The 57,671-nt window shown below is 34.5% G+C and carries 16 protein-coding genes and 1 pseudogene (1 of these 17 running past the window's edge); 14 read left to right on the forward strand and 3 right to left on the reverse strand.

The annotated features are described in order from the left end of the window. Positions 1-43 precede the first annotated feature (43 nt). Together ACHRVX_RS00005 and ACHRVX_RS00010 are read right to left on the reverse strand one after the other, a co-directional pair. Positions 44-1,012: pseudogene (locus ACHRVX_RS00005) on the reverse strand (transposase). 505 nt (positions 1,013-1,517) lie between these two features. Beyond that, complete coding sequence (locus ACHRVX_RS00010; protein ID WP_395327485.1) at positions 1,518-2,276, reverse strand: response regulator transcription factor; 759 nt, start codon at positions 2,274-2,276, stop codon at positions 1,518-1,520. A gap of 304 nt (positions 2,277-2,580) precedes the next feature. Here ACHRVX_RS00010 and ACHRVX_RS00015 point away from each other — a divergent pair, with 304 nt between their 5' ends. From ACHRVX_RS00015 to ACHRVX_RS00035, 5 genes are all read left to right on the forward strand, one after another. Then, positions 2,581-3,213 (forward strand): hypothetical protein, encoded by a 633-nt coding sequence (locus ACHRVX_RS00015; protein WP_395327488.1) that lies wholly within the window; start codon positions 2,581-2,583, stop codon positions 3,211-3,213. A gap of 294 nt (positions 3,214-3,507) precedes the next feature. Then, positions 3,508-4,041 carry a UpxY family transcription antiterminator gene (locus tag ACHRVX_RS00020; protein ID WP_395327491.1) on the forward strand — a complete coding sequence of 178 codons (534 nt, stop codon included), beginning with the start codon at positions 3,508-3,510 and terminating at the stop codon, positions 4,039-4,041. 220 nt (positions 4,042-4,261) lie between these two features. Next, on the forward strand, positions 4,262-13,594 hold the full coding sequence (locus ACHRVX_RS00025) for an amino acid adenylation domain-containing protein (protein ID WP_395327493.1): 9,333 nt from the start codon (positions 4,262-4,264) through the stop codon (positions 13,592-13,594). A 175-nt stretch (positions 13,595-13,769) separates the two neighbouring features. Continuing rightward, a complete protein-coding gene (locus ACHRVX_RS00030) occupies positions 13,770-20,171 on the forward strand; it encodes an amino acid adenylation domain-containing protein (protein WP_395327496.1) in 6,402 nt (2,133 codons plus the stop codon). A gap of 344 nt (positions 20,172-20,515) precedes the next feature. Further along, positions 20,516-21,277: a ThiF family adenylyltransferase gene (locus tag ACHRVX_RS00035; RefSeq protein ID WP_395327500.1), complete on the forward strand. Its 762-nt coding sequence runs from the start codon at positions 20,516-20,518 to the stop codon at positions 21,275-21,277. A gap of 3 nt (positions 21,278-21,280) precedes the next feature. Here ACHRVX_RS00035 and ACHRVX_RS00040 read toward each other — a convergent pair whose 3' ends face one another. Beyond that, positions 21,281-22,039 (reverse strand): response regulator transcription factor, encoded by a 759-nt coding sequence (locus tag ACHRVX_RS00040; protein WP_395327485.1) that lies wholly within the window; start codon positions 22,037-22,039, stop codon positions 21,281-21,283. A gap of 304 nt (positions 22,040-22,343) precedes the next feature. On the opposite strand from ACHRVX_RS00040, the gene ACHRVX_RS00045 reads away from it, so the two are divergent. The 9 genes from ACHRVX_RS00045 to ACHRVX_RS00085 all read left to right on the forward strand — a co-directional run. After that, the gene (locus tag ACHRVX_RS00045) at positions 22,344-22,976 is read left to right on the forward strand and encodes a hypothetical protein (RefSeq protein ID WP_395327502.1); all 633 of its coding nucleotides are present in this window, start codon (positions 22,344-22,346) and stop codon (positions 22,974-22,976) included. Positions 22,977-23,270: 294 nt separating this feature from the next. Beyond that, entirely contained in the window at positions 23,271-23,804 is a 534-nt protein-coding gene (locus ACHRVX_RS00050) for a UpxY family transcription antiterminator (RefSeq protein ID WP_395327505.1), read from the forward strand. An 82-nt stretch (positions 23,805-23,886) separates the two neighbouring features. Further along, a complete protein-coding gene (locus tag ACHRVX_RS00055; protein ID WP_395327508.1) occupies positions 23,887-35,004 on the forward strand; it encodes an amino acid adenylation domain-containing protein in 11,118 nt (3,705 codons plus the stop codon). 52 nt (positions 35,005-35,056) lie between these two features. Beyond that, positions 35,057-36,322 (forward strand): condensation domain-containing protein, encoded by a 1,266-nt coding sequence (locus tag ACHRVX_RS00060; RefSeq protein WP_395327510.1) that lies wholly within the window; start codon positions 35,057-35,059, stop codon positions 36,320-36,322. 79 nt (positions 36,323-36,401) lie between these two features. Next, a complete protein-coding gene (locus tag ACHRVX_RS00065; RefSeq protein ID WP_395327512.1) occupies positions 36,402-41,183 on the forward strand; it encodes an amino acid adenylation domain-containing protein in 4,782 nt (1,593 codons plus the stop codon). A gap of 95 nt (positions 41,184-41,278) precedes the next feature. Next, on the forward strand, positions 41,279-42,271 hold the full coding sequence (locus ACHRVX_RS00070; protein ID WP_395327515.1) for a TauD/TfdA family dioxygenase: 993 nt from the start codon (positions 41,279-41,281) through the stop codon (positions 42,269-42,271). An 84-nt stretch (positions 42,272-42,355) separates the two neighbouring features. Beyond that, entirely contained in the window at positions 42,356-48,628 is a 6,273-nt protein-coding gene (locus ACHRVX_RS00075; RefSeq protein WP_395327518.1) for an amino acid adenylation domain-containing protein, read from the forward strand. Between the two features lie 19 nt (positions 48,629-48,647). Next, positions 48,648-51,713, forward strand: a complete 3,066-nt coding sequence (locus ACHRVX_RS00080; protein WP_395327520.1) for a beta-ketoacyl synthase N-terminal-like domain-containing protein — start codon at positions 48,648-48,650, stop codon at positions 51,711-51,713. A 103-nt stretch (positions 51,714-51,816) separates the two neighbouring features. Beyond that, a protein-coding gene (locus ACHRVX_RS00085) for an amino acid adenylation domain-containing protein (RefSeq protein WP_395327523.1) crosses the window boundary here: on the forward strand, positions 51,817-57,671 show its 5' portion. Its footprint extends 115 nt past the window's final position; the window shows 5,855 of its 5,970 coding nt (coding positions 1-5,855); its start codon is at positions 51,817-51,819; its stop codon lies off the right edge, out of view.

Here is a 57,671-nt window from a genome sequence, read left to right on the forward strand (position 1 = left end):
AAGTGGTCGACTAAAAAATCAGGAAGCATAAATTTTAAAAGCTCTATAGGATCCATCTTAAATTCTTAGAGTACAAATCTCTTATTTTATTTTGACATTTCCTCCCCAAGATTTGTTCTTGATCCAAGTATTCTACATTCCTAACACCTCTGAATTGCGATCTAAAAGCTTTTATTTTTGCATTAAAAGATTCTGCCGATGCATTTGTACTTCTGTTATCAAAATAATTTAAGATCGTTTGATAATGATTCATAATTGTTCGAGAGATTGTATTGAAAGACTTAAAGCCAGATTGATTTATTTTTTCCTGCCATTTGGCTAGTTTAGCAAAACCAATAATTTTATCTCTTGTATTCTCAAAGATACCTCGAAGCTCTTGAGTTAGATTGTATGCTTTTTGAATATCAGGATATAATTCAAATAATAGACTAGCCCGTTCTATTTGTTTGGAGTCCATTTAGAGTTGTTTTTATATAAGAAATAGCGACTTCTGGCAAGTAACTGTTTAAGTGTATCACCATTGAGAAGTATTTTGGATTCAAAATTCACATTTGACTTCTTAGACTTTTCCGTAGCTTCATTTTCCTGATCTATGGCTTCCCAGCGATATTTGATTCTAATTTCCTGTAATGCTTCTACAGCTAGCTTTTGAACATGAAAACGATCAGTGACACGAATTGCATTGGGGAAACATTTTCGGGCAATCAATCCCATATTTCCAGCCATATCCAAAGTGATTTCCCTGACCAGATTTCTTTCTCTGACTGGTATTTTTTCAATAACTGAAATTACTGTTTCTGCTTTAGTTCAGCAACCATAGCCACAATTGTTCCTTTTCTTCCTTTAGCTGATTTATTGGTTAAAATAGTATAGAGTTCATCATTGGAAAGCGAAGTTTTATCTATTGATAATCGTTTTCCAATATTCTTAGGAAAATAAGCCATTTTTCAGCATGCACTTTTTGATACCAGGCTTTAAAATCACTCAGGAAATCTTTATATTGAGACTGCAAATTTCTACCACAAACGCAATATAAGGAAGTGATAGCATTACAATCATTTGGTTTGGAATCTATTGATCTCTTTTAAAAAAGACGCAAATTCCTGTGTGACACGAGTTCCGTCTGCGACTTAATTCCAATCCCTGAAAACTACTTTTCCGGTATCCTCATTTAGCCATCTTCTGCGAGTAATGTGTAGATATACCTTGATGTCCACTAATGGGGAAATACTGAACAGTTATCTGCTCGAAAAAACCTTTTAAACTTTATTTAGATCCACGATGTTCATTAGGAATCGAATTAATCTCTTTTAAATACAAATTAAGGATATCAGCTCCCTTTTATAAGAAGTAAGTTCAAAATAGCATTATTTCGGGTAGCAATAATTTAAGGATATCGAATCTTGCATTTGTATATAAAATTCAAATTTGGGAATTTTAATATTTCCCTCCAATAATATGTTGTAATCCCTTCTTCTGACCAATAGTTGTTTATGGAATTTAAGTTAATACAAATCCTAAATCAGTTTATTACTTGTTGCATAGGCTATTGCTTCGGCAATATTCCCCACACCGAGTTTGGTAAATAGTTTTCTTTTATGAAATTTAATCGTATCGGCAGAAACAAACATGCTTTCTGCCATATTTGCAATTGTAAATCCCCTTATGGAATACTGCAGTACTTCTTTCTCGCGGCTGGTGAGTTCTATTTTTTTGAGTATTTTCCAGAAATCACCTTCCAGGTCATAGCTGAAGATTTTGTTTTCCCCTTTTTTATAAATTTTAATGTTCCCGGACTGCAGTTCCGAGGAAAGGGAAATAATACAGATTGACTTCCATATTTTACCGTCATTGGTTAGGAAAACCGGGGTAAGTTTCTGGTTGACCAAAAAAGTCTTTCCACTGGGATTCTTTAAGCGAAAGTCATATGAAATCGTATGGTGTATGCGCTCCTCTACGGGTATATTCTGATAAAAATCAAACCCTATTGTGTTGATCTTCAACAACAGGTCCAGATCCTCTTTTATTACGTATTTAAAATAAAAGGCGTAACCGAGTTCCTGAACTTCCTCAGGTGTATGGTCACATAAAAACAATGGATTCTCGGACACATACTCAAATCCTTTTTTTTCGTAATCTATAATGTAGATACTGCTGTAAGTTGTTCTTGCAAAAGCCTTGACCAGTTCCAAATAATTCCCAAGCCGCAGGGCTTCATCTGCTGAAATTTTCTGAACTGTATTGCTGGAAGAAAAAAAGTCGTTTTCAATTACCATATGACTATATTTTTTATAGGGTGTGAATATAGGAAAAATTGGAGATATGGTGTTAAATTATTTTTATTTCTATACGAATTTAACTTCAATACGATAAGAATGTGTATTTGCATTGTATTTGAGTCTTTTTTTAACATTACGCCTCTTTTTTTACTACACTTAAAGGTAGTATTTGTCTAGTTTTCTGATAACTAGTATTTTGTGTAATATTCTGATGGTATTCCGGTAATAGTTTTGGAGAAAATAAACTACCATGATAAGCAAAACAAACCACCCGTCAATCAGTCAGAATGAAATCTTCCACATGTCAAAATTCGTAGTGACAGAAAATTTCAACCATCACTCCAATGAAATATTTCCAGGAAACTACCAAAACGATATTGATTCGGTTTACAAGGAAGAGATGGGCTTTTTGGAGCATTCCAAAATCTTCATTTCCAGAGACGATCAGGGTGATTTATTGGGCACAATCAGGGTTTTAAAATGGGATTTTGTGAGCGTATTGCCTATCCAGAAAATGTTTGGTATCGATCCTTTTCTTTGTACGGAAGGGAATGATATTAATGAAATCTGGCATATTGGGCGTTTTGCCATCAAAAAAGGGGTTCGCGATGTGAACCTTCTAAAAAAGCTGTTGGTTTCTGCCATTGCGCCAATCTGTACCCATAAGGACAATATTGCTTTTGCAGAGATAGATGCCAAATTGCTTCGTGTTTTGAAGTTAATGGGTATCAAGGCAAAAATTGTTGGGGAATCCATTGAATATTTGGGATCAGAAACCATTCCGGTTTGCATGTCATACAGTGGACTGATTGATTTTTATAACGAGAATAAAAATTTGGCTTTGCCGGAACAAAGCATTACTGGTTCCAATAGCTACAAACTACCCAATAAGGTAGTATTTAACGCAGAGAACCGCAACTACACTTTGGTGTAGTCATATGTGGAATTATCTATTGTAAGTTTACTCCAGTAAAAAAGAAGTCAGCCCATAAGTTCAGTTTTGAGTTTGTCAATGTGTTGAATTTTACCAGGATCTAAAAAAGTGAAATACCTGCCTGAAGTTTTTAAATGTGCAGCGTATTTTTTCAACCCGATCAGAATTATTGCCAGGTTGCCCAATTACCCAAAAAAAACAAAGCTAAAGAGCTAAAGAAAAGTATTTCTTAAATAAATAACCATGTGACTGGCCACAGCGCAGCTATATCCGGTCATTAAAAAACTTGCAATTATGGAAAGAAAAGAAGGTTGGCATGTTCTTTACGTAAAGTACAGACATGAAAGTAAGGTTTATAAGGAGTTGACCGAAAAAAATATCGAGGCATTTCTTCCTATGGCAGTCAGCATTAGAAAATGGAGCGACAGGACAAAAAAGATCCAGATTCCATTGTTTCCCAGTTATGTTTTTGTCCATATTAAATCCAACAGGGATTTCCATGATGTTTTAACGGTAGACAGCGGTTGTTCGTATTTGTCGTTTGGCGGTGAATACGGGACAGTTTCACCAAAAGAGATACAACAGATAAAATTTCTTGTTGAAGGAGAAGATTTTATTGATGTGCAGATTGGCAGGGTGCTTCCCCAAATAGGCGATAAGCTTAAAATCGAATACGGCGAATTATCGGGACTAGAATGTGAAGTATTCCGGATAGATAATCAGCATAGAATAAGTGTAAGGTTAAGTTCGCTGCGCCAGGATATATCGGCAATTGTTCCCTTGTCTTACTTGTCCAGTAAAACAGAAAATACTTTTGCAAAGGCATAGCTTTTATACTTTCAATTTTAAAATGATCATCCCTGACGTGTAAACGACTAAGGGATTTTTTTAGTAGTCATAGTTCTTACTATTGATTATCGAAGATTATATATATTTTAATTATATAATACGTCACATAGCCCCGGAACGTAGTTTGTGTAAAACTACAAATCAAAAAATCCCATAACGTTACCTTTTCAATATTTATTTAATTATAAAAAGCAAACTGATGAAAAATAATGTCACAAGCGTGCAGAAATATATCTGGCTTGATCAGATACTTGAAAGTGAATCACCAAAATATAACATTGGTGGCTATGCATTTATTAATGGAAGTGTTGATGTTGAGCTTTTTAAAGTAGCATTCGATATTCTGATTAAAGAAAATAATATCTTTTCATTTGTCTTTGAAGAAAAGAGCGGTTTTCCTGTATATACTCTTCAAGAAGCAGACAGAGATTTGGCATTAACGTATGTTGAAGTCTCAGATGAATCAACGGCTATTGAAATTATAGAGAAAGATTTTATAATTCCGTTTAATGTAGAGAAGGATAAGCAGCTTTATAAAATGTGGCTTATTAAAGTAGCTCCAGAATCTTACATATGGTATTCTAAATTACATCATATCATATCTGACGGTTTTTCGTTTCAGTTATTGTTTAATAAGGTAAAAAGAATTTATGAGCAATTAGCAACTAACGTTGAGTATGATGATTTGTGTATAGAAAAAAACACAACATCCTATGAAGACTTTATTGCATTAGAGAAAGAATACAGAGCTTCTGATGATTTTTCTAATGATAAAAACTTTTGGCTTGAGCGTTATCATGATTTGCCATCATTAATATATGCAGGCACTAATAAATCAACAAGCCATTGCAATATAGAAATGGTACTTACTGAATTAGAAAATAAGGCATTATGGGATTTTGCAAAAACAGAAAAACTGGGTATTTTTCATTTACTGATAGGATGCTTTTCTATTGTATTATCAAAGTATTATAATCGAAAAGAAGTCAATCTGGGAATGCCTATCCTAAACAGAAAAAATGCTGTCGAAAAACGCACTTTTGGTCCTTTTATGAGTATGTTACCATTAAAACTTACTTTAGAAACAAATGTAACTTTAAGTGATTTTATAAATGAGATTAAAAGCACACTTTTTACATGCTTTAGACATCAGCGTTTTCAGCAGGCTGATATATTAAGAAGCCTTCCTCAATCAATTTCAAAACTTTATGATGTGAGATTGTCATATGAGCGTATGCAATATGAATCTGAATTTGCAGGTAAAAAAGCTACCATACATCCATTGTCAAATGATAGTGAGGAAGACCCTATTTCAATACATGTATTTGAGGATATGAGTGGACAACTTAGTTTTAGATTTGATATTAATGAAAAATATGTTTCAAAATTTGAAGCAAATCAACTTATAGCATCTTTTAGAAAAGTATTAACTCAATTAAAAGAGACTAAAGATATTGCTATAGCAGAAATTGAAATTTTAAGTAAAGAGCAATTAAAGGAAATACAAACAATTTCAAAAGGACCAATACTAAAGAGATCCTCAGAGACATTTTTAAATCTTTGGAATACTTCGTTACTTAATTATACTTCGAAAACAGCGGTTTCCTGTCAGGCTAATTTTTTGACTTATGATAGTCTCGAAGTATATGCAAACACAGTTGCTGCATACTTACAGAAAAAAGGTGTAAATAAAGGTGACAAAGTTGGCGTGATGCTGTCCAGGTCTGAAAGAAGTATTATTGGTATTCTAGCCGCATTAAAAACAGGAGCTATTTATGTACCCATTGATGATACATATCCGGACGAAAGAAAACAATATATAATAAAAGACGCTCAATTAGATTATATTCTAACTGATTCGTTTTCTCATTCTATAACTAAAGCTAAGGAATGTAATATAGATCAAATCATTAAAGAATATTCATCATCAAAATATATTCCCGTTGTTTTGAAACCAAACGACGAAGCGTATATTATTTATACTTCAGGATCAACAGGAAATCCTAAAGGAGTAGTTATTAATCATCGATCATTATATGATTATATCATGACTTTTAGTGATTATTTTAACCTTACTGAAGAAGATATTGTTTTACAGCAAGCTTCAACAGCTTTTGATACCTCTATCGAAGAAATTTTCCCTATTCTTTCAGTAGGAGGAAATTTAGTTATTGCTTCTGATACTAAGGATTTTAATGAATTATTCAGAGATTGTGAACAATTTAAAGTTACTTTATTAAGTACCAATCCTTTTGCTTTGCAATATCTTAATGAAAACCACACAAACTATAATTTAAATTTTAAAACACTTATTAGTGGTGGAGACGTTTTAAAACCACATCAGGTGAATCAACTCATAGATACGTATGAGGTTTACAATACATATGGACCTACAGAAAGTACTGTTTGCGCCACTTATTATAAAGTCAATAAGACTGATAAAATACTATCAATAGGAAAACCTATTACAAACAGAGGCGTATATCTTTTAGACGGAATCAATATATTACCAAAAGGTGCCATAGGTGAAATTGGGCTTTCAGGCGAAGGCCTGGCAGTTTCTTATTTGAATAAAAAAGAATTAACGGATAATGCTTTTATTAATATTAATGGAGAACGCATTTATAAAACCGGAGATCTTGGAAAATGGAATGTAGATAATAACTTAATTTTTTACGGCAGAAAAGACAGTCAGTTAAGTTATAAAGGCTATCGTATTGAAGTAGGAGAAATAGAACAGGCATTACAAAAAGTAAATGCGTATATAGTAGATAGTTATGTATGTATTAATGAAGTAGGAGGTATGCCTATCCTGATTGCTTATTTAGTTGCAAATGAATCTTTTATTAATATAGCTTCATTAGTAATTGATTTAAAAAATCATTTACCGGAATTTATGATTCCTACACACTTTGTTGTTATAGATGCTATCCCTTTAATTTCTAACGGAAAAATAGATATTAAAAATCTACCGCAGCCCAAAACCGTAAATATCACAGAAGTTGTTCAGTTACCAACAACAGAACAGGAAAAAGAGATTGCCGCAATATGGCAGGAATTACTAAGACTGGATGAAGTTGATGTTACCGTAAGCTTTTTTGAGCTAGGGGGACATTCATTACTCGCTAATCAATTTATAAGTAGTTTAAGAGATAAAAAAGGAATTGAATTACCATTAAAAGATTTTTACAAATCCCCCACGATTAAAGAGATAAGTGAATTAGTTCCTTCATTAGGTAAGAAAAAAAATCAGAATATTATAGCTCCGGATCAGGAATTATATCCTTTGTCTTTTTCACAGGACAGGTTATGGTTTTTAAATCAGTTAGATCAAAAAGATACTTCCTATCACGTATCTCGGGTGATGAAACTACATGGACTTGTAGATGTCAATATACTCGAAGCCACTTTTTCAAAGCTTATAGAAAAACACGAAATTTTGAGAACGGTTTTTGTAAATCGAAATGGCGAACCGTATCAAAAAATACTTTCACCCTATTCCTATAAAATACCCGTTGTTAATTGTACGTATATAAAAGAGAGAAATAAGGAAAAAGTAATTGCCGATTGCCTGGAAAGAATAGAAAGTCAACCTTTTGAAATTGAAAAAGGACCACTTTTTAGAGTAGAATTATTAAATTTTTCAGATCAGGAAAGTGTTCTTATCTTTTGTGAACACCATTTAATTCTAGATGGCTGGACTCAGGGAATTTTATTTAGAGATTTTGTTGACATCTATAACGAACTCAAAATAAACCCGGACTTTAAGGCAGTTAAACCTGAAGTTACATTTAAAGACTATGCCTATTGGGAAAAAAATAGTTTTACCCAAAGCGTTCTCAACGAGAAATTAGATTTTTGGGAAAATAAATTTAAAGGTTTTTCTAACGAATTATTAGTGCCTTTAGATTATGAAAAAACAGAAACAGCAATAAATAAAGGAGGCACAATAGAACACGTCTTTTCCTTAGATTTTTCTGAAAGATTACGACATTTTTCTGAAAAACAGGATGTATCATTGTTTATGACTATGCTTACCGCTTTTAAAATAGCCCTATATGCATTTAGTGATAAAACAGATGTTTGCGTAGGAACTGCCGTTGCCAATAGACATTATAAAGAATTTCAGGAAGTTTTAGGCATGATTGTAAATACAATTGCATTAAGAACAACCTTTAACAGCAATGATACGTTAAAAGATATTTTAAACGAAGTAAAAGAAACTTGTCTTGACGCCTATACTTATGAAGATACGCCTTTTGGAAAAGTAGTAGAAAGAATAAATCCCGAAAGAGGTTTACATCTCAATCCCTTATTTCAATACATGTTCAGTTTTGTGAATGTTCCTATGCAAACTATGTCTTTGCTTGATGCCGAAATAGAAATTTTGAAAGGACATAATAAATCATCGCGATTTGATATTAGTGTTGTTGTAAATACGGTATATGAACAAGCAGATTTTCTCTCAGATAATAAACCGGACAGAAGAATCTCCGTTGAATGGGACTACAATGCAGCTATTTTTAAGCACTCTACTATGGAGCGTATTTTAAAAATATACATTAAAATACTTGATGCCCTTATTGAAAATCCTGCTCAGTCTTTAGCAGCATTGGATTATATCCCTAAATTAGAAAAAGAAATACTTTTAAATGATTTTAATCCTAAAAAAGCAGATAATTTTTTAGGTAAAACTGCGGTTGATATGTTTCAGGATCAGGTTGCAAAAACGCCGGATGCCGTTGCCTTGTTGTTCGAAAACAGAAGCGTTACGTATAAAGAATTGGATAAAGTGTCAAATCAATTAGCCCATTATTTATTAAACAACTTTGATATTAAAGTTGAGGATTTAATCACAGTAAAATTAGAACGCAGTGAGTGGATATATATCGCCTTACTCTCCGTTTTAAAAACCGGAGGAGCCTATGTTCCTATTGATCCGGGATATCCACAACAAAGAATCACTTATATAGAACAGGATAGTAATTGTAAAGTTGTAATTGATGAGCAGCTTTTAAACAACTTTATTTCTTATCAGGATGATTATAATAAAACATTACCGGAAATTACTTTGAACTCCAATAATCTTATGTACATAATATATACATCAGGTTCAACCGGACAGCCAAAGGGAGTAATGATTGAACACAATAGTTTAGTGAATTATATTATAAACCAGACAAAAATATTTGGTTTTGATAATTCAGATCGTGTACTACAATTTTCGAATCCTGCATTTGATGCGTCTATGGAACAAATCTTTTTAGCTTTGTTTAATGGAGGAATGCTTGTAGGAGTGTCAAAAGAACGTATTATTGATCCTACTGATTTTATAAACGTATTACAAGAATATGCAATTACACATTTGCATACAACACCAGGTTATTTAGCATTTTTAGATGATCTTTCTAGTTGTAAAACAATAAAAAGAGTCATTGCGGGAGGAGAAATCTGCTCTAGAAAATTAGCCGAAAAAATGATTAAGACAGCAGATTTTTATAATAAATACGGACCTACAGAAGCCACAATTAGCGCTACAATGTGCAAGGTAACTAAGAGCCATTTAGCAAGAAATAGTATTTCTATTGGTAAACCACTAAAGAATGCCGAGATTTTTATTTTATCAGATGACCTGACACTAAAACCTATTGGAGTTTTTGGAGAAATATGCATTTCAGGAGTTGGTTTGTCGAGAGGATATTTAAATAACGAAGATTTAACGGCAGAAAAATTTATTCCACATCCTTTAAAGGAAGGAGCTAAATTATACAAAACAGGTGATTTAGGAAGATGGTTGTCTGATGGAACTATAGAATTTTCAGGACGTAAAGATCATCAGGTAAAAGTAAGAGGATATCGTATAGAATTAGGAGAAATAGAGCATGCAATAGTATCTCAGGATAATATTAGTCAATGTGTGGTCGATGTACAGAATATAGATGGCGATCAGGTAATTGTTTCGTATTTCGTTGCAGAAAAACAAATAGACAAACAAGAACTTCGTTTGCAATTGAGTAATCATTTGCCGGATTATATGTTGCCGGGTTATTATGTACAATTAGAAACTATTCCATTAACAGCACACGGAAAAGTCGATAAAAAATTATTGCCAACTGTAGGTGTCGGAGACATTGTTCAACAAAAATACATAGCACCTGTCACAGTTTTAGAGAAGGAATTAGTTTTAATCTGGGAGGACTTACTGGGATTGGGAAAAATAGGAATCACTGATAATTTTTTCGAATCAGGCGGACATAGCCTAAAAGTGACCTTGCTGGTCAATAAAATCAATCGCCAGCTGGGGTATGAGATAAGCGTGAAAGAAGTCTTTTTGAACCCAACCATTTCAGGAATTATATCCCAATTACAAAGATCAGCATTTAGCTCGATACCAAAAGCAGCAGCTCAGGAAAATTATGTTTTAACATCCTCACAGCATAGGTTATGGATCTTAAGCCAGTTTGAATCGGGGAGTCTGGCCTATAATATTCCGGGTTCTTTTGAACTTGAAGGGATGCTGGATATTGATAACTTGACACAAGCCTTTGATACCGTCATTGCCAGACACGAAAGCCTCAGGACCTTTTTCCAGCGAAATGATCAGGGCGAAGTACGCCAGTTTATTGTTGATGCTTCGGCTGTTGATTTTAAAATTGAATATTTTGATTACACTCAGGTGGACGATCAGGATATGGCAGTATCAAAAAGAGCCGTTGAGAGCTATAACTATCAATTTGATCTTTCACAGGCGCCTTTGGTGCGATTACATCTCATAAAATTATCAAACGACAAACATGTGCTGCTTTTCAATATGCACCATATTATTAGCGATGGCTGGTCGATGGGAATTTTAAGCAGGGAACTGATCACAATTTATGATAATTTGGTTCACGCCAAAAACAGCAATCTGCCAGAACTTACGATCCAATATAAAGATTATGCTTCGTGGATGAAAAGTGAGCAACAAACCTCTAAACTAAAAAAAGCACAGCAGTACTGGCTGGATGTATTTAGCGGACACCTTCCTATACTGGAACTTCCCACCCATAAAATCAGGCCAAAAGTCAAAACCTATGCAGGAGATTCAGTTACCTATGATTTTTCCAAAGAAGCAAGTTTAAATTTTAAATTATTTTCAGAAAAGAAAAACGCAAGTCTTTTTATGGTTCTAATGGCAGGAATCAACGGACTTCTTTCCAGATATACCAATACAGGGGATGTTATTTTAGGAACCCCAATAGCCGGAAGAGAACACAGCGATCTGGAAAACCAAATAGGGCTTTATTTAAATACACTTGCCATTCGCACCACATTTGACCCGACAGCAAGTTTTGAAGAATTACTCGACATACAAAAAGAAACCCTTTTGAATGCCTATTCCCATCAGGAATATCCACTTGATAACCTGGCCGAAGAATTAGGATTGGGAAGGGACACCAGCCGGTCTGCACTTTTTGATGTTCTTGTCGTATTGCAAAACCAGCAGGATTTATTTGGATCAGATAATTTACAGATAGAAAACCTGAAGTTAAAACCCTACAAAGGATATCAGAGAAAAGTAAGTCAATTTGATTTAAGCTTTATTTTTTCAGAAAAACAAGGACAGTTATCCCTGCATGTCGAGTACAATACAGATATTTACGAGCCGTATTTTGTTGAGAGACTGGTATCCCATTTTGATGCCTTTTTAACAGAAGCGACCCAGAGACCCGATCAAAAAGTAGCAAAAATCAATTATTTGGGCTTTTATGAAGAATCCCAATTATTGTATGAATTTAATACTACAACAGCTGGTTATCCGGATACTACAATGGTCGATTTATTTGTGAATCAGGCCATAAAAACTCCTGAACAGATTGCCCTGATAACAGATCATAAAAGTTATACCTATAAAGAACTCGATGAGGTTTCCAACCAATTGTCACATTATTTGCTGAGCCATTATAATTTAGGAATTGAAGATCTGGTAGGGGTAAAGCTGGACCGAAGCGAGTGGCTTTTAATATCGTTACTGGCTGTTTTAAAATCAGGCTGTGCCTATGTGCCCATTGATCCCAATTATCCTGCGCAGCGTATTGCCTATATTGAGCAGGACAGCAAATGTAAGGTAACCATAGACGAGGTAGTTATAAGAGCTTTTACCAACTCAGAAGTTATTTCAACGACGCTTCCAGAGGTGAGTTTTAATTCCAATAATCTGGCCTATATCATCTATACCTCAGGATCTACGGGAAAACCCAAAGGCGTTATGATTACCCATAAAAATGCCTCTTCAATGCTGCACTGGTCACAAAGGGAATTTGGCGATACTGCTTTTGATACCCTTTACGCGGTAACATCCCATTGTTTTGATTTATCGGTATATGAATTTTTCTATCCGTTAAGTATAGGCAAACAAATACGCTTATTGCAAAACGGATTATCAATAGCAGATTATATTGACAGAGATAAAAATGTACTGATAAATACAGTTCCTTCGGTTGTTCATGCCCTTATTGATAAAGGTGTCTCATTTGAAAACGCGGTTGGGATTAACCTTGCCGGAGAAGCGTTTCCGGTAAGCATTGCCAATCATTTCAGGGATTCCGGAATTGCACTGCGAAATTTATACGGACCCTCAGAAGATACCACCTACAGCAGTTATTACAGGGTTGAAGGATTTTATGAAAGTTCGGTGCCTATTGGCAAAGCGATAGACAATACCCAGTTTTATATCCTGTCAGATGCTTTGGCGGTACAGCCTGTAGGGGTTATTGGCGAGATCTGTATTTCAGGTGAGGGATTGTCACGAGGTTATTTATACCAGCCTGAACTAACGGCAGAAAAGTTTATTGCGCATCCTTTTGGTGAGAAGGGAAAACTCTATAAAACCGGAGATTTGGGCAAATGGCTGCCAGACGGGACAATTGTTTGTATTGGCAGAAAAGACAGTCAGGTAAAAATCAGGGGATATCGTGTAGAACTCGGCGAGATCGAACAGGTGCTGGAATCCCAGGAAAACATCGATCAATGTGTTGTTGTGGTGGGCAGCGTTCAGGACGAACAGGTTATTATCAGTTACATAGTTAGTGCTGCCATTATAGACAAACAACAGCTTCGATTATCACTCGGGCGTGAATTGCCTGAGTATATGCTGCCGAGTTACTATGTCTTTCTGGATCAATTACCGCTTACGCCAAATGGCAAGATCGATAAAAATGGATTGCCAGCAGTAAGTACACAGGATATTATCCAGCTTGAATATGTAGCGCCTTCTAATGAAATAGAAGAAAAACTCGTTGTTATCTGGAAAGAAATATTAGGATTAGAAAAAATAGGAATCACTGATAATTTTTTCGAATTAGGCGGAAATAGCTTAAAAGCTTCTGTTTTAATAAACAAAATAAACAGAGCTTTTGATACCAGATTATCAATTCAGGATTTATATGAAACCCAAGAGATAATTGGAGTTTCAAATAAACTTCAATTCATTGTTTTTCAAAATGAATTAGCCATAGAAACTGCTGATGATTTTGATGAAATAATGATATAAAGTTCTTCTTTTTTACAACAAAATTCATTCTTTTTAAGCATGGCTATTCCATATAGTCATGCTTTTTTGCATTGATAATACACTTATTTTAGATATTTCCATTCTTATCTACAGGATAAAAATAGCGTTAAGATTCTAAAAATGAGTTTCATATTTACTTTTAAAAAATCATATTGTGATAGAAAATCTAATACATACGTTACAGTCATTAAAAATCAGGCTTACGATAGATAATGGAAACCTGAAAATTAATGCTCCTAAGGGTACTTTAACACCTGAAATTATTGATGATATTAAAGCTCATAAAAATGAACTTATCACATTACTTTCTTCATCAGAGTCTATTCCTAAAGCAGAAAACAAGGAATATTATGCACTTACTTCATCCCAACATCGATTATGGACATTGAGTCAGTTTGAAACAGGTAATTCAGCATATAACATATTTGAAGCATTTGAATTTAAAGGATCGTTAGATTTTGAAAAATTAACCAAAGCGTTTAATTTTTTAATTAACCGACATGAGAGTTTACGCACTGTTTTTAAAGAAGATGAACATGGAAAATTAGGACAGTATATAATTCCTGTCGAACAATATTCAGGAGCTTTGCAGGTTGTAGATTTAAACAATGCTACAAATGAAGTAGTAAGCAATTACACTGATACTATTCAAAAGCATGCTTTTGATTTAGCAAAAGGGCCTTTATTTATAGGGGATATTGTAAAAGTATCTGACGATAGAAATATCCTAATGTTAAATATGCATCATATCATTGGCGATGGCTGGTCTATGGGGGTTTTGAGTACAGAATTTATGACAATATATAATGGATTGTCTACAGAAAATGAAGTGATATTGCCGGAATTGCCTATTCAGTATAAAGATTATTCAGAATGGCAAAATAGCCAGGCAAGGCAATCGGTACTTGAAAAAACAAAAGCATTTTGGTTAGATACTTTTTCGGGAGAAATCCCTATTTTGGCATTGCCATCCAATAAAACCAGACCAAAGCTAAAAACTTATAATGGCTCAGGATTAGATTATTTGTTTTCTAAAACAAGTACATCCCAACTTAATACATATGCGCAACAAAATAGCGTGAGTCTTTTTATGGTTTTAATGGCAGGAATCAACGGATTACTTTCCAGATATACCAATACCAGAGATATTATTTTAGGAACTCCCGTGGCAGGAAGAGCGCATAGCGATTTAGAAAATCAGGTAGGATTATATTTGAACACATTAGCAATTCGTACAACATTTGAGCAAGAAGTTACTTTTGAGGAGTTATTGGCAGTACAAAAACAAACTTTGTTAAATGCTTATTCCCATCAGGAATATCCTTTTGATAATCTGGTTGAGGATCTGGGTATAAAAAGAGATTTAAGCAGATCCGTTTTGTTTGATGCTTTAATTGTGTTTCAAAATCAGGAAGAATTGTTAACATCCGAAGGTTTGACACTAAATAACGTTGAGGTATCTCCTTATAAACAGTTGAAAAAATCATTTAGTAAGTTTGATTTGAGCTTTATTTTCAGAGAAAAGCAAGGACAATTATCGTTATATATCGAATACAATACAGATATTTACGAACTGGATTTTATAGAAAAACTAGTTTCACATTTTGATAAATTCTTAACAGAAGCAATTCAAAATCCGGATCAAAAAGTAGCCAAAATTAATTATTTGGGCTTTTATGAAGAATCCCAATTATTGTATGAATTTAATACTACAACAGCTGGTTATCCGGATACTACAATGGTCGATTTATTTGTGAATCAGGCCATAAAAACCCCTGAGCAAATTGCCCTGATAACAGATCATAAAAGTTATACATATAAGGAACTCGATGAGGTTTCCAACCAATTGTCGCATTATTTGCTGAGCCATTATAATCTGGGAATTGAAGATCTGGTAGGGGTAAAGCTGGACCGAAGCGAGTGGCTTTTAATATCGTTACTGGCTGTTTTAAAATCAGGCTGTGCCTATGCGCCCATTGATCCCAATTATCCTGCGCAGCGTATTGCCTATATTGAGCAGGACAGCAAATGTAAGGTGACTATAGACCAGATGTTTATAACAGCTTTTACCAACTCAGAAGTTATTTCAACGAAGCTTCCAGAGGTAAGTTTTAATTCCAATAATCTGGCCTATATCATCTATACCTCAGGATCTACGGGAAAACCAAAAGGCGTTATGATTACCCATAAAAATGCCTCTTCAATGCTGCACTGGTCACAAAGGGAATTTAGCGATACTGCTTTTGATACACTTTACGCGGTAACGTCCCATTGTTTTGATTTATCGGTATATGAATTTTTCTATCCGTTAAGTATAGGCAAACAAATACGCTTATTGCAAAACGGATTATCAATAGCAGATTATATTGACGCAGATAAAAATGTACTCATAAATACAGTTCCCTCGGTTGTTCATGCCCTTATTGATAAAGGTGTCTCATTTGAAAATGCGGTTGGGATTAACCTTGCCGGAGAAGCGTTTCCGGTAAGCATCGCCAATCATTTCAGGGATTCCGGAATTGCACTGCGAAATTTATACGGACCCTCAGAAGATACCACCTACAGCAGTTATTACAGGGTTGAAGGATTTTATGAAAGTTCGGTGCCTATTGGCAAAGCGATAGACAATACCCAGTTTTATATCCTTTCAGATGCTTTGTCGGTACAGCCTGTAGGGGTTATTGGCGAGATCTGTATTTCAGGTGAGGGATTGTCACGAGGTTATTTATACCAGCCTGAACTAACGGCAGAAAAGTTTATTGCGCATCCTTTTGGTGAGAAGGGAAAACTCTATAAAACCGGAGATTTGGGCAAATGGCTGCCAGACGGGACAATTGTTTGTATTGGCAGAAAAGACAGTCAGGTAAAAATCAGGGGATATCGTGTAGAACTCGGCGAGATCGAACAGGTGCTGGAATCCCAGGAAAACATCGATCAATGTGTTGTTGTGGTGGGCAGCGTTCAGGACGAACAGGTTATTATCAGTTACATAGTTAGTGCTGCGATTATAGACAAACAACAGCTTCGATTATCACTCGGGCGTGAATTGCCTGAGTATATGCTGCCGAGTTACTATGTGTTTCTGGATCAATTACCGCTTACGCCAAATGGTAAGATCGATAAAAATGGATTGCCTCCCGTAAGTACACAGGATATTATCCAGCTTGAATATCTAGCTCCTGTCACAGCTTTAGAGAAGGAATTAGTTTTAATCTGGGAGGACTTACTGGGATTGGAGAAAATAGGAATCACTGATAATTTTTTCGAATCAGGCGGACATAGCCTAAAAGTGACCTTGCTGGTCAATAAAATCAATCGCCAGCTGGGGTATGAGATAAGCGTGAAAGAAGTCTTTTTGAACCCAACCATTTCAGGAATTATATCCCAATTACAAAGATCAGCATTTAGCTCGATACCAAAAGCAGCAGCTCAGGAAAATTATGTTTTAACATCCTCACAGCACAGGCTATGGATCTTAAGCCAGTTTGAATCGGGGAGTCAGGCCTATAATATTCCGGGTTCTTTTGAACTTGAAGGGATGCTGGATATTGATAACTTAACACAAGCCTTTGATACCGTCATTGCCAGACACGAAAGCCTCAGGACCTTTTTCCAGCGAAATGATCAGGGCGAAGTACGCCAGTTTATTGTTGATGCTTCGGCTGTTGATTTTAAAATTGAATATTTTGATTACAGCCAGGTGGACGATCAGGATATGGCAGTATCAAAAAGAGCCGTTGAGAGCTATAACTATCAATTTGACCTTTCACAGGCGCCTTTGGTGCGATTACATCTTATAAAATTATCAAAAGATAAACATGTGCTGCTTTTCAATATGCACCATATTATTAGCGATGGCTGGTCGATGGGAATTTTAAGCAGGGAACTGATCACAATTTATGATAATTTGGTTCACGCCAAAAACAGCAATCTGCCAGAACTTACGATCCAATATAAAGATTATGCTTCGTGGATGAAAAGTGAGCAACAAACCTCTAAACTAAAAAAAGCACAGCAGTACTGGCTGGATGTATTTAGCGGACACCTTCCTATACTGGAACTTCCCACCCATAAAATCAGGCCAAAAGTCAAAACCTATGCTGGAGATTCAGTTAGTTATGATTTTTCCAAAGAAGCAAGTTTAAATTTTAAATTGTTTTCAGAAAAGAAAAACGCAAGTCTTTTTATGGTTCTAATGGCAGGAATCAACGGACTTCTTTCCAGATATACCAATACAAGTGATATTATTTTAGGAACCCCAATAGCCGGAAGAGAACACAGTGATCTGGAAAACCAAATAGGGCTTTATTTAAATACACTTGCCATTCGCACCACTTTTGACCAGATGGCAAGTTTTGAAGAATTACTCGACATACAAAAAGAAACCCTTTTGAATGCCTATTCCCATCAGGAATATCCACTTGATAACCTGGCCGAAGAATTAGGATTGGGAAGGGACACCAGCCGGTCTGCACTTTTTGATGTTCTGGTCGTATTGCAAAACCAGCAGGATTTATTTGGATCAGATAATTTACAGATAGAAAACCTGAAGTTAAACCCCTACAAAGGATATCAGAGAAAAGTAAGCCAATTTGATTTAAGCTTTGTTTTTTCAGAAAAACAAGGACAGTTATCCCTGCATGTCGAGTACAATACAGATATTTACGAGCCGAATTTTGTTGAAAGACTGGTATCCCATTTTGATACCTTTTTAACAGAAGCGACCCAGAGACCGGATCAAAAAGTAGCCAAAATTAATTATTTGGGCTTTTATGAAGAATCCCAATTATTGTATGAATTTAATACTACAACAGCTGGTTATCCAGATATTACAATGGTCGATTTATTTGTAAATCAGGCCATAAAAACCCCTGAGCAAATTGCCCTGATAACAGATCATAAAAATTATACCTATAAAGAACTCGATGAGGTTTCCAACCAATTGTCACATTATTTGCTGAGCCATTACAATTTAGGAATTGAAGATCTGGTAGGGGTAAAGCTGAACCGAAGCGAGTGGCTTTTAATATCGTTACTGGCTGTTTTAAAATCAGGCTGTGCCTATGTGCCCATTGATCCCAATTATCCTGCCCAGCGTATTGCCTATATTGAGCAGGACAGCAAATGTAAGGTAACAATAGACCAGATGTTCATAACAGCTTTTACCAACTCAGAAGTTATATCAACGACCCTTCCAGAGGTAAGTTTTAATTCCAATAATCTGGCCTATATCATCTATACCTCAGGATCTACGGGAAAACCCAAAGGCGTTATGATTACCCATAAAAATGCATCTTCAATGCTGCACTGGTCACAAAGGGAATTTGGCGATACTGCCTTTGATACCCTTTATGCGGTAACGTCCCATTGTTTTGATTTATCGGTATATGAATTTTTCTATCCGTTAAGTATAGGCAAACAAATACGCTTATTGCAAAACGGATTATCAATAGCAGATTATATTGACAGAGATAAAAATGTACTGATAAATACAGTTCCTTCTGTTGTTCATGCCCTTATTGATAAAGGTGTCTCATTTGAAAACGCGGTTGGGATTAACCTTGCCGGAGAAGCATTTCCGGTAAGTATTGCCAATCATTTCAGGGATTCCGGAATTGCACTGCGAAATTTATACGGACCCTCAGAAGATACCACCTACAGCAGTTATTACAGGGTTGAAGGATTTTATGAAAGTTCGGTACCTATTGGCAAAGCGATAGACAATACCCAGTTTTATATCCTGTCAGATGCTTTGGCGGTACAGCCTGTAGGGGTTATTGGCGAGATCTGTATTTCAGGTGAGGGATTGTCACGAGGTTATTTATACCAGCCTGAACTAACGGCAGAAAAGTTTATTGCGCATCCTTTTGGTGAGAAGGGAAAACTCTATAAAACCGGAGATTTGGGCAAATGGCTGCCAGACGGGACAATTGTTTGTATTGGCAGAAAAGACAGTCAGGTAAAAATCAGGGGATATCGTGTAGAACTCGGCGAGATCGAACAGGTGCTGGAATCCCAGGAAAACATCGATCAATGTGTTGTTGTGGTGGGCAGCGTTCAGGACGAACAGGTTATTATCAGTTACATAGTTAGTGCTGCCATTATAGACAAACAACAGCTTCGATTATCACTCGGGCGTGAATTGCCTGAATATATGCTGCCGAGTTACTATGTATTTCTGGATCAATTACCTCTTACGCCAAATGGCAAGATCGATAAAAATGGATTGCCGGCGGTAAGTACACAGGATATTATCCAGCTTGAATATGTAGCGCCTTCTAATGAAATAGAAGAAAAATTGGTCTCTATATGGGAGGAAGTTTTACAAAAGGAAAAAATAGGCGTAGAAGATAGCTTTTTTGCACTTGGAGGACATAGTTTAAAAGCAATTCAGGTTATTTCTAAAATTCAAAAAGAGTTTAATTTCAAGATTGAACTTAAAGAATTATACAACGAACCAACTATTACGAATTTGGCACGTTACATAGAATCCATACAAATCTTAAATAATCAGCAGAAAGTTTCTTCTGTTATTGGCGAAGAATTAGTTTTTTAAATTTCTGTGCTTTTATAGAAAGGTTAATAAAGCAGTTGCGAGAATATTCTTGTAACTGCTTTTTTGTTTTTATAAGTATTAGTTTCAAAGAGTTTTTTTTATTTAAAATCATGAAACTAAATAAATGACTATCAATACCTTGTATGAATATCTCCTTTTTTAGTCAATAAAATATTGTTAATTTGGTTTAAAATCAAATTTTTTAATTTAGTTTAGAGCTACGGGAAATAATTTTTTCCAGTGTGATTATAGTAACGGTACTGGAGTATGAACTAGTAAATACTACCCTTTTGGTTAAAGAAATACCTATTGTTTATGTTTACTTTTGACTTAAAAAACTAATTATGGAAGATCGTTATTCAAGAAATAGACTTTATCTTACTGAAGAAGAACAGGAGATTATAAAAAACTTTCCAATTTTGTTAGCTGGAAGTGGTATTGGCAGTGTGATTGCTGAATGTGCACTACGTTTTGGTTTTGAAAAAATCACGATTGTAGATGGAGATCAGGTAGAACGATCTAATTTAAACAGACAGAATTATACTGAAGATGATGTCGATATGAATAAGGTCGACGCTTTAGCAAGACGATTAAAATCGATTAATAAAAATGCAGAAATCAATTGTCTCGATTTTTTCTTAACTGTTGATAATGTAGGGGATCACCTTAAAGGTCATAAAGCAGCGGTGAATGCGCTGGATTTTTCATCACCCGTACCGCTTATATTTGATACCGCTTGCCAAAAACTGGGTATTCCAATTTTGCATCCATACAATATAGGGTGGGGAAGCCTGGTTACAGTAATTGCAAAAGATGGTCTGTTATTGGATGCAATAGCAGATTCTGATGAGCAATTTAATGAAGTAACTCTAGTCGAGTATGCTTCAAGTTATATGAGATTTTGGGGAAATCCGCAAAGTTGGATTGATGACATTATTGAAAAATACAGGAATGAGAAAGAAACTTTACCGCCACCACAATTGTCAATCGCGTCATGGTCAGTAGCGGCAGTTTGCACTCATTTATTATACAATATTGCTACAGGTAAAAAATTTAAAAAATTCCCTGAATTTTATTTATCATCCATCATTGAAGAGGAAGTATAATTTCTAAATCAGTTTATTACTTGTTGCATAGGCTATTGCTTCGGCAATATTCCCCACACCGAGTTTGGTGAATAGTTTTCTTTTATGAAATTTAATCGTATCGGCAGAAACAAACATGCTTTCTGCCATATTTGCAATTGTAAATCCCCTTATGGAATACTGCAATACTTCTTTCTCGCGGCTTGTGAGTTCTATTTTTTTGAGTATTTTCCAGAAATCACCTTCCAGGTCATAGCTGAAGATTTTGTTTTCTCCTTTTTTATAAATTTTAATGTTCCCGGACTGCAGTTCCGAGGAAAGGGAAATAATACAGATTGACTTCCATATTTTACCGTCATTGGTTAGGAAAACCGGGGTAAGTTTCTGGTTGACCAAAAAAGTCTTTCCACTGGGATTCTTTAAGCGAAAGTCATATGAAATCGTATGGTGTATACGCTCCTCTACGGGTATATTCTGATAAAAATCAAACCCTATTGTGTTAATCTTCAACAACAGGTCCAGATCCTCTTTTATTACGTATTTAAAATAAAAGGCGTAACCCAGTTCCTGAACTTCCTCAGGTGTATGGTCACATAAAAACAATGGATTCTCGGACACATACTCAAATCCTTTTTTTTCGTAATCTATAATGTAGATACTGCTGTAAGTTGTTCTTGCAAATGCCTTGACCAGTTCCAAATAATTTCCAAGCCGCAGGGCTTCATCTGCTGAAATTTTCTGAACCGTATTGCTGGAAGAAAAAAAGTCGTTTTCAATTACCATATGACTATATTTTTTATAGGGTGTGAATATAGGAAAAATTGGAGATATGGTGTTAAATTATTTTTATTTCTATACGAATTTAACTTCAATACGATAAGAATGTGTGTTTGCATTGTATTTGAGTCTTTTTTTAACATTACGCCTCTTTTTTTACTACACTTAAAGGTAGTATTTGTCTAGTTTTCTGATAACTAGTATTTTGTGTAATATTCTGATGGTATTCCGGTAATAGTTTTGGAGAAAATAAACTACCATGATAAGCAAAACAAACCACCGGTCAATCAGTCAGAATGAAATTTTCCACATGTCAAAATTCGTAGTGACAGAAAATTTCAACCATCACTCCAATGAAATATTCCCAGGAAACTACCAAAACGATATTGATTCGGTTTACAAGGAAGAGATGGCCTTTTTGGAGCATTCCAAAATCTTCATTTCGAAAGACGATCAGGGTGATTTATTGGGCACTATCAGGGTTTTAAAATGGGATTTTATGAGCGTCTTGCCTATCCAGAAAATGTTTGGTATCGATCCTTTTCTTTGTACGGAAGGGAATGATATTAATGAAATCTGGCATATTGGGCGTTTTGCCATCAAAAAAGGGGTTCGCGATGTGAACCTTCTAAAAAAGCTGTTGGTTTCTGCCATTGCGCCAATCTGTACCCATAAGGACAATATTGCTTTTGCAGAGATAGATGCCAAATTGCTTCGTGTTTTGAAGTTAATGGGTATCAAGGCAAAAATTGTTGGGGAATCCATTGAATATTTGGGATCAGAAACCATTCCGGTTTGCATGTCATACAGTGGACTGATTGATTTTTATAACGAGAATAAAAATTTGGCTTTGCCGGAACAAGGCATTACTGGTTCCAATAGCTACAAACTACCCAATAAGGTAGTATTTAACGCAGAGAACCGCAACTACACTTTGGTGTAGTCATATGTGGAATTATCTATTGTAAGTTTACTCCAGTAAAAAAGAAGTCAGCCCATAAGTTCAGTTTTGAGTTTGTCAATGTGTTGAATTTTACCAGGATCTAAAAAAGTGAAATACCTGCCTGAAGTTTTTAAATGTGCAGCGTATTTTTTCAACCCGATCAGAATTATTGCCAGGTTGCCCAATTACCCAAAAAAAACAAAGCTAAAGAGCTAAAGAAAAGTATTTCTTAAATAAATAACCATGTGACTGGCCACAGCGCAGCTATATCCGGTCATTAAAAAACTTGCAATTATGGAAAGAAAAGAAGGTTGGCATGTTCTTTACGTAAAGTACAGACATGAAAGTAAGGTTTATAAGGAGTTGACCGAAAAAAATATCGAGGCATTTCTTCCTATGGCTGTTAGCATTAGAAAATGGAGCGACAGGACAAAAAAGATCCAGATTCCATTGTTTCCCAGTTATGTTTTTGTCCATATTAAATCCAACAGGGATTTCCATGATGTTTTAACGGTAGACAGCGGTTGTTCGTATTTGTCGTTTGGCGGTGAATACGGGACAGTTTCACCAAAAGAGATACAACAGATAAAATTTCTTGTTGAAGGCGAAGATTTTAGTGATGTGCAGATTGGCAGGGTGCTTCCCCAAATAGGCGATAAGCTTAAAATCGAATACGGCGAATTATCAGGACTTGAATGTGAAGTATTCCGGATAGATAATCAGCATAGAATAAGTGTAAGGTTAAGTTCGCTGCGCCAGGATATATCGGCAGTTGTTCCCTTGTCTTACTTGTCCAATAAAACAGAAAATACTTTTGCAAAGGCATAATTACTCCATACAGGACATAAATATCACATTATTAATTCAAATTATAATTCAAATTTTCAGCATTTAAGAAAACATTTTTAAGATGAAAGATATCAAATCAATAATTACTGGTTTATCCAATAAAGAAGTACAAATTTTCCTTGATGATTCTGGAGAAAATTTGAGAGTAACAGGAAATACAGCATCTCTTACGGAGGAAGATAAAATCAATATTGCAACAAATAAAGACCGACTTATCACTTTACTTAAAAGCAGTAAAAGTAGTAAAGATTCTAATTTTGAAGTGATTTCGCCTATTGCGTTAGCAGACAGTTATGAATTGTCCGCAGGACAGCGTCGTCTTTGGACTTTAAGTCAGTTTGAAGGAGGATCCGTAGTATATAATATGCCTATGAATACCACTTTAAAAGGTAATTATGATATTGATTGTTTTCAAAAAGCAATTACAGCGACTATCAATCGCCATGAGATATTACGTACTACTTTTAAAATGGATGAAAACGGTGATGTAAGACAATATGTGCAGTCTGCAGATACATTTAATTTTATCTTGTCCTACAGTGATTTCAGAAATGATAGTAATAAGGAAAAAAGTGTTGCCACTTACATCAGTAAAGATTCTTTTGTACCGTTTGATTTAGAAAACGGACCATTATTCCGCGTAAGCTTATTACAGCTTGAAGATGAGACATATGTTTTCTATTATAATATGCATCATATTATTAGTGATGGATGGTCTATGAATGTGTTGTCAAAAGATGTATTTACATTTTATGATTCGTTAATGAACGGCAGTGCTTCAGGTATTTCACCTCTTACCATTCAATATAAAGATTATGCACATTGGCAATCATCACAAATAAAAACGATTACATCAACTAATGATAAAGCATTTTGGCTGGAGAAACTTTCAGGAGAATTACCTATACTGGATCTTCCGTCAGAAAAACGCAGACCTGCAATAAAAACACATAAAGGTCGTACGCTAAGAAGCTATATTTCTAAAGAAATTACAGAGATGCTTCAGCGTTTTACGCAGGAAAATAACGGCAGCACGTTTATTAGTTTACTCACAACTATTAACATTCTTTTTCATAAATATACTGCTGATACGGATATTATTATTGGTACACCGGTAGCAGGTCGTGATCATGCAGATTTAGCAGATCAGATAGGTTTTTATATCAATACACTTGCATTACGTAATACAGTAAATGCCGGGGAGAATTTTACATCCATCTACAAACGAATTAAAGACCAGACATTAGAATCATTTGATCATCAAATGTATCCTTTTGATAGTTTAATAGAAAGTCTGAACATCAAAAGGGATGCAGGAAGAAGCAGTGTTTTTGATGTTATGTTAATTCTTCAAAACACAGACGTTAATAATCACGCTGTCGATATCTCGACAAATACGGATATAATTGTTGATTTAGGAGAATCAGTTTCAAAATTTGATATAGAACTTAACTTTCAGGAAATAAAAGGACACTTGGTTTTTGATATTTCTTACAATACAGAAGTGTATGAACATCACATGATCGAAGGGTTAATAGGGCATTATAAACAAATTTTAGAAAGTGTATTATCTCAACCGGAAATTGCAATTGGTAAATTAACCTATATAAATAAAGAAGAAGAAAACGAATTACTACATAATTTCAATTCGACTTACACAGATTATCCTAAAGATGTCACTATTATAGATTTAATCGAATCACAGGTAATTAATAATCCGGAAGGAATTGCGCTAGTATTTGAGAACGAAGAAATGACCTATGCAACATTAAATGAAAAAGCAAATCAGGTTGCTAATTATTTAGGCAGTAAAGGTATTACAACAGAATCTTTAGTTGGATTATGTATGGAGCGCTCTTTTGAAATGGTCATTGGAATGCTGGGAATTATGAAATCCGGAGCTGCTTATGTGCCTATTGATCCTCATTATCCGGTTGAAAGAATCGATTTTATGATTGAGGATACAAAGGCGTCAATTGTGCTTACTCATAATGATAGCATGCATCTAACTCATTTTTCAAATGCTGTTACAACACTTAATCTTGATGCATTTGATACGTTATTTGCAGATCAGTCAAAAGCTAATCCTAATGTCAATATACTGCCAACAAATGCAGCATATGTAATTTACACGTCTGGTTCTACAGGAAATCCTAAAGGAGTAGTTAATGAACAAAGAGGTTTAGTAAACCGTTTATTATGGGCTTACGAATATTATAATTTAACCAGCGATGATGTATTGATACAAAAAACAACTTTTTGTTTCGATGTATCGGTATGGGAATTTTTTCTTCCGTTAATAACAGGTTGCAAATTAGTAATTCCAAGACCTGAAGGTCATAAGGATAGTGATTATTTAAGAGAATTAATTGCTGCTCATAAAGTTACAATGATCCATTTTGTGCCTTCTATGTTAAGTACATTTCTATTAGATATAGATGTTTCTAAATGTGCCACCTTAAAAAATGTTGTGTGCAGTGGAGAAGCTTTAAAAATAAATCAGGCAGAAGATTTTCAAAAAGTATTACCTAATGTTACATTGAGTAATTTATATGGACCTACAGAGGCTTCTATTGATGTAACGAGCTGGATTGTTCCTTTTAATGCAGCAAATTTAAAAAGTGTATCGATAGGCAAACCAGTTGCAAATACTCAGATTTACATTTTGGATAACGAAATGAATATCCAGCCTAAAGGTGTTACCGGAGAATTATATATCGGTGGTGTTCAGGTTGCCAGAGAATATATTAATCTTCCTGAACTTAATGCATACAGATTTATAAATAATCCTTTTGCAGAAGGAAAATTATATAGAACCGGAGATAATGCAAAATGGCTTCAGGATGGAAATATAGAATATCTGGGGAGAGAAGACAGTCAGGTAAAAATTAGAGGTTACAGAATTGAGTTAGGAGAATTAGATACCGTTATAAATAGCTGTCCGGCTATACATCAAGGAGTTATAATTGCCAGAGAAGATACCTACGGCGTAAACGAATTAGTGGCATATATAGTTCTTAAAGATGATAAAACAAAAGAAGATGTTATCACTTATCTAAAAGAACATATTCCTAATTATATGATTCCCGGAATTATCATCCAATTAGATGAAATGCCATTGACATCTAATGGTAAAGTAAATAGAAAAGCATTACCGGATCCTGTTTTTAATAGAGAATATGAATACATTGCGCCAGTTACAGCGTTACAAAATACGTTAGTTACAATCTGGCAGGATTTATTGAAAGTAGAACAAGTGGGGATTACTGATAATTTCTTTGAACTTGGAGGTCAGTCCTTATTAGCCGTTCGTCTACTATCAGCGATAAAGAAAAAAGTGAATGTTGCGATTACCATTACAAATGTATTTAGCAATCCAACGATTTCAGCTTTAGCTTCATTTATCGAAAGCCAGGATGATACTGCTATACTTCCTGTAATAACCAAACAAAATTTACCTCAGGATATTCCATTGTCATATGCACAGGAGCGTTTATGGTTTATAGACAAGTTAAAAGGAAGTGAGCATTATCATATGCCTACATTATTAAACCTGAAAGGAGATCTTTATGTAAACTTTCTTTCACAGGCTTTAAAAACCATTGTAGATCGTCACGAGGCATTACGTACTGTTTATATAGAAAAAGAAGGTGTTGCATATCAAAAAGTACAGCCATCAGATAATTGGGAATTGAATATTGTTTCATTTACTGATAATTTCCAGGATTTTGTAGCTCAGGAAATCAATAAACCTTTTGATTTAGCCAAAGATTATATGCTTCGTGCTACAGTAATCAGAATATCAGAAGAGGAGCATGTTTTAGTATTAGTACGTCACCATATCGCAACAGACGGCTGGTCTGAATCAATTATTGTCAAAGAATTTAAGGAGTTATATGCTTCGTATAAATCAGGAACAGAAGCTATTTTGCCATCACTTAGTTTTCAATATACAGATTATGCTGTTTGGCAGCGATCTGAGGTATCCGGAGATTATTTATCAGAGAAATTGGATTACTGGCAAAATAAATTATCGGGCGTTGCACCTTCTGCGCTTCCTACGGATTATCCGCGTCCGGCAGTTCAGAGCAGCCGCGGGAGTCATGTTGCCTTTAGATTAGACAGTAATCGCAGTGAGGCTTTGCGCACGTATGCCAAAGAAGAAGGCGTGACCTTGTTTATGTTATTATCGAGTGTTTATAAAGTATTGTTATACCGTTACAGCGGTCAGTCAGATATCTGTATCGGAACCACGGTTTCCAACCGTCCGCAGCAGGAATTGGAATCCATGATTGGATTTTTTGTCAATACGCTGGCACTTCGAAGCGATTTATCGGGTAATCCATCGTTTAGTGATGTATTGAAATCGGTTAAACAAACCACTTTAGAAGCTTACGACCATATTGCAGTTCCGTTTGAAAAAGTAGTGGATCGCGTTGAGAATACAAGGGACAAAAGCAGAAGTTCCTTATTTCAGGTATTGTTTGTTTTAAACAACAATCCGGATGCTAAAATTGCAGCGTTCAGTGATATTACTATTGAGTCAGTAGCAATGGATTATGATATTTCAAAGTTCGACCTTACTATTTTTGCTGAAGACAGCCCTGAAGGAATCCAGTTTTCATTTAACTATTGCAGCGATCTTTTCAGTTCCTCTACCATAGCATCCTTGAGATCACATTATGAGAACCTGCTTGATACTATATTGGTTGACAGTGCTTCATCGATAGGAAATCTTGCCATGCTGAGTAAAGCAGAAGAAGAGTCATTAATCACAGATCATAATACACCTGGTTATACCTTGTCCGGTGAAGGAACGGTATTGTCGCTTTTTGAATCACAGGTATCAAAAAATCCGGATGCAATTGCATTTGTATACAATGACAGCCGCATGACTTACAAAGAGCTGGATGAAGCCTCAACTAAACTGGCTTATTATTACCAACAGACTTATGACTTAGTGCCAGAGGATTTGATTGGTATTATGATGGATACTTCAAACTGGTCGTTACTGGGAATTGTTTCTATTTTGAAATCAGGTGCAGGATATGTTCCAATAGATCCTTCATTGCCAAAAGAGCGTCAGCAATATATGCTTGAAGAAGCAAAAGTAAAATGTCTGCTTATAGAATCCAGCAGTTTATTTGATGTAATTGAGTTTTCGGTTCCGGTATTTTCTATTGATATTCAATATGCAGATGTAGAGGCGATTCCGCAAGACGTTACTTTTTCAACCCTGGCAACGCCCGATACAACGGCTTATGTTGTTTATACTTCAGGAACCACAGGTCAGCCAAAAGGAGTTCAGATAAGCCACGGTAATCTGGTAGACTATTATGAAGGACTGGACGCTAAAATTACGATCAGCGATAATAAAAGTTTTGGATTAATGTCATCGCTTTCAGCAGATTTAGGCAATACAGTATTGTACGGTTCCTTATTAAGCGGCGGATTGTTGCATTTATTCAATAAAGAGACCTTAATGGACGGGGTGAAATTACAATCCTATTTTAATACCCACTCCATTGATTGTATCAAAATAGTACCAAGCCACTGGCAGGCATTACGCATTGATAATGAATTGTTATTGCCCAAACGTACCATTATATTTGGAGGGGACGTATTGCCAATATCTTATATAAAAGCTATCACAGCCCAGGATTCAAATGTAACGATCGTGAACCATTACGGACCTACCGAGAGTACTGTTGGGAAATTATTACACAAAGTAAATCCTGATTTTGATTATGTTACCATTCCTGTTGGGAATTTATTCTCCAACAGTGAAGCTTATATTGTAAGTGCAGATATGTCACTTTCTCCTTTGGGTGTTCCCGGAGAGTTATTATTAGGAGGATCCGGAATATCAAAAGGCTATTTGAACCGTGAAGACTTAACGAAAGAAAAATTTATTACCAATCCGTTTACAGCAGGAAAAAGCGAGGTTTTATACAGAACCGGAGATTTAGTGCGCAGGAATTCCCTGGGAGAAATAGAATTTTTAGGACGTGTTGACGACCAGGTTAAAATACGCGGTTACCGTGTAGAATTAAAAGAAATCAGCCGTGTGATACAAAGCTATTGCGGAATTATACAAAGCGAAGTTTTATTTAAGGAAGACAGCACCGGCGTAAAACGTTTGGTAAGCTATCTGGTTACAGAAGAGGGTTATTCAGAGTCTGATTTGAAAAACTATCTTTCAGGGCTTGTTCCGGATTATATGGTTCCTCAGGCATATGTGGTTTTAGAGCAGATGCCATTAACCTCAAACGGAAAAATAGACAGGAAAGCATTGCCGGATCCTGAAGTTAATAACGAGCGTGAATATGTAGCGCCAGGTACAAAAACGGAAGAAGCTTTAGTGGCCATCTGGGAAAATTTACTAAGTGTAGAGCAAGTTGGAGTTACTGATGATTTTTTTGAGCTTGGTGGTCATTCCTTATTAGCCGTTCGTTTATTATCTGCTATTAAGAGTACAATGAATGTTGCTGTTACCATTACAGACATATTTGATTATACTAATATCGCAGCTTTAGCTTCATTTATCGAAAGCCAGGATGCTACTGCAGTACTACCTTTAGTAACCAAACAAGATTTACCTAAAAATATTCCATTATCATATGCACAGGAGCGTTTATGGTTTATAGACAAGTTAAAAGGAAGCGAGCATTATCATGTACCTACATTATTAAACCTGAAAGGAGATCTTAATATCAACTATCTTTCACAAGCGTTAAAAACAATAATAGAGCGTCATGAAGCACTTCGAACAATATACGTAGAAAAAGATGGTATTGCGTATCAGGAATTGCAATCCTCAGATCGTTGGGAACTCAACATTTATTCTTCTGTAGAGGATTATGAATCATTTATAGCCAAAGAAGTAAATAAACCTTTTGATTTAGCGAAAGATTATATGCTTCGCGCTACGATAATTAAGCTATCAGAAGAGGAACATGTTTTATTATTAGTACGTCATCATATCGCAACAGACGGATGGTCTTCATCTATTATTGTCAAAGAATTTAAGGAGTTATATGCTTCGTATAAATCAGGAACAGAGGCTATTTTGCCATCACTTAGTTTTCAATATACAGATTATGCTGTTTGGCAGCGCTCTGAGGTATCCGGAGATTATTTATCAGAGAAATTGGATTACTGGCAAAATAAATTATCCGGCGTTGCACCTTCTGCGCTTCCTACGGATTATCCGCGTCCGGTAGTTCAGAGCAGCCGCGGGAGTCATGTTGCCTTCAGATTAGACAGTGACCGCAGTGAGGCTTTGCGCACATATGCCAAAGAAGAAGGCGTAACCTTGTTTATGTTATTATTGAGTGTTTATAAAGTATTGTTATACCGTTACAGCGGTCAGTCAGATATCTGTATCGGAACCACGGTTTCCAACCGTCCGCAGCAGGAATTGGAATCCATGATTGGATTTTTTGTCAATACGCTGGCACTTCGAAGCGATTTATCGGGTAATCCATCGTTTAGTGATGTATTGAAATCGGTTAAACAAACCACTTTAGAAGCTTACGACCATATTGCAGTTCCGTTTGAAAAAGTAGTGGATCGCGTTGAGAATACAAGGGACAAAAGCAGAAGTTCCTTATTTCAGGTATTGTTTGTTTTAAACAACAATCCGGATGCTAAAATTGCAGCGTTCAGTAATATTACTATTGAGTCAGTAGCAATGGATTATGATATTTCAAAGTTCGACCTTACTATTTTTGCTGAAGACAGCCCTGAAGGAATCCAGTTTTCATTTAACTATTGCAGCGATCTTTTCAGTTCCTCTACCATAGCATCCTTGAGATCACATTATGAGAACCTGCTTGATACTATATTGGTTGACAGTGCTTCATCGATAGGAAATCTTGCCATGCTGAGTAAAGCAGAAGAAGAGTCATTAATCACAGATTATAATACACCTGGTTATACATTATCCGGTGAAGGAACGGTATTGTCGCTTTTTGAATCACAGGTATCAAAAAATCCGGATGCAATTGCATTTGTATACAATGACAGCCGCATGACTTACAAAGAGCTGGATGAAGCCTCAACTAAACTGGCTTATTATTACCAACAGACTTATGACTTAGTGCCAGAGGATTTGATTGGTATTATGATGGATACTTCAAACTGGTCGTTACTGGGAATTGTTTCTATTTTGAAATCAGGTGCAGGATATGTTCCAATAGATCCTTCATTGCCAAAAGAGCGTCAGCAATATATGCTTGAAGAAGCAAAAGTAAAATGTCTGCTTATAGAATCCAGCAGTTTATTTGATGTAATTGAGTTTTCGGTTCCGGTATTTTCTATTGATATTCAATATGCAGATGTAAATGCGATTCCGCAAGACGTTACTTTTTCAACTTTGGCAACGCCCGATACAACGGCTTATGTTGTTTATACTTCAGGAACTACAGGTCAGCCAAAAGGAGTTCAGATAAGCCACGGGAATCTGGTAGACTATTATGAAGGACTGGACGCTAAAATTGCAATCAGCGATAATAAAAGTTTTGGATTAATGTCATCGCTTTCAGCAGATTTAGGCAATACAGTATTGTACGGTTCCTTATTAAGCGGCGGATCGTTGCATTTATTCAATAAAGAGACCTTAATGGACGGGGTGAAATTACAATCCTATTTTAATACCCACTCCATTGATTGTATCAAAATAGTACCAAGCCACTGGCAGGCATTACGCATTGATAATGAATTGTTATTGCCCAAACGTACCATTATATTTGGAGGGGACGTCTTGCCAATATCCTATATAAAAGCGATCACAGCCCAGGATTCAAATGTAACGATCGTGAACCATTACGGACCTACCGAGAGTACTGTTGGTAAATTATTACACAAAGTAAATCCTGATTTTGATTATGTTACCATTCCTGTTGGGAATTTATTCTCCAACAGTGAAGCCTATATTGTAAGTGCAGATATGTCACTTTCTCCCCTGGGTGTTCCCGGAGAGTTATTATTAGGAGGATCCGGAATATCAAAAGGCTATTTGAACCGTGAAGACTTAACGAAAGAAAAATTTATTACCAATCCGTTTGCAGCAGGAAAAAGCCAGATTTTATACAGAACCGGAGATTTAGTGCGCAGGAATTCCCTGGGAGAAATAGAATTTTTAGGACGTGTTGACGACCAGGTTAAAATACGCGGTTACCGTGTAGAATTAAAAGAAATCAGCCGTGTGATACAAGGCTATTGCGGAATTATACAAAGCGAAGTTTTGTTTAAGGAAGACAGCACCGGTGTAAAACGTTTGGTAAGTTATCTGGTTGCAGAAGAGTGTTATTCAGAGTCTGATTTGAAAAACTATCTTTCAGGGCTTGTTCCTGATTATATGATTCCTCAGGCATATGTGGTTTTAGAGCAGATGCCATTAACCTCAAACGGAAAAATAGACAGGAAAGCATTGCCGGATCCTGAAGTTAATAACGAGCGTGAATATGTAGCGCCAGGTACAAAAACGGAAGAAGCTTTAGTGGCCATCTGGGAAAATTTACTAAGTGTAGAACAAATTGGGGTTACTGATAATTTCTTTGAGCTTGGGGGTGATTCCATTATAGTAATTCAGGTAGTAAGCAGAGCCAAGAAAAAAGGATATCAAATCCAGGTACAAGACTTATTTGATTATCAAACGATAGCTGAATTGGCTGTGGCCGTTGAAAAAAACAGCGAAAAATTAAATACTGCAGAACAAGGACTTTTAGAAGGTGAAGTGCCGTTATCTCCAATTCAACATTGGTTTTTTGAGCGAGAAGATGAATCACTATCACATTTTAATCAGGCAGTACTTTTAAGTGTAGATAAAGAAATTACTAAAGAAAAATTAGAAAAAACAGTAGACTTAATTGCAAAACGTCACGATTCGCTGAGGTTTAGATACACAAAAGAGGTTGCCGGCAAACAAGTTGAATGGAAACAGTTTTACGGAGAATCTACTAATTTGTACAGAACAGAAACTATTGAAGAAGGAGAAGATATTGCAGCAGCTATTACAGCAATTTGCGTGAAATACCAAGAATATTTTGATATAGAAAAAGGAGATTTAACACGATTTGTTCTTATCGAAACGCCGGATTCTGAAGAATATAACAGATTCTTTATGGTGTCACATCACTTAGCAGTAGATGGTGTTTCGTGGAGATTTATCATTGATGATCTGGAAACTTTACTAACAGACGAAAATGTGGATGAAACGTTGTATTTAGCAAATAAAAACAATTCGTTCAGAGACTGGATCAATAAGTTGAAAAACTTTGCAGAGACAGAAGAAATAGAATCTCAATTAGAGTACTGGCAACAAATTAATTTTGAATATACGCCACTTCCAACAGATTTTGATACAAATAAACCAACAAGGGAAACTAAGAGAACTCAGGAAGGAATTCTAAATCAGGAGTATACAAAATATTTATTAAAAGAAGCAAATGCAGCGTATAGTACAGAGATTAATGATTTGATGTTAAGTGCATTACAAGTGACTTTTGAACATGTTTTTGGTACACAACGATTAGCTTTAGGTTTTGAAGGTCACGGACGTGAAAATATCGTAACAGACATTGATCTTGCCGGTACGACAGGATGGTTTACCAACAAATACCCTGTGATTTTATCAACAAATGGCGCAAAAACGGAAGGTGATATTATTAAATCTGTAAAAGAGGCATTACGCAAAATCCCTACTAAAGGAATGGGTTATGGATGCTTACGTTACTTACATGCATCTACAGAAATACGCAATTCATTAAAAGATTGTGGCTGGGACGTTGTCTTTAATTATTTAGGTCAGATTGATAATGTGCTAAACAAAAATACATTCTTTTCATCCGCACCGGAAAATTCAGGAGCGCACATAAGTCCAGTTTCAGTATTAGAAGAAAAATTTATTGTAAAAGCAATCATTGTCAACAATGAACTTAGAATTTCCTGGGATTATTCACAAGAAAGATACCGTTCTGAAACTGTCAAAAAATTGGCTGATAAATTCATCGAAAATTTAACTCAGCTTATAGAACACTGTATCAATAAGGAAGAAAGGGAAGTAACGCCTTCAGATTTTGGATTAAGTGATGCATTGGATTTTAAAGAATTTGATGCCTTATTTGAATCGGCAGTTCCGGAAGACGCTCAGGACGAAAGCGTTTTCAGATTCTAAGAACCGCAAAATTTATCTCAATAATATATTATTTATTTAATACAAAAAACATATGAAATTACCCGTATCCTATCACCAGCAAAGGATGTGGTTTATAGATCATTTTGAAAGAGATTATCTCTATGAAGGTGGACCTGTATATCACAATATACCATTGAGTTTAACAATAGAAAAAGAGGTAAGTACACAAGATATGTATCGTGCTTTTACTCAATTAATAAACCGTCATGATATCCTGAGAACTAAAATAATCAGAGAAGGAGATCAGATTTTTCAATTGATTACAACACCAGAAGAAGCTGAAATTAAAAATTTGCTTAAAAAGAGTTCTTGTCTTAAGGAAAATCAGGAAGAACTGCGAAAAGTATCCTTTGATTTTGAAAATGAATTATTGTTAAAAGCCTTTTTCGAGCCTCTGGAAAATCATACCAAAATACTTTTTGTATTTCATCATGCCATTGTAGATCGCTATAGTCTTACGATTCTTAAGGAAGATTTTTTAAGTTTTTTATACCGCCCGGAAGATCAATTAGGATTTACAATGCAATACAAAGAATTTTCAGAGTGGGAACAGAATGTTGATCCTTATGAAACAGAAACATTAGTTGCATATTGGCGAAAAAAGCTGTCAAACATACAAGTATTGTATATTCCTACAGACTCAGAAAGAATACCGGTTCATGTTTATAATGCAGGAACAAGCGCTTTTTCTTTTAACAAAGACAGTCTGCAATCTTTCGCCGCTATTAATGGCACCACATCACAAATCGTCACACTGGCGGTTTATAAAATGGCTTTGGCAAAATTTTCAGGACTCTCTGATATCGTGATAGGAACGCTTATGAATATGCGAAATCATCTTACGGAATCCACCGTAGGCGCTATAGAAAACTTAGTGGTATTACAAACTCTTCTTGAAGAAAACACAACACTTTCTGATGCTTGCACAGTTGTCGCCAAAACATGGGAATCAGCATATGATAATAAAGAAATTCCTTTTGATAAACTCGTTGTAGAAATCAATCCTAAAAAGGATATGAGCAGAACCGCATTATTTGATGTCTTATATCTCTATGATAACTATGATGGGATTACAGAGCAACTGGATGAACCTTTTGAATATAAAAATCAAGGATTAGGAAAGTATGATCTCAATCTTTTAGTACAGGAAAAAGAAAGCACATTTGATTTTATACTCACTTATAATACGCTCTATTTTAAACCTGAAACGATCCAGTCTTTTCTAGAAAGTATAGAAAATATTCTAAAAACGGCTACAGAACATGAAGATACATTAATAGGTATTGCCGTATTCTAATTACAATTATTGACACAAAGTATTATTACATATTAACATAAAGGAGTGATTGCGCTACTAGAAAAGATATTTTAAAATCATGGAAAAATTCATAAAAAATTTAAAAGGCCTTGGATTTCAACTAAAAATTAATGGTCAGGATTTAATCTTATTAGGAAAAGAAGGAAAACTTACGCCTGCTGATATTAAAACTATTACAGATCGTCCTGATATCACCTCATTTATAAAAGAAAATAAGGCAGACATTATTTCCCATTTAAAGAAAGAAGATTTTAAACTTGACAGAAAAAATATTTCTTCTATGTACGGATTAAGCCCTGTGCAGGAAGGTATTCTATTTCATAGTACGTATTTATATAATACAGAATCAAAAGAGAATACAACATATCATACCCAGTTTGATGTTACTTTTTCATCAAAGTTAGATGTAAGCATGTTTAAAAAAGCGTGGCAATATGTGATTAATAATCATACAATACTCAGAACTGGATTTATTTATGATAAAGTAAATATTCCTATTCAATTTGTAAATAAAGAAGTAGCAGTCCCGTTGCGATTCATTGATTTAACAAACAGTACAGATCAGGAAAAACAAACCACATTTAAAACACTTAAAGATCAGGATAGATTTGAAGACTTCAGTTTTACAAATCCGCCATTAATGCGTATCACCATTGCCAAGTTTGGTGAGGAATCGTTTAAAATGATATGGACAAAACACCATGTATTGTGGGATGGATGGTCCGGACAAGTAATTATTCAGGAAGTTATAAAAGCATATACCAACTTAATGCATGGCGTTCCGCTTGAAGCACAGATAGAAGATAAATACGAAGATTTTATTAATTATATCAAATCCATAGACGCCTTTGAAGAAAAAGCGTTTTGGCAATCCTATATGCAGGATTTTAGCGAACCTTCATTATTGCCTTTCTGCAAAGCATCGCACGAACGTAATAAAGGAAAAGGAAAATACGAACGAATTACTATTGATTTTGACGAGCAGTTAACTCAAAAAATAAATGATTTTTCAAAATCGCAGCATGTTACCCCAAATACATTAACACAAGCTGTCTGGGCTGTTTTATTATCAAAATATACAGGACTTAAAGATATTGTTTATGGTGTTACGGTTTCCGGACGTCCGGCAGATTTAAATTACGACAGTAAAGTTGGCTTATACATCAACACGATTCCTTTAAGGGCTAAAATAGACAACAATCAAACCATCACAGATTTTTTAGCAATGCTTCAAAAAACATCTGTAGCGGCAAGAAATTTCCAACATACTTCTCTTAGTAAAATCCAGCAATGGAATGAAATTAAAGGAGATTGTTTTGACTCTTTATTATCGTTTACCAATTATCCGTCTAAAAGCGGAGACAGTACTCAAAAACCGGTTTTAGAAATAGAAAGCGTAAATGTAAAAGAAAACAACAACTATCTATTGTCTATTCAGCCTATGTTAAAAGACAAACTCGTTATAGATTTTACCTTTAATAGTTCTATCATGGATGCTGCTTTTGTTCAAATGATTACAGAACATTTCAGAACAGCAATATGTGAAATTGTAGACGAGAAATTTACTGTTATAGGCGATTTTAATATGCTTGGAGCAGAAGAAATAATAGCACTTACAAAAACATACAATGCTTCTGAAGTTGGTTATCCGGAAGATAAAAATATAGTAGAAATTTTTGAAGAAAAAGCATTGATAACTCCAAATGCTATTGCATTGACTATTAACGGAGAAGAAATGACTTATGAGGAATTAAATGAAAATGCAAACCAATTATCAAGATATTTAAAAGATCAGGGGATAGGTTCGGAAAGCATGGTAGGAATGTGCATCAATCGCTCTTTCGAAATGATTATTGGAATACTTGGAATCCTGAAAGCAGGAGGAGCTTATGTTCCTATTGATCCTGAATATCCTGCTGAACGTATTAATTTTATTCTGAATGATATAGACTCAAAAATTGTACTGGTAAGTACAAAAAGCAGTCAAATAATACAACTGGAAGATCATATTCATCAGGTAAATTTAGATCAGGCAGATACCTTCTTTTCTGATTATGCCACGACAAATTTAGCATTAGATTTACCACTCTCCAATCTTGCTTATGTAATTTATACTTCAGGAACAACAGGAGTTCCTAAAGGTGTAATGATCGAGCATGGAAATGTAGTTAGGCTTTTCTTTACAGAGCAGCCATTGTTTGATTTTGATGAAAATGATGTATGGTGTTTATTCCATTCTTACTCATTTGACTTTTCGGTTTGGGAAATATTCGGAGCCTTATTGTATGGAGGTAAACTGGTAATTGTTCCGGAACTCGTAGCAAAAGATACAAAAGCTTTCGCTGATTTATTATCAGAACAAAAAGTAACAGTATTAAATCAGACACCATCTGCATTTAATGCTTTACAAGAACAGGTTACAGATAAAAAACACTCGCTGGATGTTCGTTATGTGATCTTTGGCGGAGAAGCCCTTACACCAGGAGTCCTTAAACCATGGGCAGCTCAATATCCGGATTGTGCCCTTATTAACATGTACGGCATTACAGAAACAACGGTACACGTAACGTTTAAAAAAATTGGTACACGCGAAATTAATCTTAATGTAAGCGATATAGGAAGACCAATCCCAACAATGAGCTGTTATATACTGGATGAAAATTTTGATCTCGTTCCTATGGGAGTTACCGGTGAATTGTACGTTTCGGGTGCAGGAGTTTCAAGAGGATATTTAAATCGTCCGGAACTTTCAACAGAGCGTTTTATGACCAATCCGTTCAATACAAAAGAACGTTTATATAAAACCGGAGATGTAGCAAAACGACTTTCTAGTGGAGATATTGAATATTTAGGAAGAAACGATAAACAAATCAAAATTCGAGGATTTAGAATAGAACTTGGAGAAGTAGAAGCTGCATTAAACATTTGTCCATATGCAAATCAAGCCGCTGTTATTGTACACGAAGATCAATTTTATACTAAAGAATTAGTTGCCTATGTAGTTCTTAAGGAAGATTATACATTAGATAATTTCAAAGAATATCTTTTAGAAAGCCTGCCTAATTATATGGTACCGACTTTATTTATTGTTCTTGACGAAATGCCGCTTACATCTAATGGAAAAGTAAATAAAAAAGCACTTCCAAAAGTAGCAACACAAGGAGCAGATGCAACCGGATATGTTGCTCCCCGTAATAATAACGAAGAGCAACTGGTAACGATCTGGAAAGAAATTTTAGACAGAGAACGTATTGGAGTTCAGGATAATTTCTTTGAATTTGGCGGACACAGTCTTAAACTTACCAGACTAATTACAAGATACCACAAAGAGTACGGAATCAAATTAGAATTAAGAGATTTATTTATTAATAAAACAATCGAGGAACATTGTACTTTATTATTTGACGAAGCTGCAGCAACTACAGCAGAAAAAATAGAACCTGTAGCAAAACAAGCAAATTATGCACTTTCAAGCGGTCAGTATCGTATGTGGGTTTTGAGCCAGTCTGAAGAGAGTAATATTTCCTATAATATGCCAGCACATCTTGTTTTAGCAGGATATGATATTTCACTTTTAAAGAAAGCAATTGCTGCAGTTATAGAGCGTCACGAAACATTGAGAACCGTATTTAAAGAAGATCAAACTGCTGAAGTAAAACAATGGATACGCACTTCTTCGGAAATTGATTTTAAAATTCAGGAATTAGATTTCAGAGCAGAAGAAAATATAGAAAATGCAGTAAAGGATTATATGGCACAAGATGCTTTAAAGCCATTTCGCCTTGATGAAGGACCATTATTAAGAATTGCGTTATTACAAACTTCAGATAATGATTATGTCTTCTATTATAATATGCATCACATAATTGGCGATGGAGTTTCAAAAAACATCCTAAAACGCGATGTTTTAGCTTTCTATAATGCTTATAAAAACAATAGTACAGCGTCACTTCCGGCTTTAGAAATTCAATACAAAGATTTTGCTGCATGGCAAATACAACAATTGGAAAATAGTGCTTTTGATCATCATAAACAATATTGGCTAAAAACATTATCCGGAGACAGAGCCTTACTGGACTTGCCAAGTCAGAAACTAAGACCAAAAGTAAAAACAAGTAATGGTGAGACTTTAAGAACATTAATTTCTGATACAGAGACAAGCAAACTTGCAGCCTATTGTAAAGCAAACAACGGAACCCTATTTACAGGTGTAATGACGGTATGGAATATTTTATTTCACAGATATACAAACCAAAAAGATATCCTGATAGGAACGCCAATTGCCGGAAGAGATCACGTAGATCTTGAAAACCAAATTGGACTTTACTTTAATAATATGGTGATTCGTAATCAAATGAATGCTGAAGAGAATTTTAATGAGGCATTTGCGAAAGTGAGAGATGTAATGTTCGAAAATACAAAACATCAAATGTATCCTTTTGATAATTTACTGGATGACTTAAAAATAAAAGGGGATACCAGCCGTAATCCGCTTTATGATGTGATGCTTTCTTACCATAATACGGGAGAAAACAACATGAAATTACAGTTTACCCAAGAAGAGATTGATCAGATTGTGGTCCAGGACGAAAGAGGAGCAAAGCTGGACATGCTTATTAATTTTAAAGAAATAGGAAACTATTTATACTTTGATATTAATTACAATACAGATATATATAATCAGAGCTGCATGAAAGGCTTGATGAATAATTTTAAAAATTTATTAGAACAGTTAGTAAGTAATACTCAGGAAAAAATAGGTGATATCGATTTTCAAAAAGAGACCAGGCAAAACTTACGAAACCTTAATGTCAATAAATTTAAGATGGTTAAAAAATAAAATCTTTGATATCGTAATATGAGTATTCAAAACATCTTACAATTAAAAATATTTCTAACAATAACAGTGATACGCTGTATTTAAAAAATAAGATTATGATTAATAGCATACAAAAATTAAAGAATATTAAAGCTCAAAAAGTAACAGATGCCGCAAGTGTAGAATATTCTGTTTTACCTGGAAATGCTCAATTTCCTCTCGTAATTAAACCTGCCACAGTAGGAATGCAATTAAATGATTGGGTTGCTGAAAACAGATCCATTTTTGAAGAAAAAGTAAAAACGTATGGTGCTATACTTTTTAGAGGATTTCATATTAATACCGTAGAAAAATTTGAAAACTTCAGCAGATTATATGCAGATACTCCGCTTGAATATAACCTGAGATCATCACCCCGATATGCTGTTGGAAAAAATGTTTACCACACTACAACATATCCTAAAGAATATCATATCGAGATGCATAGCGAAAGTTCATATGCTCCCGTTCACCCAAGTAATATTGTTTTTTGCTGTATAGATCCGGCAGATGAACAAGGAGAAACGCCTATTGCAGATAATAAAATTGTATTACAGTCTTTAAGCGAGAAAACAAGAAATAAGTTTATCGAAAAAGGAGTTCGATATGTTAGAAACCTAAACGAAGCATATGGTTTATCCTGGAAAGAAGTTTTTCAAACTGAAGATAAAAAAGAAGTAGAAGCAACTTGTGACGAACAGGGAATTTCATATGAATGGAAAAGTGACACCAACTTAGTCCTGACATGGAATAAAAAAGCCATTTGGGAACATCCGGTTACAGGAGAGCAAATTTGGTTTAATCATGCTTATTTCTTCAATAAATATGCACTTGAAGCATCCTTTTTTGACTTGGTAAAAACAGAAGATGAACTTCCGAACAATACATTTTTTGGAGACGGAAGCGAGATTTCTAAAGAAGAAATAGAAGAAATAAGAGCAGCATATCAAAAAGGAACCGTTGTTTTTCCATGGGAAAAAGGAGATGTTTTATTTCTTGACAATATGCTTATGTCCCACGGAAGAAATCCGTATGAAGGAAGCAGACAGATCATAGCATCATTATTTTAATATACCAGACTATACAACCAAAACCAGAAAGCTGTTCACGCTTTTTTCGAACAGTTTAAAACTAATTAATCAGATACTAACGTGATGGAAAAAGAAGCAATAAATAACCTTGAAGGATATCAACTTTCTATAAATCAAATGAACTTATGGAGCGTAGCTAAAAATAACATGCAGGATTATTACAATCAGGTTGTTATTGATTTAGGAAATGGAGTGACTATAGAAAAGTTACAACGTGGATTAGCACATGTAGTAAGTAAAAATGAAACATTATTATTTAAAATGAGCTTGGCTTCAACTGCTGTTTTCCCGGTGCAAATAGTATCTGAAGCAAAAGAAATACAAATAATCGAACGCACTGTTCAAGCATTGGATCAAACGACTGTTACAAAAATTGCTCAGGAATGTTTAGGATATAGTTATGAAGCGTTACAAAATGAACAGGTACGTTTTTGTTTACTTACAGACCTAAACGGAAATCAAGTATTGGTAGCGCGTATATTTTCATTTTGGGCAGATAGTTACAGTACTGCTTTTTTATGTAACGAACTTTCAAAAGCGATTCAAAATGAAAATTCGTATAAGAAAGAAGAAAGAGAAGTTGTAGAATATCAGGATTTTTCGGCATGGCAACAACAATTGTTTAGCGATCCGGAAGAAGAAGGCGTTAATTTCTGGAAAAATTATACAATAGATTTAACCAAAGATATTGTGCCGTTTAAAAATAAAACAAATGATGTATTTGCACCGCAAAGAAAATCAATTTGTGTTATTGAGGGCGATGCATATAATGACTTAAAAACCAAATCTGTTCAGGAGAATTGTTCTATTGAAGATTTAGTTCTATCTCAATACGCTGCTTATTTATCAAGATTTGATGAGGATTCGTTTACGCTGGGATATCTTCCCTATAAAAGATATTATAATGAATTAGAAAATACATTTGGGTTGGTCTCAAAAACGCTTCCTGTTCATGTTAAAGATTTATCATTATTATCTGGAAAAGAAACAGGTTCATTTTTTAATAAATCAGTAGAAGAAATCGGAATGTGGTCTGATTATTTTTATGTAAACAGAATCCACGATAATGAAGTAAGTGACGCAACAGTTTTTAATTATGTGTTTGAGTTTTTAGAGGTAAATAATAATGCTTTATCCGGGGATTTAAAAATAAGAGATCTCTACAGCGTTACAGATATTTTTGAACTTAAACTAAGTGCAGCTGATTATGGCAATAAACTGGTAATAGACTTATATTATGATACTGCCCGTTACACTGATGAGGTGATATCTTTAATCGTTGCCCAATTAAAAAATATCTTTACAAATCAAAATAATGTAGTGGGTCAAGCCATTATAGATGCTTCAAATAACACACGAAAAAAGTATGAACCTTTTAATTCCGTTACTGCAATTTTTGAACAGCAGGTACTCTTACAAACAAGTAATACCGCTTTATCTTATAATGATACAACAATTTCATATAAAGAATTAAACGAAAAATCAAATCAATTTGCTCATTATTTAATTCATCAATGTGACATTAAAAAAGGAAATCCTGTTGCCATTTTACTAGATCGCACACCGGATTTTATGATTAGTGTTTTGGGAATTCTTAAAGCCGGAGCTTACTATATTCCTATGGACACCGCTTATCCAACAGATCGCATACAATTTATTCTGGAAGATGCTGCCTGTACCATTTTAATAAGTAAATCCACCGAAGATTTTTCGAATGTAACCGTCCTTGATCCATCTAAAGGAGAGATTTTTCAATCAAATGCAAATACAGCAGTATTCAACGAAATATATCCGGAAGATATTGCGTATTGCATATATACTTCAGGATCTACAGGAAACCCAAAAGGATGCCTGATCACTCATGCTAATCTTTTAAACTATATACAATGGTCAAATGATTATTATTTTACTGATCCTGCAACAGGAAACTGGGGATTAATTACTTCTGTTTCGTTTGATCTAACCATCACATCACTTTTTACAAGCTTAACAAGAGGTAAAAAATTATGGATAGGATCAGATGAAAAAGCAATAAATGAATTACTTACAGAAAGTTTCACAAACCCTGAAATTGATACCTTAAAATTGACACCTTCACATCTTTCGTTATTGAAAGAATTGAATATCGAAAAAACAAACGTAAAAATAATTATAGTTGGAGGAGAACAATTAACTCAAAATCAATTACAAAACGTCTGGAATATCAATGCTGATATACGCATATTTAATGAATACGGACCTACGGAAACAACCGTTGGGTGTATTGTAAAAGAAATGACTGCCAGACAATCTCAAGTGCGTATAGGAAAACCCATTGCAAATACAACGATAACTATTGTAGATGCTGAAGGGAATCCTTGTGATATTGGAATGTACGGAGAAATCATAATTTCAGGTGCAGGAGTTGCAAAGGGATATTTAAACCGCCCGGAACTTAATAATGAACGATTTGTTACCGCACAAAATGGAGCGTTATCTTATAAAACCGGAGATGTAGCAAGATGGATGGACAATGGTGAAATAATCTATAAACAAAGAAAAGACGATCAGGTAAAAATAAGAGGATATAGAATAGAATTAAGTGAAATAGAACAACAACTAGTACTTCATAACAGTATTACCCAGGCTGTTGCTTTAGTTGATAACAGAACTGAGGATAAAAAAGAACTTGTTGCCTATATCGTTTCTTCTCAAAAAGAAGATACTAAGGATATAAAAAGATATCTGGCAAGTAAAATGCCGGAATACATGATCCCATCTGTTATTATAGCTATAGATACAATTCCGTTAACCGTAAATGGTAAAGTTGATAAAAAATATTTATTGACATTAAATGCCGGAATCTCATCACGTGCTGCATATGTTGCTCCCCAAGATGATTTTGAAAAGCAAATTACATTAATTTGGGAACAAATTCTTCAACTGGATACTATTGGAACAGAAGATGACTTTTTTGAATTAGGCGGTCATAGTCTGAAAGCCATACAGGTTATTAATCAATATCATAAAATATTTAATGTAAAACCCGGATTAAAAGAAGTATTTGCCAATACGACTGTAAAGGCACATGCAAATTTGATCAAAAATTCAGCAGTAACAACACATACTTCCATACAAAAAGTTGCTGATGCAGAAGATTATCCAGCATCAGCCGGACAACGAAGATTATGGGTTTTAAGCGAAATTACCGGAAATACTGCCCTATACAATATGCCTTCTCGACTAAACTTAAAAGGCGCATATAATGTGGAATATTTTTCAAAAGCAATAGAAGCTGTTTTGGACAGACATGAAGCTTTACGAACCACTTTTAAAGTAAATAAGGAGGGAGAAGTAAGACAGATTGTAAAAACAACAGAAGAACTGGGCTTCACCGTAGCGTATATCGATTACAGATCTGATCTGCATCAGGACAAAAATGTAGATGCATACCTAAAAGAAGATGCATACGCACCATTTGATCTAAAAAAGGGGCCATTAGTTAGAACCAGCATATTACAGCTTTCAGATGATCAATATGTATTTTATTACAATATACATCATATTATTTGTGATGGCTGGTCAATCGATGTTCTTGCCAAAGATGTATTTGCTTTGTATGAAAACTATTTAGAAGGGAAACAAAGTGAATTAACAACTTTAAAAATTCAATATAGAGATTATGCTGCATGGCAACAAAATCAACTACAGCAAGAACTAAATAACAGCCATAAAGAGTATTGGTTAAAAAGCTTAGCAGGAGAACTCCCAACTTTGGATTTACCGTATCAAAAAGCAAGACCTCCCATTAAAACTTATGCAGGTAATAATCTTAAAACCTATATATCATCGGATCTTACTAATCGTCTTAAAAAATATGGTCAAAATCAAGGAGGAAGTTTATTTATAGGATTATTAGCTGTATGGAATGTTTTATTTCATAAATACACAGCTGAGAAGGATATAATAATAGGAACACCTGTTGCCGGGAGGGATCATGCTGATTTAAACGATCAGATCGGATTTTATCTCAACATGCTCCCGTTAAGAAATACAATACATCCAGAAGAAAGTTTTGACTCCTTTTATAATACCGTAAAAGAGAAGACAATCCAGTCCTATGAGCATCAAATGTATCCTTTTGATTCTTTAGTAGACGATCTTGATATGCAAAACGATACTAGCCAAAGTGCACTATTTGATGTTATGCTAGTGCTGCAAAACATGAGAGATGTAGTGGAAAATACGAATCTTAATCCAGATGCTTTTACTTCTATAAAAGATAACGGGTATAAAGTTGCTAAGTTCGATATGGATATTGCTTTTCAGGAACAGGGAGATTATCTCTCGTTTAATATTACCTACAATACCGATATCTATGCCCAGGAATCAGTAAGTCGTATCATAAAACACTACAAGCAATTGCTGGAAATAATTTTAGAAAATCCAGATAAAAAAATAAAAGATATAGAGTATGTTCCTAAGGAAGAAGTAGAGGAAATTATTTTTGACTTTAATGACAGTGCAAAATCATATCCTACAGATAAAACAGTAATCGATTTATTTGTTTCTCAAGTATTGAAAACTCCTGATAATAAAGCATTATTCTTTAAGGATATAAACTATACCTATCAGGAACTGGATACTCTTTCGAGTCAATTTGCTAATTGCCTGAAAGCAGATTTCAAGGTGGCTAAAGGAGATTTTATAGGCGTACAATTAGAAAGAGATGCTGCAGTAATTATAGCTGTTTTAGGAATTATGAAAGCTGGTGGTGTGTATATTCCAATAGATACCGCTTTTCCTGAATCTCGTAAATCCTATATTTATGAAGATACCAAAATTAAATTAATCATTACAGATCAATCTACTGTAACTGTTCAGGACGATTACAATGGGGTTGTATTTGACATTGTGAATGATTTTAAAGCAGCAAATTATAAAGAAGCTTTAGAAGATGTAAAGCTAACACCAAATGATCTTGCCTATATCATCTATACTTCTGGTTCAACGGGAAATCCAAAAGGGGTTAAAATTGGACATCAATCGCTGCTGAATTTTCTGTACAGTATGCAACAAAAACCAGGAGTTAGTGCAAATGATGTATTATTTTCGGTTACAACTTATTCTTTTGACATTTCAATTTTAGAGTTTTTTGTACCGCTATTGTCAGGAGCTGCTTTATATATGGCAAGTAAAGATGTTTTATCAGATCCTAATTTAATTATTAAAAAAATAGAAGAGATACAGCCTACAATCATTCAGGCTACTCCCAGTTTTTATCAAATGTTGTTCAACGCCAATTGGAAGGGCAATAAAGGATTAAAAGTACTGTGTGGAGGTGATTTATTAAGTGAATCCTTAGCAGAAAAATTAATCAACAATAATTTAGAAGTTTGGAATATGTACGGACCAACAGAAACTACTATTTGGTCCAGTATAAAAAAAATAGAACATCCGGGAGAATCATCCAACATAGGAAAGCCAATAAACAATACACAGTTTTATATTTTGGATGATTTTTTAAACCCTAAACCAATAGGCATACCTGGAGCTCTTTATATTTCAGGTGATGGATTATCAAAAGGATATTTAAACAGATCAGAGCTTACAGCACAAAAATTTATAAAACATCCTTATAAAAAAGGAGAACTTCTTTACGAAACAGGTGATTTCGGAAAATGGCTTCCTGATGGCAATATTGAATTTCTGGGCAGACAGGATGATCAGGTAAAAATTTCCGGATATCGAATAGAACTTGGGGAAATAGGACAAGCTTTGATGTCACATCATCAAATTAATGAAGCAGTTGTAGTTGTAGATATAGATGAGTTTAATACCAAAAGCTTAAAAGCTTATATCGTCACCACAGATACATTATCGCTGGAACAGTTAAGAACATTCCTTAAAAATAGAATACCGTATTACAGTATTCCCTCAGCGTTTATTGCTTTAAAACAATTACCGATTACCATAAATGGAAAAATTGACAAAAAAAAGCTAGGAAATGCATTAGGAATTAAGATCACCAGTGAAAAGGAATATGTAGCGCCAGAAACTCAAAAAGAAAAAATAATCATACGGATTATAGCAACCGAGTTAAGGATAGAAGAAAGTACAATAAGTGTACTCGATAATTTCTTTGATATGGGAGCAAACTCAATAAAAATTTTTAAAATATTGAATGAAATCAATAAAGAATTAGGTGTAGATGTCAGAGTAGTTTCCCTCTTCGAAAACCCAAACGTTGAAGAGTTTGTTCAATATTTAAACACAGTTGAATCTTTAGAGGAAAATAATATAGAAGAACTGGAAGATATCTCTGAGGCATTAGATGAATTTATAAACTTAATTTAATACATATAATATAATTACGATGGAAAATAATAATAGAAAAAAAGATATTGCTATTGTTGGAATTTCAGGCAGATATCCTAAATCAGCTACTATCAATGAATTCTGGGAACATTTAAAAAATGGTGAAGAATTAGTCCATTTTTATAACGATGATGAATTAAGGGCAGTAGGAGTAAGTGAAGAAAATCTTGCAAATCCAAATATAATAAAAGCACAAGCCTTTCTGGAAGATCCTAATAGTTTTGACTACTCTTTTTTTGGATATACAAAACAAGAAGCCATGTCTATGGATCCTCAAATTCGTATGATGCACGAACAGGTTTGGACTGGTTTGGAAGATGCCGGATATAACCCAAAAAAATATAAAGACAAAATTGGACTGTACTTGTCAGCCTCAGATAATATGAATTGGAGAGCTTATACCATGATTTCAAATAATGAAAATATAAATTCATTTTTTCTAAATCAAATCTCTAATGAAAATTTTATAAGTACACTCATCTCTTATAACCTAAACCTGAGAGGTCCTAGCTATTATGTCGATACAGCTTGTTCCAGTTCATTGGTAGCCGTTCATCAGGCTTGCCGTTCCTTATTGATGAGGGAATGTTCGATAGCAGTTGCAGGCGGTGTACGAATATATTCAAAACCATATAAAGGACATTTATATCAGGAAGGAATGACCAATTCGAATGATGGTCATTGCAGAGCTTTTGACAAAGATTCATCAGGAATTGTTTCTGGAGAGGGAGCGGGAGTAGTGGTTTTAAAAAGATTTGAAGATGCTATAAAAGATAATGATCAAATTTATGCAGTAATTCGATCTTCGGTTGTCAATAATGACGGAAACAGAAAAGTAGGATATACAGCGCCAAGTATAAACGGGCAATATGAGTGCATCAAACAAGCGCATCAAATTGCAGATGTAACACCAGAATCTATCACCTATATAGAAGCGCATGGTACAGGAACAAAATTAGGGGATCCTATAGAAATAGAAGCACTTAATAAATCTTTTGGGTACAATACAAATCATCATTGTGCTATAGGTTCGGTAAAAACAAATATAGGACATCTTGATGTAGCAGCTGGGATTACAGGATTTATCAAGACTACATTAGCATTAAAAAATAAAATGCTTCCCCCATCCTTACATTTTAAAAACCCAAATCCGGAAATCAATTTTAAATCAGGTCCTTTTAAAGTGCAAACAGAATTGTCAAATTGGATTTCGGATAATAACCAACCTCTAAGAGCAGGTGTAAGCAGTTTTGGAATTGGTGGAAATAATGCTCACGTGATCTTAGAAGAAGCCCCGATAAAAAATAAAATTACAGAAGATAATAGCTATAAACTACTGCGTTTTTCTGCACAATCTCTAGGATCATTAAATGCTTATCAGGAAAAACTAGTTTCATTTCTTGAAACCAACGAAAATGATAGTTTGCAGGATATGGCCTATTCACTTCAAGTTGGCAGAAATCAATTTAAATACAACAGGTTTTTAGTGTCAAATTCAAAAGAAAAAGCACTGGAAATTTTAAAAGATTCTTTAAGCACCGCTCTCTACTCAGGAAAATTGGATCAAAAGCGAAAAATCGTCTTTATGTGCACTGGTTCTGGAGCACAGTATAAAAACATGGGAAGAGACCTTTATGAAAATGAGCCGTATTTTAAACAACTTATGGATGAAGGATTCTCGATCATTAAAGAATTGACTGGGGTCGAGGTTTCAAAAATCTTGTATAAAGAAAATACAGATCAGGAAGAAAGGTTTGATATCAATAAAAATGAGTTTACCCAACCAATAGTATTTGTCTTTGAATATGCTTTAGCGAAGTTAATGATGCATTGGGGTATTCATCCCGATAAATTGATCGGGCATAGTACAGGAGAATATGTTGCGGCTTGTTTAAGTGAAGTTTTTTCGTTTGAAACAGGAGTAAGATTAGTTGCAAAACGTGCCTTATTGATGAATAAATCTCGTAAAGGAAGCATGTTGAGCGTATCACTTTCTGAAGAAAAAATAAAAGCATATTTAAATGATAACGTCGCTTTAGCAGTGGTTAATTCTCCGGAATCTTGTGTTTTATCAGGAACAGAGGATGCGATAGAGGGGCTTATGGAAATATTTGAAGCAGAAGAAATTTTATACTCAAAATTAAAAATTTCATTAGGCGGACATTCCTTTTTAATGGATTCAGTTTTGGAAGAATTCAGACAAGAATTAGAAAATGTTGAATTCTCAGCATTAAAGATTCCTTTTGTATCCAACTTGACCGGACAATTAATAACTGCCGACGAAGCAAAATCAGCACAATACTGGATAGATCATTTACGTCGTACCGTAAGATTTTCTGATGGTTTAGCCACCTTATTAAAAGAACCCAACAGCATTTTTATAGAGGTAGGACCTGGAAATACCTTAACGACTTTGTTCCAGCAACAAAATCATGATCAGGCAGCTAATAATACAGCTATAAACCTGATCAGACATCCAAAACAGGAAATTAATGATCAGGAACATCTTCTGATAAAAATGGGAGAATTATGGCTCAATGGACTGGATATCAATTGGGAAGTATATTATGGAGCACAAAAACCGTATCGTGTTTCTCTGCCGGGTTATGTATTTAATAAAACAAAACTTCCTGTAAAAGTAAATCCATTTGATCTCTTGAATTTTTCAGGATCAGAAAATAATACTACAATAACACGTTTTGCTTTAGAACACTTTGATGATAATGAGGCATTTAAGGAGGATCTGGATGAAAATGTAGTGTCTTTTGTTAATTATGTAGCACCAACAAATGAAACGGAAGAAAAACTGGTTGAAATGTGGAAAACCTTTTTTAGTAAAAATGAGGTCGGAATTTTAGATGATTTTTTTGCCTTGGGAGGCAATTCCTTAAAAGGAGTTACCATGCTTAAACTGATTCAGAAAATATTTGACATAGACATAAAAATTAAAGATTTCTATCAAAAATCTACTATAAAAGAACTGGCTTCCGAGATAGATATGAGATTAAAGTTTGTTGTAAATCTAGAAGAAGAAAGTAGTTATAAATCAGTAATGACTATCTAGAAAGGATCATCTTCTTTTTCTTTATACGCTCAAAGCGACAAAAAAATAACACATTTTATTAATTATAAAAAAAGCTATTACATAAACCAAAAAACAAAATACAATGGTCAATTTATTAAATGAAATATACGAGAATAATATTACTATAACATTAGATGGTACAGATCTTAAACTTGGCTTTAAAGATGAGGTAATAGATGAGGCACTTATTACAAGAATAAAAGAAAATAAGCAAGAAATTGTTTCTTACCTTACTAAGTATACATCTTCAAACAGGTATAATAATATACCTAGAGTTGAGACTCAAAAGAGCTATGAAGTATCCTCAAGTCAACTTAGAATGTTATCCTCAATTTTTATAGAATCAGATGAGAAAGGATTCAATTACGCAGTACCCAACTCTATTCGTATAAAACAAGATATTAATGTTACAAATTTTAAACGTGCTGTATATAGTACAATAGAGAGACATGAGTCATTGCGTACTGTTTTTAAAATCAATGAAGAAGGGCAAATAAGACAATATATTGTAGAAAAAGAAGATTTAAATTTTACAATAGATTTTTTTGACCTTAGAACTTTAGATAAAAGAGAAGAAGAAGTAAAGTCTATTACCAGAGATGATATAGAAAAACCATTTGATATTGGCAAGGGACCATTAATTAGAGTAAGTTTATTTCACTTAAAGGATCGTGAATTTATTTTTTACTGTAATATACATCACGTAATAAGCGATTCCTGGTCTCTTGATATATTATTCAAAGACATTTTTGCATTTTATTCATCTTTTGAATCTGGTGTTCCGGTGGAACTTCCAGAACTAAATATTCAATATAAAGATTATGCGGCCTGGCAAAATGAGCAACTTTATAATGGGCTTTTTAAAACCGAGGAGGCCTATTTTAAAGATACATTTTCAGGAGAATTACCGATACTTAATTTCACAAATAACAAGAAGAGACCAGCTATAAGAACGTTTAATGGATTTGCACTTAAATCCTATCTTTCTAAAGATACCACTGCGCTGTTTAAGAAGTTTTGTTCCGATAAAAAAGGAAGTGTTTTTATGGGATTATTAGCTGTTTGGAATGTACTCCTTTATAAGTATACCAACAGTACCGATATTATTATTGGTACTCCAATTGGTGGGCGTGATCACGCCGATTTAAAAGAGCAAATAGGGTGTTATATCAATTCATTGCCATTACGAAATCAACTTAATCCTGAAGAAACATTCAATGCATTTTTTGATACTGTAAAAGAAAATACGTTATCTGCCTTAGATTGTCAGTTTTACCCTTTTGATCAGTTATTAAAATTGATCAATTATAACAAGGACATGTCAAGATCTCCTTTGTTTGATGTCATGCTCTTACTGCAAAATGCATTATACGAATATAATGTAGATGCAACTCAAACAAAAGATATAAAACTATTGGGAGAAACTTCAGCATTAGCAGATTTAGATATCAACTTTATGGAAGAGGGAGATTATTTATGCTGTCATTTAGTATACAATACAGACGTTTTTGAATCTGAGTATGTCATAGGTTTATTAACACATTTTAAACAATTACTGGAAAAAGTTGTTTTGCAGCCTAATACTCCTATTCAGGAAATTGATTATTTATCTCTAAAAGAGAAAGAAGAATTAGTTCTGGATTTTAATAATATAACATTCGCATATTCTCAAGAAGAAACCTTGTTATCCTTGTTTGAAAAACAAGTAAAGCAAAATCCGGATAAAATTGGTCTTTTTGCTGGTAACAAAGAATTTACATATGCAGCATTAGATGAGTCTTCAAATAATCTGGCTCGTTATATAAATAAACAGCATCAAATTAAAAAAGGGAAACTTATAGGGATACAATTAGAACGTAATGAGTGGAATATTATATCCATACTTGCGATTTTAAAATTGGGTTGCGCTTATGTTCCTATTGCTGCTGAGATGCCTAATCAGGTAAAAGAACACATTATTGCTGATACTAAGTTAGAATTGCTGATCACAACAACATCTTATATTTTTGATCTTGAGTTTTATACCGGAGCATTAATGGCGGTAGATATTGTTTTTGATGCCAGTGACTGTGATCCAATAACAATTGCTGTAACACCTGCTGATTTAGCCTATGTTATTTATACTTCCGGATCAACAGGACTTCCTAAAGGAGTTATGATAGAACACAGTCAAATTGTAAATACAATCCTTACTCAAATTGATTACTTTAAATTAGATAAAAACTGTAGAGGCTTACAATTTGCTCCATTTTCTTTTGATGTTTCTGTATGGGAGACCTTTTTGATTCTTCTATCAGGAGGAACTCTTTATATGGCAAGCGAAGAACAAAGAAAGGATGCAAATACACTGACAACCTTTATAAAAAACAACAAAATCAACATTGCTGCATTGACGCCTTCCTATCTCGCCCTGATAGATATTGACGATTTAAAAACAGTACAGATATTAATTACTGGCGGAGAAGTGCCGGACTATGAAATTGTAAAACCATACTTTAAATATGGTACTTATTATAATACATACGGACCAACTGAGGCTAGTGTGTGTTGTACTATTTTTAAAATGCCGGAAGATAATACAATGGCTTACAGTAATATACCTATTGGTAAACCAATATCAAATGCCAAAATTTATATTCTGGATAAACATCAGAATCTGGTTCCAACAGGCGTTGTAGGAGAAATATGTATAGGAGGGGCAGGTGTTGCCAGAGGATATCTTAACAGAGAAGAATTAACCCATCAAAAGTTTATTAAAAACCCATTTGAAGCAGATGGGAGATTATACAAAACAGGAGATTTAGGAAAATGGACTCCAGAAGGTAATATTATTTATGAAGGGCGTAATGATGAACAAGTAAAGATAAGAGGGCATCGTATAGAACTAAGTGCTATTGAACATCAATTATTGTCTAATGAAAAAATAGACGAAGCTGTAGTGGCCGCACAAAATGACGAGAAGGGAAATAAAGAACTTGTTGCCTACCTCGTAATGACAGCTCCGGTCAGTATAGAAGAACTAAGATCTTTTTTATCAAAAATTATCCCTGATTATATGATCCCGACAAGTTTTATCTTTTTAGATAAAATGCCGTTAAACATAAATGGTAAAGTAGATAAAAAAGCACTCGTAAAAACAGTCGGTATAGAATTATATAGTGAAGTAGAATATGTAGCACCAATCACCACCGAAGAAAAAATTCTTGTTGAGTTTTGCGAACTGGTTTTGGATAAAGAGAACATTGGGATAAAAGACAATTTCTTTAGTTTGGGAGGAGAATCCATAAAAGCCATAATGTTAATATCGAGATTAAAACAAAAAGGATTGTCACTAAAAGTAGATCATATTCTTAGAAATCCAGTATTAGAAGATCTTGCTAAATTAATTACTGTAAATACGAGAAATATCGATCAGTCTGAAGTTACGGGTGAAATTCTATTGACACCCATTCAACATTATTTCTTTTCTAATTCGGCCATAAAAGAAAAACAGCATTATAATCAGTCTGTTCTTCTAAAAGCAAAGGAAGGAATTAATTCGGTAAATCTAATAAAGGCACTCACACAGATTATCAATCATCATGATGCCCTGCGTACTCAGTTTGAAAAAGAAAATGAAGTTTGGAAACAGCGTAATCTTAACAATGCTTCTTTTAATTTTGATATTGAATTATATGATTTAAGGGATGAGGATGATGCGCTTTCTGCCATGAAAACGATAAGTGAGGAGATTCAGTCCAGTTTTAATTTAGAAAAAGGAAGACTTATAAAAGCTGTTGTTTTTAAACTAAAGGACGGTGACAGACTGGCTTTATTTGTGCATCATTTGATCGTTGACGGAGTATCATGGCGCATATTTTTACAAGACTTGTCTGAAACATATGCACATAATCAAAGAGGAGAACAATATCAGTTACCACTAAAAACAGATTCTTATCAATATTGGGCCAAGGGGTTACATCAATATGCCTCTAGTGTGGAATTAGGCAAGGAGAAATTGTTTTGGGAAGAAGTTTGTTCGTCAGTTGTTGCGCCAATTCCAATAGATTTTAACAATACGGATCAGGTACATTATCACGATCAGAAAGTGACCCTTTTACTGGATAAAGAATATACCAATAAATTGCAAACTCAGATTTCGAAACAGTATAACATTGAGATTAATGATGCTTTGCTTACCGGTTTAGGTCTTGCATTAGAGGAAGTTTTTGAGGTAAAAAGATCCGTTCTTACAATGGAAGGTCATGGTAGAGAGGAAATCTTACCTGCCATGGATGTTAGTAGGACTATTGGCTGGTTTACTTCGACTTTTCCTTTTGTTTTAGAAATATCATCATCAGATAATATAGAGAACATTCTTAAAATTAAAAAAGATTTGAATAAAATCCCTCAGAAAGGAATTGGATATGGAATTCTTAATTTTTTAGATGAAAAATCAAACCTGGAAAAGGAGACTTGTATTGAATTTAACTATTTAGGAGATTTTGGAAGTAAAGTAGGAGCAAATGAAACCTCACCTTTTGATTTTTCAACAGAATCTATCGGTTCTTCTTTTAGTAAGAAAAATGGAAGTGAAGCCAAACTAAGTATAAACGGGATGATTTCATCAGAGCAATTAAAGATGACCATCTCATATTCTTCTAAGGTTTTTAAGGAAGAAACAATTAAAGATCTTGTAAAAGCCTATCAAAGAAAACTGGAGCAAACCATTGATGATCTTATCAAATCAGAAAATGAGCTCAAAAAAACAACAGTAACTGAGCCTCAAAATGGTACGCAAAAACAATTGCAGGTACAAAATGATTGGCTGGAGGTATCAGAGAATCAGAAAAGAATTCTGCAATTTTCACAATCACACGGAAGGTTTGGACCAATTGTTATTTCAGATTTTTCAAAAGACACTTTTGAAGGTACGTTCAGGGAATTTTTAGGACTTTTCCCTTTTCTAAATGTAAAATTTAAAAAAGATACTGATAATCTTATATCCCAGAAATATGTATCCAATCAAGAGGTAAATTTAGAGATAAAGATTGTTGATGACTACAATGAAACCAAGAGAGAGAAAATACAGGGAGAACTAAATGACTTTTTTTTAAATCCTTATGACCTATTTGATAATAGTACCATGATCAGGTTATTTTTAATACCCGATACTGCAAATAAAGCCTATCTTTTTGTAGGAATCCAACATTCGGTTACAGATATGTACACAAATTTAATTGTACAGCAAAACCTGATAAATTTTTATAACAATAAACCGATAGAAAATGATTACAAATCGAACTATGAATTTATAGCATGGCAGAAACAATTTTTAAAATCAGAAATTGCCAGGGAGCAACGCGAATACTGGAAGGATTATTTGAAAGGTTTAGGCATTACAAAGCAAAATGAGGTTCAGTACAATTTTATTGAATGTGTGACGCAAAAGATTGCCATTAAAGGAGAAGATTTCCAAAAACTAAAGCAAAAAGCAGATAAGCTAAACCTGTCACTAACAGGAGTATTAATTGCAGCGCATCAGAAGTTATTAAGAGAAGTAAGGAAAAATGATAAGTATTTACAATTAACAATTGTCAACGGGCGAGAAGAAGTTTCCAAAGAAATTGAAGTTAATAAAATTCTGGGAGTGCTTAATAATTATTTACCATTGGGGGTTTTAGATCCTTCAGCTTATCAATCTCATAAAGATTTTATTCTCGCTGCATATACTGATTATATTCAGTCCCGTCTTTACCAGACTATTCCTTACGAGATAATTAGAAAAGATTATAAAGAAATGACTGCAATTGATATAGAAGGAGCAATAGGAGGGACATTTAATTATCAGGTTCCCACCCATAATAAGACAATAGACGAGTCTATTTCTGGAGAAGTAATCGTCAACTCTTATAGTAAGAATAGTTTCAATACGGGTTTAGACCTTACGTGTTTAGT

Origin of the sequence: Flavobacterium sp. FlaQc-47 (assembly GCF_044006475.1) — a bacterium.
Taxonomy (GTDB): domain Bacteria; phylum Bacteroidota; class Bacteroidia; order Flavobacteriales; family Flavobacteriaceae; genus Flavobacterium.

Excerpts from the sequence above, each read along its gene's own strand:
- ACHRVX_RS00010 (WP_395327485.1), bottom strand. The coding sequence starts at position 2,276 with ATGGTAATTGAAAACGACTTTTTTTCTTCCAGCAATACAGTTCAGAAA.
- ACHRVX_RS00015 (WP_395327488.1), top strand. The coding sequence starts at position 2,581 with ATGTCAAAATTCGTAGTGACAGAAAATTTCAACCATCACTCCAATGAA.
- ACHRVX_RS00020 (WP_395327491.1), top strand. The coding sequence starts at position 3,508 with ATGGAAAGAAAAGAAGGTTGGCATGTTCTTTACGTAAAGTACAGACAT.
- ACHRVX_RS00025 (WP_395327493.1), top strand. The coding sequence starts at position 4,262 with ATGAAAAATAATGTCACAAGCGTGCAGAAATATATCTGGCTTGATCAG.
- ACHRVX_RS00035 (WP_395327500.1), top strand. The coding sequence starts at position 20,516 with ATGGAAGATCGTTATTCAAGAAATAGACTTTATCTTACTGAAGAAGAA.
- ACHRVX_RS00040 (WP_395327485.1), bottom strand. The coding sequence starts at position 22,039 with ATGGTAATTGAAAACGACTTTTTTTCTTCCAGCAATACGGTTCAGAAA.
- ACHRVX_RS00045 (WP_395327502.1), top strand. The coding sequence starts at position 22,344 with ATGTCAAAATTCGTAGTGACAGAAAATTTCAACCATCACTCCAATGAA.
- ACHRVX_RS00050 (WP_395327505.1), top strand. The coding sequence starts at position 23,271 with ATGGAAAGAAAAGAAGGTTGGCATGTTCTTTACGTAAAGTACAGACAT.
- ACHRVX_RS00055 (WP_395327508.1), top strand. The coding sequence starts at position 23,887 with ATGAAAGATATCAAATCAATAATTACTGGTTTATCCAATAAAGAAGTA.
- ACHRVX_RS00060 (WP_395327510.1), top strand. The coding sequence starts at position 35,057 with ATGAAATTACCCGTATCCTATCACCAGCAAAGGATGTGGTTTATAGAT.
- ACHRVX_RS00065 (WP_395327512.1), top strand. The coding sequence starts at position 36,402 with ATGGAAAAATTCATAAAAAATTTAAAAGGCCTTGGATTTCAACTAAAA.
- ACHRVX_RS00070 (WP_395327515.1), top strand. The coding sequence starts at position 41,279 with ATGATTAATAGCATACAAAAATTAAAGAATATTAAAGCTCAAAAAGTA.
- ACHRVX_RS00075 (WP_395327518.1), top strand. The coding sequence starts at position 42,356 with ATGGAAAAAGAAGCAATAAATAACCTTGAAGGATATCAACTTTCTATA.
- ACHRVX_RS00080 (WP_395327520.1), top strand. The coding sequence starts at position 48,648 with ATGGAAAATAATAATAGAAAAAAAGATATTGCTATTGTTGGAATTTCA.